A 57,392-nucleotide genomic window follows, 5' to 3' on the forward strand; every position below is an offset into this window, starting at 1 on the left:
AAGCCAGAACCTTCGATGCTCTCTGGAAAGCCATCGGCGATATCTGCAATCTCTTCACCTCAACAGAATGCTGGAACTTCATCAAAGAGGCAGGATACGCGTACACTTAATCGTCCGATGCTCTAGCCGGACATCCCGCGCCCAAGTGACATAGCTTGGGCGCGGGATCAGACTGCGGATCGAGTTCTGGAGCTTTCCTCACAGGTCGTTCTCTGAACTTGCAGAGGCTTATGCACCAAAAGCAAGCACACTTAAGGCGTTTGCAGCTCTGCCCTGATGGCTGGAGTAAAGAGGTTTTCCATAAGAGCTAAACTAACCAAGACACGTCGCTCGGATTAGTAAGTTGCAGATCATTGGTCAGTGGGTCAAAGTCTTGGACGAGACCGTCGTCCTGTTCTTCCGCAGGGCGAGTTCTAGCATAATCTTCAAGGCTAATCCCCAGGTCACCCTGATAAAAGTCTTTGATCGCGACAACAGGACTTGCTGGATATCCAGTCAAGACAAAGAGATAGGGCACAGAATCGCCGTTTTCAATGACATTGAACAGTGCGACTTGCACTCCGCTGCCATAATAAAATGCAACGCCGCTATCGGGGTCAGAATAGCCATAGTCGAAGGCGCCGCCGACATTTATCACCTGAAACTGCTCACCCGGATCCCAGTATTCGTGATAAACTTGAAGCTTGATTGATCCAACACCGTCGCCCCTTGATTCGTCGATTGTATCGATGTGCGAGAGCAGTTCTTGGGCCTTTTGGTCTGTGAACTCTGAGAGGTAGGCCCAATCCCAAGTTTCGCCTTCATCCGTGCTGATCAGATAGGTATCGTTGCCCTTTCCGCCAGAGAGAATGTCGCCAGCGTGATCGTTCCATTCTCGGTGATCTGCGGTTAGGTCTAGTGTTTCGAGAGAAGACGGTTGCGACCAATTGCCGCCAATTAGAATATCATTGTCGGCATTGCCATACAGCTTATCGGCTCCAATGCCTCCAATAAGGGTATCGTCCAGCGTGCCACCGTAAAGGTAGTCATTTCCGGTGCCAGCTCGGATCTGATCGGACCCACTCATTCCCATAAGCAGAACGTCATCGGTTCTCTCGCTGGTGTCGATTTTGTTTGCGCCTGGGTGGTTGAAGGGTAGCTGATCTTCCAGAACTAGACCGACATGATGCCCGTCGGTCAAACTATGTTGAAGGTCGGTATCTAACTGTTGTTCGACTTCGAATTTGTATAATGTAGAATAATAGGATGCGCGATCTTTAGCTTGTGCACCGTACGCGTCCAAGTAGATTGCGTTTTCGATCCTTACAGTATCGCCTACATAATCATAGTATGGTGTCGTCAGGTTCGCCGGAGTCCCTTTAAATGGTCCGCTAGCGAGAAGAACTCCGTCACTTGCGCCCGACACCGCATGGATGATCTCATGCATAAGTCCTTTTTCAAGCGTGTATTCAGAAAATGTCCCGTCGCTGGAAATGTAGTATTTTTCGTCGAATTCACCAGGATTATAATATACTTTAAATTCTCCTCTATCCGCCCTTGTTTGTTCATCCGGAATGAATTCCAGTGTCCGGTTCTGTGATACTAGGAAATCGAATATCGTTTGAGCGTTGCTTGAATTGGTATACCAAAATGTTACCGCATCTCTGATGGTTTGCACGTCATCGGAATTGGCGATGACAAGTCTGCTCAATACATCGTTCAAAGCCATGAGTACCTTCCTCGCCTCAAGGGTAGAATTTTTATCTGCCGATGTCCGCATAGGTTGTCGACATTTTTTCAAGAGTCAATCATTAAGATAATAAATTTTATTCGGCACTTTAATGGTGTAATGCTATCTCGGGTTTGGTACGATTTCCGTAGCTTTCTGACGGTTGATTTTGCGATGGAAGTGGGTTGGTTTTGCTAGATTGGTGGGTATACAAGCATGAGTAAGCGATCCGTTTTCTTCGCCATTCTCTTAATAGTTCTTGTCGTCGGAAATGCTTCGGCGGCGGACGAAAATATGGGCGTCAGCGATGCAATTAAAAAGCTTTCGCTGGCGCGAGACGCCTTTTTCAGATGCGCAGCGGCTATCAAGATCTTAAATAACATCGATCATCCCGCATGCCGCACCAGCGCCCTGACGATTATCCTTGCTCAAGGCCAAGCTCGTCTTCCTCAGATCGAAATTTCAGATAGCACTGCGGTTCGTTCAATTGTCGAAGATGTCATAAGCGACAAATCTCCTCTTCGGTTTGAACGCCCCGCAAAACCACACATCGATTCGATGGTCGAGGACGTTTCAAGCTCCTTGAAACGATCTGGGCCTGATTACGACATGATTGATTGCCTCGCAGAGCTGGAATACTTTCAGCGGGCAAACACCGCCGCCTGCAATTATGCTTATGCCAAAGTAGAGCTTATTCTTTCCAAAATAGCTGATGTCGTCGGCTGGGGCGTCACACGGGATGAATTTCCCTATGTGCTGCAACGTGGGCTGGAGGCTGCATATCGGACCGGGGTTGAGGAGGGCGCGAATTAGCTTTCCGTTTGTGACCTAAGACGATCGCAGTTTTATTGCTCGTCATTCCCTGGTGAGATCAATCAATTCCTGCAGCAGAGGCGTGTCGTCGGACGCAGCTTGATCGTCGGGCCGCAGAACATGGGTCAGCCATGCGCCGTCGGCGGCGAGGCGCACGACTTCGAGGCGTGTTCCCGTGTCGGTCGCGGCGTGCCTGGTGAGCCGGCCGCTGATCCATTTGTGCCAGAGGCTCTTGGAATAGGGATCGGCAAGGACGGTCATGGTCTGCGCCGACCACGGGCTGCTATTGAGAGCGCGGTCGGCAAAGAGCGTGCGCACATAGGCGCGGGTAAAGGTGCCGTGGCCACCCTTGTCCTTGTCCAGCTCCTCGTCGATCTCGCGGTCGAAACTTTCCATCATGCCGTCGAACACCGCCTCGACCAGAGCCTGCTTATTGGGGAAATGATGGAACAACCCCCCCTTGGTCACGCCGGCGGCACTGGCAACCGCCTGCAGGCTGACGGCGGCCAGACCATGCTCCAGCGCCAGTTTCGTGGCGCAATCCAGGAGAGCCTGCCGCACGACATCAGGCTGTTTCTTTCTGTTTCGGGGGCTATCTATCAAGGCATGACCCGTATTCATGAGGAGCTTGGTGGCGCGGGCGCCCCGGAGTCAGTAGCACTCCCGGGGCCGCGGTGCCATGAGCTCTTCCAGTGTGATAATGCTATCATACCAACCGGTAGGTATCTTGCAAAGCGAAAAGATATCCGCTACTTGTCGGCTCAGGAGGCCCGCCGAACGTCATTTCGGCGGGCTGTGTTTTTTTAGACTATAGTGGCCATCCAAGAAGGCTGATAAACATGCTTCTTCGAACCAAATCACTGCGTTATGCGCTGATCCTGGAGTCTTTCCTCTGCGCCGGACTGCCGGCTCACGCACAGGAAGGCGGCGCGATGCCGCCGGCCGCCGTCAGCGTGCTCAAGCTCAATGCCCGCCCGGTTCCCGTCGTCAGCGAGCTGCCCGGCCGCATCGCCGCGACGCGCGTCTCCGAGGTGCGGGCCAGGGTTTCCGGCATTCTGCAGGAGCGGGTCTTCGAGCAGGGCAGCCTCGTCCACCAGGGCGACGCGCTTTATCGGATCGATCCGGCGCTGTTTCGCGTGCGCGTCGCAAGCGCGGAAGCCAGCCTCGAACGCGCCAGGGCGACGCAGCTGAACGCCCGCCAGCAGTTGGAGCGTCAGAAATCGCTGCGCGATCGCGATGTGGCGAGCGGCGTCGAATATGATGCGGCCGCCGTCGCGCTGGCGCAGGCGGATGCCGATGTCGCGCTGGCGCAGGCGGCGCTCGAAGAGGCGAAGATCAATCTCGGCTATACGGAAGTCCGTGCGCCTATCACGGGCATCATCGGCGGCGCGCTGGTGACGGAAGGAGCTCTGGTGACGGCCGATGCCGGCGACGCGCTGGCGCTGATCCAGCAGATCGACCCGGTCTATGCCGATTTTACGCAGTCCTCCGGCGAACTGCTGTCGCTGAAACGGGCCGTCGAGAGCGGCGCCCTTGCTTCGACGGAACCCGGCAAGGCCGACATCAAGCTCGTCTTCGACGATGGCACTGTCTATGACCAGGCCGGAAAACTGCTCTTTAGCAGCGCCAGCGTCGATACGACCACGGGCCAGGTCACCCTTCGCGGCGAATTCCCCAATCCCAAGGGCGACCTGCTGCCGGGGCTTTACATCAGGGTGCGCATCGAGCAGGCGATCCGCGAGAATGCGATCGTCATCCCGCAGCGAGCCGTCGTTCGCACCGCCGAAGGCAAGGCGCAGGTCTATGTGGTCGAAGAGGGCGATGTCGCTCAGCCGCGTGACGTGGAACTCGGCCAGTCCTCCGGCAATGAATGGGTCGTCGAAAGCGGCCTGTCGGCGGGCGAACGTCTCGTCGTCGATGGCGTCCAGAAGCTGCAGCCGGGCGCGAAGGTCGCGCCCGAAGAACAGCGCGAAGGCCAGGTGGCGTCCGGCGACGCCAGGAAGCCGGAGTAAGATCGATGGCACGCTTCTTTATCGATCGCCCGATCCTTGCCTGGGTCTTTGCGATCTTCATCTCCATTGCCGGCCTGATCGCGCTTCCGTTCCTGCCGGTCGCCCAATATCCGAAAGTCGCGCCGCCGCAGCTCAGCATCAGCACGAGCTACCCCGGCGCATCGCCGCAGGACATCTATCAGGGTGTCACCCGCCAGATCGAGGAGGAGCTGAACGGCGTCGAAGGGCTTTCCTATTTCGAATCGACCTCGGATACCTCAGGCGCGATGACGATCACCGCGACCTTTGCGGCCGGCACCGATATCGATCAGGCTTCTGTCGACGTCCAGAATGCCATACGCCGCGTCGAGCCGCGGCTGCCGCAGACGGTCAAGGACCAGGGGATCACGGTAGAGGAAGCCTCGTCAGGCTTCCTGATGTTCATCTCGCTGACATCGACGGACGGAAAGACCGACGAGGTGGCGCTCGGCGACTATCTCAACAGGAACGTCATCGGGGAACTGCGCCGTCTGAGCGGCGTCGGCCGCGCGCAGCTCTTCGCATCGCAGCGGGCGATGCGCATCTGGATCGATCCCGACAAGATGGTCGGCCTCAACCTGACTGCCTCGGATATCAGCGCGGCGATCACGGCGCAGAACGCGCAGGTCGCGGCCGGCCAGATCGGCGCAGCACCCAATCCGATCTCCCAGGATCTGACGGCAACGGTACTGGTCAAGGGACAGCTGACCGATACCAAGGAATTCGGCAACATCGTGCTGCGCGCCAATGCCGACGGTTCGATCGTCCGGCTGCGCGATGTCGCGCGCATCGAGGAGGGCAGCGAGAGCTACAGCTTCTCCACCCGCCTGAACGGCCAGCCGAGTGCCGCCATCGCCATCCAGCTGTCGTCGACGGGCAATGCCGTCAATACGTCCAACCTGGTCAGGGCGAAAATGGAGGAGTTGTCGCGCTTCTTCCCCGCCGGCGTCGAGTATGCGGTTCCTTACGATACCAGCCCATTCGTCTCCGCATCGATCGAGAAGGTGGCGCATACGCTCGCCGAGGCCGTGGCGCTCGTCTTCATCGTCATGCTGATCTTCCTGCAGAGCCTCCGTTACACGGTCATTCCGACGCTCGTCGTGCCTGTCGCGCTGCTCGGGACGCTCGCGGTGATGTTTGCTGCCGGCTTCTCGATCAACGTGCTGACGATGTTTGCGATGGTGCTTGCCATCGGCATTCTCGTCGATGACGCCATCGTCGTCGTCGAGAACGTCGAGCGCCTGATGGCTGTGGAAGGGCTGTCGCCCAAGGAAGCGACCAAGAAGGCGATGCGGCAGATCACAGGCGCGATCCTCGGGATCACGCTGGTGCTCTCCTGCGTCTTCGTGCCGATGGCCTTCTTCCCGGGCTCCACCGGCATCATCTATCGCCAGTTCAGCCTGACCATGGTTGTCTCGATCCTGTTCTCGGCATTCCTGGCGCTGTCGCTGACGCCGGCGCTGTGCGCCACCTTCCTGAAGCCAATCAAGGGCCATCACGAGAAGGAAGGCATTGCCGGCTGGTTCAATCGCAATTTCGACCGGCTGACCGGCCGCTATGCCCGCACCGTCGGCGGACTGGCAAAGCGCTCCTGGCGGATGATGGCCGTCTATGTCGCGCTGGTCGTCGGTCTCGGCTATCTCTTCGTCAACCTGCCGAGCAGCTTCGTGCCGGATGAGGACCAGGGCTTCCTGATCGTCGACGTGCAAGGCCCGCCGGAGGCGAGCCGGAACCGGACGGTGGCATCGCTGGAGAGCATCGAAGCGATCTTCCGGAAAGAGCCGGCCGTCGACAATATTGTCGCGATCCAGGGTTTCAGCTTTTCGGGGCAGGGCCCGAACGCGGCGCTCGTCTTCGTGACGCTCAAGGACTGGGCCGAGCGCGGCGAGGGCAATTCGGTGCAGGAGATCTCCAATCGCGTCAACATGCAGCTGTTTGCGCTGAAAGACGCGACGTCCTTTGCCCTGTCGCCGCCGCCGATCGAAGGTTTCGGCACGACCAACGGCTTCACCTTCCGTCTTCAGGATCGCGGCGCGAAGGGGCAGGCGGCTCTGACCGAGGCGGCGGGAATGCTGCTCGGCAAGGCGTCGCAGAACCCGGTGATCGCGGGCGTCCGGCCGGAAGGCATGCCGGATTCGGCGCAATTGGTACTCGTCATCGACCGCGAGAAGGCAAACACCTTCGGCGTCGCCTTCGCCGACATCAACAGCACGATCACCGCCAATCTCGGCTCGAGTTATGTCAACGACTTCCCGAATTCGGGCCGCATGCAGCGCGTCATCGTGCAGGCGCAGGACAAGAGCAGGCTTCAAGCCGAAGACCTGATGAAGCTCAACGTGCGCAATGCGAGCGGCGGCATGGTGCCATTGTCATCGTTCGCCATCGCCGAATGGCGCAAGGGACCGGCGCAGATCGTCGGCTACAACGGCTACCCCGCCGTTCGCCTCTCGGGCGCACCGGCGCCGGGCTATTCGTCGGGCGCGGCGATCGCCGAAATGGAGCGGCTGGCTTCGGAACTTCCCGAGGGCTTCGGCTTCGAATGGACGGGGCAATCGCTGGAGGAAATCAGGTCGGGCACCCAGGCACCGATCCTTTTCGGCCTCAGCATCCTCTTCGTCTTCCTGCTGCTGTCGGGCCTTTACGAGAGCTGGTCGATCCCGCTGTCGGTGATGCTGGTCGTGCCGCTCGGCGTGCTCGGCTGCGTGCTCGCAGTGATGAGCCGCGACATGTCCAACGACATCTACTTCAAGGTCGGCCTGATCGCGATCATCGGCCTTTCGGCCAAAAACGCGATCCTGATCGTGGAATTCGCCAAGGACGGCTTTGCCGAGGGCAAATCGCTGATGGATGCCGCGATCGAAGGCGCTCGTCTCCGCTTCCGGCCGATCATCATGACCTCGCTCGCCTTCACGCTTGGCGTCGTGCCCCTGGCAATCGCCACCGGTCCCAGCGCTTCAAGCCAGAATGCGATCGGCACGGGCGTGCTCGGCGGCATGATCTCGGCGACGGTGCTGGCGATCTTCTTCGTTCCCGTCTTTTTCGTCTTCGTGCTGCGTCTGCTGAGGACGAAGCGGCCGGCGGCGGTGAACGAAGAGGCCGCGGCAAGCGAGGAGCCGGCGACCGTGACGTCGGCGACATGACGTAAAGCGCCGGCGGATTGCCTTGGGCTATCCGCCGGTTTTCGGCGTGAGCGTGATGTCGGCGCCATGGGCGTCCCGCAGCTGATTTTCCTGTCCCGGCTGGCGGTCGGCGGCCTGGTGCAGCAGGATGGTGTCGTAGCCTTGGCGGCGCGTGCCCTCGATCAGCGTGATGTCGGCATTTCCGGGATTATCGGAGCGCTCGAACCAATCGACGGAGTGATGGAGGAAATTCATCTCGACGGCGCGGTTGGTGACGCCGTGGCCGACGATCGCAACATTATGGTCGCCGCTTTCGGCCTCGTGCATGACGGTCTGGAGGAACAGGCGCACCCGCTGCGCCACATCCGCGCGGCTTTCGCCATCCGGCGGACGCGCGTAAAACTTGCCGCTGTTGTTGCGCAGCCTTGCCCATTTTTCGAATTCCTCGGGGAATTTCTGCCTTTGCTCGGCGTGATCGTAGATTTCCGTGAAGAGGCCGAAATCCTGCTCGCGCAGCAGATAATCCTCCCTGACATCGCCGATGAAATTCTCCGGCAGCGCTTGAAGCAGCGCATCCTTGCTCTGCCGGGTCCTCAGAAACGGCGAATACCAGATGTGCAGCTTCTGGAACCCCTGGCTCGGCAAGCCCTCGAGATAGGAGGCGATGACGGTGCCTGCCTCCGCCGCCTGTCGATAGCCCCATTGGGTCAGCGGCACGTTGTGATCGCCGAATTGGCGATACGCGCGCTCGTCGATGTTGCCGAGGGATTCGCCGTGGCGAACGAGAAAGAGACGCATCAGCCATCCCCCATTGTCCGATAGGAATCGGCGCCATCATGAACGCGCTCCATGCCCAGGGCAACATGCCATGCAGGATGCCGCCCGGCGCGCAAACGACAGGTTTGCAGGGCTTTTCCCCAACTTGTCATCTTCCTGAAACACGAGTCTGGTTTTGGAAGGCTAGATGAAAGATGGGGCACGAGCACTGTTCGTGACAGACATGATGGAACCCAGGCATTTCCGCACACTCTTCATTTCCGATGTGCACCTCGGCTCGAAGGCCGCGAAGGCTGATTTCCTCCTGGATTTTCTGCGCTACCATGAAGCCGATACGATCGTGCTCGTCGGCGACATCGTCGATGGCTGGCGCCTGAAGCGCAGCTGGTATTGGCCGCAGGTGTGCAACGACGTGGTCCAGAAGCTGCTGCGCAAGGCGCGCAAGGGCACACGCGTCGTCTACATCCCCGGCAATCACGATGAATTCCTGCGCGACTTCCCGGGCATGCATTTCGGCGGCATCGAAGTCGTCGAGCGCATGATGCATGACGGCGCCGACGGCAAGAAATACCTGATCCTGCACGGCGACGAATTCGACGTCGTCGTCCGCAACGCCCGGCTGCTCGCCTATCTCGGCGACTGGGCTTACGATACGGCCATCCGCATCAACATTCTGCTCGCGGCCGTCCGCCGCCGCCTCGGCATGCCTTACTGGTCGTTTTCCGCATGGGCCAAGCTGCAGGTCAAGCATGCGGTCAATTTCATCGGTGAATTCGAGCGTGTCGTGACCGAAGAAGCCCGCAAGAGCGGCGCCGACGGCGTGATCTGCGGCCATATCCACCACGCGGTGATCCAGGACATGGACGGGATCCGCTACATCAATACCGGCGACTGGGTGGAAAGCTGCACGGCGGTCGCCGAACATGAGGACGGCACCTTCGAGCTGATCACCTGGCGGGCGCTTGCGAGCACCGTGCCGGCGCTTGTTGCCGTCGAGCGCTCCGAAGACGCGGAGCTCGCCCCGCAGGCCGCCTGATTTCGGCGTCGCCGCTTGCCGCGGCGGCACTGCAGCAATTTAGCCGTTACCGCGAGGTGACAGGCCCTATTTATTTTCTAAAACGTTTCCGGACGGCTATTTCTCGCAATAGTCGTCCCTAGGGTGCTGTGTTAGGACAAGGATCAGTTTCCTTCAGGTCCACCCATGATTCCCGCTCAACATCTCCCGGGTGAGGGAGCGCCGCCGCGCTTCCGGCTGCTCAGTGCGCTTTCCTATTGCGCGCCGCTGCTCGTCAACGGCGTTGTCCTGCCGTTCTTCCCGGTATGGCTCGAAACCCACAGTTTCAGCGATCATGAGATCGGCATCATCCTTGCCATACCGATGGTCGTCCGCGTGCTGGTGGCGCCTGTGGTCGCCATGATCGCCGACCGCCTGAAGGAGCGCGCCGACGTGCTCCTCTGGTCCGGCTCTCTGTCGCTGCTGACGGCGATCGCACTGTACTGGACGACCAGCTTCTGGCCGGTGACGATCGTCTTCGCGCTTCAGGGCGCCACCTTCGCGCCCTATGTGCCCGTGGTGGAATCGATCGTCATCTCGGGTGTGCGCCGTTGGGGGCTCGATTATGGGTCGATGCGGGTGTGGGGTTCGGTCGCCTTCATCGTCTCGACGCTGGTCGGCGGCCAGCTGATCGGCCGCTGGGGCGGCGGGATGGTGCTCGTCGTCATGGTGTTCGGTTTCACCATGACCGTCGTGATGGCGATCTTCTGTCCGCGTATCGGGCCGACGCGGCGGCGCGGCCAGCCGATCGACCTACCGGCCGCCACCGGCAGCGGGCTGCGCGAGCCGCATTTGCTGCTGCTCCTGATCGGTGTCGCCATCCAGCAGTCGAGCCATGCGGTGCTCAACGCCTTTTCCTCGATCTACTGGCATCAACTTGGCTTTTCCGGCACTGAGGTCGGCCTGCTCTGGAGTGCCGGCGTGGCGTCCGAAGTGACGGTATTCTTCCTGTCGAAGCGTCTCAACCGGCGCTTCAATGCCTGGACGCTGATCCGCTTCGGTTGCGCCGTCAGCTTCTGCCGCTGGATCCTGTTTCCGATGAATGCCGGCTTTGCCGGCTTCTTCCTGCTGCAATGTTTCCACGGCTTCACCTATGCCTTCGTGCATACGGGCGTGCAGCGGCGGATTGTGGCGACGGTGCAGGAGACGCAGGAATCATCGGCGCAGGGCGCCTATTTCTTCTATGTCGGCATGGCGATGGGGCTAATGACCATCGCGTCGGGCTATCTCTACGCCTGGCTCGGGCTCGTCAGCTATTACGTCATGGCGCTCGTCGCGCTTTCCGGCCTCGGGCTGGTGATCTACGCCTATTACCTTCAGCCCCAGAGGGCGTTTTCCGGCGGGAAGACCAGAGAAGCGGCATAATGCAGGCCGGGCTCGCGGTCTCGGGCGAGCAGCAGCGGACCGTCGAGATCGACAAAATCGGCATTCTGGGCGAGCAGCACCGCCGGCGCCATGGCAAGCGAAGTGCCGACCATGCAGCCGATCATAATGGAAAAGCCGAGCCGCTCGGCTTCCGCCTTCATCGCCAAGGCTTCCGTCAGGCCGCCCGTTTTGTCGAGCTTGATGTTGACCGCATCGTAGCGGTCGGCAAGGCTTGCGAGATCGCCGGTGTGATGAACGCTCTCGTCGGCGCAGACGAGGAGTGGGCGACGGATCTCGGCAAGCAGCGCATCCTGGCCGGCCGGCAAGGGTTGCTCGACGAGGGCGACACCTGATTCCGCGGCGATATGAAGGTGACGTTCCAGCACCGCTTCGGGCCAGCCCTCGTTGGCGTCGAGAATGATTGCGGCATCAGGTGCTGCCGCACAGACGGCGCGGATGCGGCTTTCATCGTCGCCGGTTCCGACCTTGACCTTGAGCAGAGCGCGGCCGGCATGTTCGCGCGCCTGGGCGGCCATCACCTCCGGCTCGCCGAGCGAGATGGTGTAGGCGGTGGTGAGCGGCTTGAGCGCGGTGAGGCCGAGCCGGGCAGCGACAGCTTGGCCCGTGCGTTTGGATTCGAGATCCCAGAGCGCGCAATCGACGGCGTTGCGCGCCGCGCCCGGCGGCATTGCCGACAAGAGATCGGCACGCGAGATGCCGGCTTCAACAAGCGGGCGCGCGGCCTCAATCTGGGCGCAGACGCTCTGCATGGTCTCGCCGTAGCGGCGATAGGGCACGCATTCGCCGTGCCCCTGCGCGCCTTCTTCGGTGAGCGTGCAGGTGATGACCTCGGCCTCGGTCTTTGCGCCGCGCGAGATGGTAAAAGTTCCGGCAATCGGGAAGGAATTCATCTGGATATCGAGTGTGCGCGGCATTATTGCTGTCCTGCGAGCATGGAAATTGGACGTTGCTTCTGTATATTGACGCGCCGGGTCACGAACGATCCGCTTCGCGATTCGGCAATGTCGCCATAAGCCTTGAAAGACATAAGTATCTTGAACGCCGAGAATCGCAACGCCGCCTCGCTTGACGTGGACGACCATGCCGATGGTTCCGGGCAGCATGTGCGTCTCAGCGGCAATTGGCGCAGCGCCTATGTGCATTTCGTTCTGCGCGATTTCGAAAAGCTTCGGCGAGCAAAGACCGGCGATCTGACGCTCGATCTCTCGAATGTTTCCGACATCGATACCGCCGGCATCTGGCTGCTCTGCCGGCTGAAGAAGGAAGAGGAAGCGGCCGGGCGCACGGTGCGCTTCGTCGGCACCAATCCGCATATCGATGAAATGCTGGAGATGTTTTCCGAGGAGCCGGCCAAGGCGGAGCCGGAGCAGAAGGAAAAGGTCTCGCTCGCCGCACGCATCCTGGCGCCGATCGGCAAGATGACCTACGACGTCTGGGACAATCTCGCCGCCTCCATGTATATCCTCGGCTCGGCGGTGCGCGGCGCGCAGATGAAACTCGGCCGCGGCAGCGGCGTTTCGCCGGCTTCGATCGTCAACCAGATTGACCATATGGGCGTGCGCGCGGTTCCGATCATCCTGCTGATGTCGTTTCTGATCGGCGCGATCATCGCCCAGCAGGGCGCTTTCCAGCTGCGCTATTTCGGCGCTGAGGTTTTCGTCGTCGATCTCGTCGGCATCCTGCAATTGCGCGAAATCGGCGTGCTCCTGACCTCGATCATGATCGCCGGCCGCTCCGGTAGCGCGATCACCGCTGAAATCGGCTCGATGAAGATGCGCGAAGAGATCGACGCGCTGAAGGTCATGGGGCTGAACCCGATCGGCGTGCTGATCTTTCCGAGGCTGGTGGCGCTGACCATCGCGCTGCCGCTTCTGACGGTATTGGCGAACTTTGCCTCGCTCGCCGGGGCTGCCGTCGTCGCCTGGGGCTATTCCGGAATCACTTTCGCCAACTTCCTGGCGCGCCTGCACGAGGCGGTGACGCTGTCGACCGTGCTCTCAGGCATGATCAAGGCGCCGTTCATGGCGCTCGTTATCGGCATCGTTGCGGCCGTCGAAGGGCTGAAAGTCGGCGGCAGCGCCGAATCGCTCGGCCAGCACGTGACGGCCTCGGTGGTGAAGGCGATTTTCGTCGTCATCCTGATGGACGGGCTTTTTGCGATGTTCTATGCAGCGATCAACTTCTAGCATGGCGGATGGTGTGGACGAGCAACCGATCGAAGGCCAGGGACGGGGCAGGGATGTCGTGCTTTCGGCGCGCGACGTCACGGTCGCGTTCGGCTCGAAGGTCGTGCTCGACAATCTGAACCTCGATATCTATCGCGGCGAGATCCTCGGATTCGTCGGTGCGTCCGGCACCGGCAAATCGGTGCTGATGCGCACGGTGCTGCGGCTGCTGCCGCGCCGCTCCGGCACCATCAAGATCCTCGGGCAGGACTTCGACGAGCTCGACGAACCGCAGCGCAATGCGCTCGACATGCGGCTCGGCGTGCTGTTTCAGCAGGGAGCGCTGTTCTCGTCGCTGACGGTGAAAGAGAATATCCAGGTGCCGATGCGCGAATATCTCGACCTACCGCGCTCGCTGATGGATGAACTGGCGCATCTGAAGATCCGCATGGTTGGGCTTGCGGCCGATGCCGCCGACAAATATCCGTCCGAACTATCCGGCGGTATGATCAAGCGCGCAGCACTCGCCCGCGCGCTGGCGCTCGATCCGGAACTGGTGTTCCTCGATGAGCCGACTTCGGGCCTCGATCCGATCGGCGCGGCCGAGTTCGACGAACTGATCGCCAACCTGCGCGATAGTCTGGGATTGACTGTCTATATGGTCACACACGACCTCGATAGTTTGTTTTCGGTCTGCGACCGTATTGCCGTGCTTGGAAAGAAGCGGGTAATGGTGGAAGGCACGATCGACGACATGCTGGCCTATGACGATCCGTGGGTGCAGGCCTATTTCAAGGGTAAGCGGGCGCGATCGATCGTGCCGCAGGACAGTGGCGCGCGGCACGGCAACGGCAGCGGCGGGAAGTGACCGGATAGATGGAAACCAAAGCCAACTACACAATTGTCGGTTTTTTCACGGTGCTGGTGATCGCGGCGGCCTTCGGCTTTGTCTACTGGATGGCCGAATATGGCCGCGGCGGCCCGATGACGGAGCTGATCGTGCGCATTCCGGGCTCGGCCAACGGCCTCAGCGTCGGCTCGCCGGTGCGCTTCAACGGTATTCAGGTGGGCTCGGTGCAGACGCTGTCGATCGATGCCGACGATCCGCAATATTCGCTGGCCTTCACACAGGTGCGCACGGATGCGCCGATCTACCCCTCCACCAAGGCCGCCCTTGAAATCCAGGGCCTGACGGGCGCTGCCTATATCGAACTCTCAGGCGGGCGCAAGGGTGAGGAAAGCATCCTCCAGCATGCGATCGACACCGGCAAACGCGCCGTCATCATCGCGGACCAGTCGAGCGTCACCAATCTTCTGGCGACTGCCGACAAGATTCTCGATCGCGCCAACGATGCGGTCGGCGAGCTGCAGGGTTTCATCGAGGACTCGCGCGGACCGCTGACCGAGACCTTCAAGAATGCCGAGACCTTCTCGGACGCGCTTGCCAAGAATTCCGACAATATCGACGCCTTCCTGCAGAGCGTCGGTGAGCTTTCCAACACGGTGAAGGCGGTTTCGGGCCGTGTCGATTCGACGCTTCAAGCTGTGGAATCGCTGGTCAAGGCGGTCGACGCGCAGAAGATCGACAACATCGTCTCCAATGCCGAGAAGATCACCGCCAATGTCGCGGATGCTTCCGGCGACCTCAAGGGGGCGATCCAGAAGTTCGACGAGACGGCCACGACCTTCAACAATTTCGGCAAGCAGGCGCAGGCGACGCTCGACCGCGTCGACACGCTCGTCGCCCAGATCGATCCGGCAAAGGTGAAGGGTTCGGTCGATGACATCTCGCAGGCGACCAAGGATGCCCGCGCCGCCGTCGCCTCGATTCGCGATGTCGCCAACACGGTGTCGGCACGCCAGAAGGATATCGACCAGACGATCCAGGACGTGTCGCAGCTTGCCAACAAGCTGAACTCGGCCTCGACCCGCATCGACGGCATTCTCATCAAGGTCGATGCGCTGCTCGGCACCGACAACACGCAGTCGCTGTTCACCGAGGCGCGCGCGACGCTCGAATCCTTCAAGAAGGTCGCCGACAACCTGAATGCGCGCATCGGGCCGATCGCCGACAATCTGCAGAAGTTCTCGAGCGGCGGCCTGCGTGACGTACAGACGCTCGTCAACGACATGCGCGGCACCGTGAACAATCTGAACGATACGATCACCAACTTCGACCGCAATCCGCAACGCCTGATCTTCGGTGGGGACAAGGTCAAGCAATATGACGGCCGGACGCGGCGTTAACAGGGAAGTCAGGGGTAGCTTATGGTCGCATCGCATCTGTTGTCGCGCCGTTCATGGATCAGGGGAACGGTGATCGCGCTGCCGCTCACGGCGCTGATCCTTTCCGGGTGCGGCACGTCGGCCAAGAATGATACCTATGATCTTTCCGCTTCCGTCAGCGGCGACGGCCCGGCGGCGAAATCCCGCCAGATCCTGATCGCCGGCCCGACGGCGCTGGGGGCGCTCGACAGCGAACAGATCGTCATCCGCGTGTCGCCTTCGGAAATCCAGTATCTGTCGCGGGCGCAATGGGGCGACAAGCTGCCGCGCATGGTGCAATCGAAGCTGCTCGAAGCTTTCGAGAATTCCGGCAAGCTCGGGGGCGTCGGCATACCGGGGCAGGGACTGGCGATCGACTACCAGGTCGTCACCGATATCCGCGCCTTCGAGATCGACGCTTCGAACGGCAACCAGGCGGTGGTCGAAATATCAGCCAAGCTCCTCAACGACCGCAACGGCTCGGTGCGCGCCCAGAAGGTGTTCCGTGCCACGTCGCCGGCCGGCGGCGACAATGATGGTTTCGTCAAGGGCCTCGATCGCGCCTTCTCCGCGGTTGCCTCCGAAATCGTCACCTGGACGCTGCGTTCAATCTGAAATGGCTTTTTCGCCATCGTTGCTTCGATATCGAGGGTTGTGAAGCCTGAAAAATTTGAGGCCGATGCAGTCCAAGGCCGCCATCGTATTCAATTTCTTCACGAATTTGTGGAACCCATCATGTTAACGCTGTCTGGAGGCATGCTGCATGGTGGTCGCACGCGTATTCGGGAAGTCGTCGTCGGAGGCTATCCAGCGCGAAAACGAGCGACTGGCTGCGCTGCAGCAGCTCGATCTCCTCGACACGCCGCGGGACGAAGGCTTCGAGCGCATCGTGCGCCTGATAAAGCAGATCTTCGCCATCGACATCGGCATCGTCTCTCTGATCGACGGGCATCGGCAATGGTACAAGGCCTGTTCCGGCTTGGCAGCCGACGAGGTGGCACTCGATGACACGTTCTGCCGCTGCGTGGTGGACTGTGACGAACCGGTCATCGTGCAGGATGCGACCAAGGATTCACGCTTTGCGCGGCATCCTTCGGTGACGGGCGCGGACCATATCCGCTTCTATGCCGGCGTTCCCTTGCGGACGAAGGCCGGGCACATGATCGGAACGGTATGCGCCATCGACCGCAGGCCACGATCCTTCGGCAATAGAGACCTTGCCATTCTCGAAGAACTGGCGGGAGCGGCGATGGACCGCATCGAACTCATGCAGTCGGCCGCCACCGACAGCCTGACAGAGGCGATGACGCGGCGCGCCTTCAAGCAGGAGGCCGATCAGTTGATTTCGCTTGCGCTGCGGCATCAGCACGACCTCTCATGCATCGTCTTCGATATCGACCACTTCAAGAAGGTCAACGATACGCATGGACATGCCGCGGGAGACGCGGTTCTCAAGGCGGTTGCGTCGATCTGCAAGGCCACCCTTCGCGTCGGTGATCTCTTCGGCCGCATCGGAGGCGAGGAATTCGCCGTCGTCCTGCCGCATGTCGACCGGGAAAGTTCGGTCGCGGTCGCCGAAAAGCTCAGAGCCGCCATCGCCTCCCAGCCGGTTTTCGGCGATCACGGCTCCCTGAACGTGACCGCCAGCCTTGGAACGTCGGCGCTTTCCATCGTCAGCAAGGACATAGAGACGCTGCTCGCTCAGGCGGATGCGGCGATGTATCAGGCCAAACGCGACGGACGGAACCAGTGCGTGTCGTGGAGCTCCATCCACGCCGATCATGCCATCGGCGCCCGGCGGCGGGTGCTGAAGGCGGGTTCGATATTGTTCAACGACCGGCGCTCGACCATCGACTGCACCGTCAAGTCCATCGGTTCCGAGAGCGCCGGGATTTCAGTTTCCAATACAACAGGCATTCCCTCGGAATTCATTCTCGCCATCAAGGGAGAAGGATTCGAAACGAATTGCCGGGTGATCGCACAGGACCGGCAGCACCTGGAAGTGGCTTTCCGATAGCTAAGCCAGCAGCAGCCTATTTGGTCGGCTGCGCGTCCGTCATCGTCGCACCAGGCTGACCGGTTGCCGTGATCGTAGGCGACGACGGCAGATAGTTGTCCAGCAGGCCCGCCATCTTGTCGTCGCGCAGGCTTGCGGTCTTTTCGCCCATGACGACGCCCACCACGCGGCGGCCGTCCTTCAGCGCCGACGTCACGACATTGTAGCCGGATGCGTCGGTGTAGCCGGTCTTGATACCGTCGACGCCGTCATAGCGGTACATGAGGTTGTTATGGCCGCGCAGCTTCATGCCGCGGAACTGGAAGCCGCGCATGGAGAAGAGCTTGAACTCTTCGGGGTAGTCCCGCATCAGCGACACGCCGAGGGTCGCCATGTCGCGCGCCGTGGTGACCTGCTCGGGATCGGGGAGGCCCGACGGATTCTTGAAGATCGTATCCTTCATGCCGAGCTGATGCGCCTTATCCGTCATCGTCTTGGCGAAGGCCTGTTCGGAACCGCCGAGCTGTTCGGCGATCGCCACGGCCGCATCATTGGCCGAGAGCACGACGATGGCTTCGACCGCTTCCCGCAGCGTCACCTTGCGGCCGGCGCCGACGGCAAGCTTGAAGGGCTCCTTGCTCTCGGCATTTTCGGACATGGTCAGCTTCTGATCCCAGGCAAGGCGGCCCTCATGCAGGGCTTCGAAAGCGAGATAGAGCGTCATCATCTTGGTCAGCGACGCCGGATAGTTCAAGTCGTCCTGGTTGGAGGCTTCGAGGACCTGCCCGGAATGCACATCCACGACGAAGCTTGCCTGACCTGCCTCCGCCAGAGTGAAAGCGCCAAGCAGGAAGGAGGACGAGAGCGCTGTGGCAAGAAGCCGGGATGTCGTCTTGGTCATCAATGTTGCTGTCTCTATTGGTTGAAGGTCGAACGAGCCGTTCAGTTGATTGTAGCGCATTGGAAAAGTTTGTGACGGAATGAAGGACGGGCGGCTACAAAAATTGGTGATCCACAGGTGATTGGGTTTGTTCGGCACTTCGCCTAAAACGAGATGCCGATGAATATTCACGGAGGAAGTGAAAGCCATGCTGATCATCTTCGGCGGCTTGCCGGGAAGCGGGAAAACGACAGTCGCCCGCGCGCTCGCGAAACGGCTTGGCGCCGTACATCTCAGGGTCGACACGATCGAGCAGGCGATCAGGGCGTCGGGAGATCTTGAAAGAGACATCGGCCCGGCCGGTTATGTCGTCGCCTATGGGGTGGCGCAGGATAATCTCACTCTTGGCAGATTGGTCGTTGCTGACTCGGTCAACCCGCTGGAGATAACACGCAATGCGTGGCTGGCGGTTGCGGCGCGATCTGCGGCGATCGCGGTCGAGGTGGAGGTGATCTGTTCCGACAAGACCGAACATCGCCGCCGGGTCGAGACGCGGAAAACCGATGTAGAGGGTCTCGTGAAGCCGACCTGGCAAGAGGTTGTCGACCGGGTTTACGAGGATTGGGGGCAGAGGCCAATCGTTGTCGATACGGCTGCCAAGAGTGTCGAGGAGGCCGTGGACGGGTTGGTCGCCAAATTGGGGATTGATCGGCCGCACTCGATTTGATGCCAGCTTTCCTTTGGCGCGCCGCTCAGAAAACAATGTCTGCGGCGGGACGGACGGCGACCATGGCTTTGCCCGCGTCGAAGCCGTCGAGCGTTTCGTTGTGGTGTGCGACGATCTCGGAGAAGACGAAGGTTGCCGTGTCGCCGGTGGTGTGGCCATCGGCAATCAGCGTCACATCATATCCGAGCGATACGGCGCGCCTGACCGTCGTATCGACGCAGAATTGGGACATGCAGCCGCCGACGATCAGATGAGTGACCGATCGTTCGTCCAGGCGCTCCGCGAGATCCGTCTCGAAGAAGGAGTCGGCGCTTTTCTTGCGCACGACGACTTCGCCCTGCCTCGGCGCAATTTCCGGGCGCAGCGCCCATCCCGGCGTGCCGGCGGCCAATCTGTGGCCGCTGCCGCCGTCATGCTGCACCAGCACGACAGGCACGCCGGCCTGTCTTGCCTTTTCCTGAAGCGAGGCAAGCCGGGCGACAGTCTGATCGAGGGCGGAATCAATGTGCGGCTGCCGCTCCGGCGTGGCTTTCCCGGAAAGAATTGCGTTCTGAACGTCGATGATGAGAAGAGCCTTGGTCATTCGCACGCTTCCTGCTCACATGATCTAAAACGAAAGCCGCCTGACACGCTGTTCAGGCGGCTTTCCAGTCAAGATATCAATCCAATCAGCTCAGCTGAGCCTGCCTGCGGCGTGGGCGAGCATGGTGTAAACCTTGCCCGTGTCCGAGGTGAGGTAGGACTGCGAGACGATCTGGTTCGGGTCGCTGCGGGCGACGTCGGCGAGCAGCTTTTCGAAATCGCCGATGTAGCGGTCGACGGCGGTGCGGAATTCCGGTTCGCGGTCGTATTTGCGCTTGATCTCGTCGAAGGTCTGCTGGCCCTTCAGCGTGTAGAGGCGACGGGTGAAGACGTCGCGCTCGCCGCGCTGGTAACGGCGCCAGAGATCGACGGAGGCGTCGTGATCGATGGCGCGGGCGATGTCGACCGAGAGCGAATTCAGGGATTCGACGACATGGCGCGGATTGCGGACATCGCCGCTGCGCGCTGACGGTGCAGCCTGTGCGGCCGGGGCACGGGCGGGCGCTTCCTCGGCGGCTTCCTCACGCGATGCGCCGCGCAGAAGGTCGCTGATCCAGCCGCCGCTTTCCGCTCTGGCCGGCTCCTGGCGGGCAGGCGCGGGCTGCTGGGCGGAGCGCTGAGGCGCGGCAGCGGGTGCCGATGGCGCGATCGTTCCGCGCAGACCCGTGGCTTCGATCGGCGAGGGGGCGGGCTGCTGCGGCTGGGCGGCGACCTGCGGGGTTACGGCCGGCTGGGCGGGACGCGGGGCAGGTTGCGCGGGGCGCTGGGCAGGCTGAGCCTGGGCGAGCGTGCGGGCGACGGGTTCGGATATTTCGAGCTGCTGGCTGCTGCGGCCGACGAGCTGGGAAATATCCTGCAATGCCTTGATCTGCTCGGCGACGGCCCGGCGCATGGCCGAGGCGCTTTCCTTGGCTTCCTCGGGAAGGTCGAAGGCGCCGCGCTTCAGTTCGGCGCGGGTGGCGTCGAGCTCGCTGCGGATATCGGCGGCGGAGCGGCGGATATCTTCGGTCGCGCCGGAGAAGCGGCCGACGGCATCCTCGATCGCTTCTCGCAGCGATTCCCGCATGTTCTGGGCGGCGCCGTCGGAGGCGCGGCCGGCTTCAGCGAGCATGCGCTCGACTTCCGACAGCGAGGCGGTGAGACCGCCGCGAATGCGGTTGGAGAGATCACCGGAGCGACGCTCGACATTGGCGAAGGTGGTGTCGATCGTCGTATTGGCTTCGTCGCCCGCCCGGGTAATCGCCTCGCGCATCGTTTCGGCCGCTTCCTGGGCACGCTTCTCGGTCTCGCCAAGAATGCGGCCGACATCGGCGAAGGAGGACTGGACGCCCTGGCGCAGATTGCCGGTGACCTGAGTGGCGCGTTGCTCGGCCCGTTCGAAGACGGACTCGATCATGCCGCCGAGGCCGCGCATGGTCTTTTCAATCTCGTCGGAGCGCTGGACAAGGCCGACCGAGAGCGTCTGCAGCGCGCCTTCGCGCTCTTCCAGCGTCGAGGCGAGGTTAGACTGGGCGGCGCCGAGAAGCTGAGAGGCCTGGGTCAGAACCTTCGAGTGTTCGTCGAAGCGGCCGATGATGCTGCCGACCTGCGACAGCGTCTGGCCCGATATGTCGGAGAGACGATCGACCTTGCCTTCGAGAAGCCTGGTCGAGGCGGAAACCATTTCGGCGGCTTTGGTGGCGGAGTCGGCAAAGCGCGTGGTGGTCTCGCCGAGACGGCTGTCGACGCCGGTCAGCTGTTCGGCAGCGCGGTTCATCATCATCGCCATCGCCGCGCTGCTTTCCGACATGCGCTGGACGAGGCCGTTGACGTTTTCCACCAGGCTGTTCTCGATGGCAGTGACGGCATTGGTCACATTCTCGGTGCGGGCGGCAACGGCGCTGGCAAGCGCTTCGTTTTCCGCGCGGAGCCGATCGGCGCTGAGATTGGCCGCCGCGGTGATGCGGGCAGCGGCCTGCTCGCCGGCGTCGGTGTAGCGGTCGATGATCGGACGCGCGGTCTCGTCGAGGATGCGTGTCAGTTCGACCGAGCGGCCTGACAGCATCGAGTTGAGGTCGCGGGTGCGCTCCTCGAGCGTGGTGCGGATCGAATTGCCGCGCGCTTCCAGCGCCCGGTCGATAACGGAGAGCGTCGTATCGATCTCGCGGGTACGCTCTTCGAGATTGGAGCGGATGGCGCTGCTGCGTGCTTCGAGCGCCCGGTCGACATCCGCCATGGTGGCGGAAATCTCGCTGCCGGCGCCCGTCAGCGTCGAGCGGATGGCGTTGCCGCGCGCTTCCAGCGACTGGCCGGCATCCGACAGAGCCTTGGAAATCGCATTGACCTGGGTGCCGACGATGGTCTCGGCCTCTGCGACCTTGTTGACGATGGCGTTGCCGGCTTCCGAGAAGGTCTGGGCGACGGCAGCGGCCTGGCTTGCCAGCCGGTTCTGAGCCTCGGCGACGCGGGTGACGATCTGCGACGAGCGCTCATCCATCGTGCGGGTGAATTCGTCGCTTTTCGTGTTGAGGTCCTCGGCGAATTGCTGGCCGGTCTTACCCAGCAGTTCGGTGGTCCTCGTCGCTTCGCCTTCCATGCCCTGGGCGGCTTCGGCAACTGCGCTGCGCAGCGTCGAGGCGAGGCCGGCGGCCTTGCCTTCGATGGTGCGGTTGACGGCTTCGAGGCCGACGGTCAAGGCGCGGTCCATGGTGGACAGGCGTTCCTCGATGCGTTCATTGCCGCGGTCGAGGGTTTCGCCGAGGCTCGCCGTGCGGCCTTCGATGGCGCCCGTCAGGGTCGTGGTCCTGGTGTCGAGCGTCTCGGCCAGGTTGGCGGTGCGGCTGTCGATCGCCTGGGTGAGGTTCGCAGCGCTGCCTTCGAGCGTTGCCGAGATGCGATGGCTGGCGTCTTCGCCGAGCGCGCCGATCCGCGAGATGCCATCGGCAAGTACGCCGGAGAGCTGGCTGCCGACCGATTCCACCCTTTCGGCAACGCCGCCGACGCCGTCACGGATGCGGGTCTCGATGGCGGCGAGGCCGGCTTCGACCCGCGATCCGGTTTCTTCGAAACGGCCGGTCAGGCTGTCGACGGACTGGTCCAGATGAGAAGAGAAATTCTGGGCGGAGGTGGAAATCGCATTTGCGGCTTCCTGGAACCGACCGGCGATCTGCCCGGCGCCGGCATGCATGCGCTCTTCCAGTGTCTGCGCGCTGGCTTCGATCGTCTTGCGGAGCGAAGCCTCGCGCTCTTCCAGCGACATTTCGAGCATGCTGACGCTCGTCGCAACCGAGGTGCCGATGCTGGTCGCCTGTTCGGTCAGCGTATCGTTGATCAGCGCATGGGCCTGGTTCAGCGACAGGTCGATGGCGTTGGCGCGGTCTTCGAGCGTGGTGCGGATGCGGTCATGGGCGGAGGCAAGGCCGCCTTCGATGCGCGCCGCAGCCTCGTCGGCGAGGCCTCCGAGCCGAGCATGGGCATCGGCCAAGCGGCCTTCGATCCGGCCGGTCAGGCCGCCGACAAGATCTTCGAAGCGGGCGCCGCCGGCATCCAGAACGCCGGAGAGAGCCGCACTGTGTCCGGAGAGCGCATTTTCGAGCCGCTGCTGATTGTCGGTATAGGCGGCGTGGATGGCGTCTGTCTTGTCGGCGAAGGCGCCGGCAACGCGTGCCTCGGCACTGGCGACGGCCTCCATCATGGCGTTGCTGCGCGCTTCCAGCGCGCTGTCGAAGCGGCTCTGGTTGTCGTCGAGCGAAATGGCGAGCGCCATGGTCTTTTCATCGAGCGAATCGGTGAGCCGGTCGTGGCTTGCCGCCACGGCGCCGATGATCGCGGCGGTGCGGTGGCCCAAGCTCTCTTCCAGGCGAGCCTGGCCGTCGCTCAAGGAGGCGGCGAGGGCGGCCGCCTTCTGGTCGAGCACACCGTTCAGCTGTTCATGCGTGCCGGCAACCGCATTGGTGATCGCGTCGGCGCCTGATGTCAGCGTCTCCTCGAGACGGCTCTGGCTTTCGTTCAGAGAGATAGCAAGCGCCATCGCCCGGTCGTCGAAGGTCTCGGACAGGCGGTCATGGGTGGCGGAGATCGCGCTGAGGAAGGACTCCGAGCGGGTTTCCAGCGTGTCCTGCAGGCGGGTCTGGCCCTCGTTGAGCGAGGCGGCAAACGCCGATGCCTTCTGGTCGAGCGTTTCGGAAAGGCGCTCATGCGTGCCGGAGACGGCCTTGAGGAAGGATTCCGAGCGGGATTCCAGCGTGTCTTCGATGCGGGACTGGCTCTCGTTGAGCGAGATTGCGAGCGTCATCGCCTTCTCGTCCAGCGTTTCCGACAGGCGCTCATGGGTGCCGGAGACGGCATTCAGCAGCGCCGCCGAGCGGGTTTCCAGCGTGTCCTCGATGCGAGCCTGGCCTTCGGTCAGCGAGATGGCAAGCGCCATCGCTTTCTCGTCCAGCGTCTCGGAGAGGCGCTCATGCGTTCCGGAGACGGCATCCAGCAGGGCCGCGGAGCGGGTTTCAAGCGTATTTTCGATGCGGGCCTGGGTCTCGTTCAGCGAGGTGGCAAAAGCTGTCGCCTTGCCTTCCAGAGTCTCGGCAAAGCGTTCATGGGTCCCGGAGACGGCATTCAGCAGGGCGGCGGAACGGGTCTCGAGCGTATCCTCAATGCGGGCCTGGCTCTCGTTCAGGGAAATGGCGAGCGCCATCGCCTTTTCGTCGAGCGTTGCGGCGAGACGGGCACTGGTGCCGGATACGCTGTTCAGCAATGCTTCGGCGCGCGTTCCGAGCGCCCCTTCGATGCGGGCATGGCGCTCGTCGAGCGAGCTCGTCAGGGCTGCCGCCTTGGTATCCAGCGTTTCCGACAGGCGATCATGAGTACCCGAGACGGCATTCAGGAAGGCCGTGGAGCGAGTTTCCAGCGTGTCTTCGATCCGGCTCTGGCTTTCGTTCAAGGAAATGGCAAGCGCCATCGCCTTTTCATCAAGCGTTTCGGAAAGGCGGTCATGGGTGCCGGAGACGGCATCGAGCAGGGCCGCGGAGCGGCTTTCCAGCGTATCCTCGATGCGGGTCTGGCTCTCGTTCAGGGAAATGGCGAGCGCCATCGCCTTTTCGTCGAGCGTTTCGGCGAGACGGTCATGGGTGCCGGAAACAGTATTGATGATGGCGTCGGAGCGGCTCGTCAGCGCTTCCTCGAAGCGGCCGTGATGGGTGGTCAGCGCATTGACCAGCGCACCGCCGCGTTCGGCCATGACGCTGTCGATACGTTCGTGGGCCGTGCCGAGCGCCTCGCGGATTTCCGCGGCGCGTGCTGCAAGCACGCCGGTCAGCTCTTCGGCGCGGCCGCCGAAGGCTGATGTGACCTGCTCGGTGCCGGCGGCAACGGCGGCGGTCAGATCGGTGGTGGTGGTGCGCAGCGTGTCGCGGAATTCCGCCGAGCGGGCCTGGAGATTGTTCTGCAGGTCGGAGGTGCCCGATGCCAGCGCCAGCGCGATGTCCGACGTGGCGCTCTGCAGCGCCGAGGTCAATTCGCCGGTGCGGCCGGAGAGCGCCGTGGTGATTTCCTCCGTCCGGGTGCCGAGCGCGCTTTCCAGCACTTCATGGCCGGTGGCGAGCGCGGTGGCGAGCGCCAGCGACTGGTCGGTCATCGCGGAACTGATCCGTTCGACGCTGGAGCTGAGAATGCCCTCGATCGAATCCGAACCGCCGGACAGCGTCTCGTTGATGCGGGCGAGACTTTCCATCAGCTTGGTGTCGAGCGAACCGGTGCGCTTGTCGAAAGCGCTGGTGAATTCGGCGACGCGCTCGTCGAAAGCGGTCGACAGCTGGGCGACAGTCGTCTGCAGCCGCTCCTCGAAGAAGCCGGAGCGCACGTCGAGATCCATGACGGCATCGTCGGCGGTGCTCTGCAGGCTCTGGCGGAAGCTTGCGCCCTTTTCGTCGAGTGCGCTGTTCAGCTTCGACAGCACGTCGTCGAGCGTGCCGCTGATCGTGCGTTCGCCCGATGTCAGGCTTTCGTTGATCTCGCGGGTGCGGGCGATCAGGATCTCGTTGAGCTGGTGCGTGCGCTCGTTCAGCGCCGCGTTCAGCTTCTCGGTGCTGCTGTCCATGGTCGAGGCGCGGGTCTCGAACTGACTGAGCAGCTTTTCGCCGTGTTCATTGAGATTGACCGAGAGGGCTTCGAGGCGGTTGTCGAATTCGGTGGCCAGCGCAAAACCGGAGGCGTTCAGCGTCTGAAGCAGGCTGTCGGTCTTGGCGGCGAGCAGGCTGCCCATCGACTGCAGGGCGCTGTCCGATTTTTCCAGGATCGTCGCAGCACGCGTGTCGATCAGCGAGGCAAAGGCTTCGCCCGATGTAGCGAGCCGCACGGCGATCTCTTCGGTCGCCAGCGAAAGTTCTTCCTTCAGCTGATCGTGAACGCTGCCGATCGAGGTGCGGATGCGGTCGGCATGATTGACAATCGCTTCGCGCTCGGAGCCGAGTTCGTGGACGAGGCCGCGCACGCGCAGCTCGTTATCGGCATAGGAGCGTTCGAGCGCATTGACTTCGGAATGGACAAGGGTTTCCAGCTCGGAGGCGCGCGCGATGGTGCGCTCGATGCCTTCATTCATGGCCGACACTTCGCGGCGCACGGCCTGGCCGACGGTCATGATGCGCTCGGAGGCGATGGTTTCCGGCTCCGCGAGGCGCAGTGCCACCTCTGCCATCGAGCGGGCGGCGTTGCGCATGTCCTGGGCGCGGGAAATCATGATGGCGAAGGCATAGAACATCATCACCGGGATGATGATGCCGACGAGACCGGCGATGACGCCGGGCAGGGCGACGAGATCGGCGACCGAACGGATCTGCCAGATCTGCGGCGCGTAGAGCAGGGACATCAGGCCGAGGCCGGCCATGACCCAGAGGACGGAAAACAGGGTGGCGGTGCGCACGGCCGAGCGGCTGGAGGCGCCATCGAAGGATTTCAGGATAGAGGCGGGCGTATTGCGGCTGGCATCGTTGGCCGGCGCGAAGGCCGGAGCCCTGGAAGCCTGCTCGCCGGCGCCGCCGCGGCGGTTGCGGCGCTGCGCTTCTTCCTGGGCCTGCTGGTTACGCGCATTCGATGGTTCAGACACATTAGCCTCCGGGGCCTGGGGCGCGCTGCCGCGGCGAGACGGCACGTTTTCCTTGCCGAAATCGATCTGAAGCGCCTCGTCCAATGCCTTGAACGCCTTGTCCTCGATCGACTCATTATATTTGTTGTTCGCCATTCGGTTATGCCTCGTTACTGTCAGCCAGTCCGGCACAGCATCCCGAGCTTCCGCCTTACCCGGGTAACAACCTCGCCGTTCCAGCCTTCCATCCCAACCGCGGACGGATAAGCATGTCATTTCAGAGTAGATAGCCGCTTTTTCAAACGGAAGGTATCAAAACACTACCATTATCCACTCGCTCGGCAAAGGCGCGTACCATAAACCCGCTCTACCAGTATCGTAGTGACACATCTGGGCTCTTCACACAATTAATGAAGGCTTGAGATTCACGGCTCATTAACCCGTTGTTAACATCTTTGAATCCGTCGCCGCGCTTAAAAACCAATAATTTAGGGATGTTTAACGGATGTTAACCATATGGCGAGATTTCCGCCCTGAATGTGCCGGAATTTAACGTGATGGCCACCGTCCTGGCGCAGAACTGTAGCAACTGCGGACGATAAGAGACGGGAGAATTGGCAAATGGCAGCCCAGATGGCAGCATTGAGCATCGTATTCGAGGCGCCGGACAATGCAAAGGGACCCTGTCCCTCCAAAGTCCGGCCGATCGATCTGGTCCATCTTGCAAAGCAGACGATGGGTGACAAGACGCTGGAAATCGAAGTCCTTCAGATGTTTGCGCGCCAGGCGCGCGCCTGCCTGCAGGATATCGCAAGCGGCGAAACCAGACGGGCGGGTGCTGCGGCACACCGGCTGAAGGGGGCGGCAAGCTCGGTCGGCGCGTTCCGCGTATCGCAGACGGCAGAAGCCATCGAGGAAACCGGCTGCGACGCCGCGGCGATGGCAGCGCTGGGTGCCGCCGTTGTCGACGCCGAGAATTTCATCCTGAAACTCTGCCGCGGCTGACCTCTCTCCAGCCATCGTTCGACCGAGGCCCGTTGTTTCATTGCGAAACCACGGGTCTTTTTGCGACGTGCCATATGACGCATTGAAGACGGCGGGCGACGGCTCGATCTGCGAGGTTAGAACACGTTCCGCAATGTTGACTGATGCGTCGAATTGTCGGAAGAAAATCCGCCCATCATTAGAAGACCGGAAAGTCCTGATGCCCAAACTTACCATCGTCGCCTTCGACGGCACGCGCTTCGACCTCGACGTCGACCAAGGCTCCACCGTGATGGAGAATGCCGTGCGCAATTCGGTGCCCGGCATCGAGGCCGAATGCGGCGGCGCCTGCGCCTGTGCGACCTGTCATGTCTATGTCGACGAGGAATGGACCGACAAGGTCGGTCAGCCCGAGGCGATGGAAGAGGACATGCTCGATTTCGCCTTCGACGTACGCCCGACCTCGCGGCTTTCCTGTCAGATCAGGATGAAGGCCGCCTATGACGGGCTCGTCGTGCACGTGCCGGAACGCCAGGCCTGAGGCGCGACGCCTCGACTGACCACGTTCGTCGAGAACTTCCCATACCCACAAAAAAGACGCCTCGCGCGCTGGTGCGAGCGAGGCGAGGCGGGCGCATTACCAACGGATGAGGGAGGAACATCCGCGGCTTCGGAACGCGCCAGGAGAACCCAGCGATGAAAGTGCAGATGCCGTACCTGAACTTTCGAATGTGTTCATATTAACGCGTTCCGGTTGAGTCTGCCAGGATGAAAAATGACCATTAAATCGCTGGGGAGGGCGTAAGTTTCGCACAGGTTTCGTTGCGCAGCTAAGCTTTCCCGCTCGCAATCAGCTTGGAAAAGCCTTATTTTCCGCCGGCTCTGCCGTTGATTCGATTATTCAGCAATCTCAGCATACGCTTCTGGAAATTGACCGCCTCTACCCGGTCGAATTGCGCCTGCTGCCGGTCGTGCTCCTCTATACCGCGAGCTGATTCGTTGGAAACGAGTTCCTGCATGGCCTCGCAGCTGCGCTGCACCGGCAAAGCGCGAATGGCCCGCTCCATGGCACGGGCCTGATTGCGGGCGATCTCGGCGTGGCGTTCCTCGTGGCGCTTGATATCACTCGAAAGCGCATCCCAGATCATCGACAGTTCTTTGCTCGCGCCCTTGCGGCTGCTCCAGCGCGGCAGGATGATCTGGGTATGGACCGTGACCTTGACGTTGCCGACGCGGCAACGCCCATCGTCCTGGATATAGGTGGCCTCGCCGCCGAAGCGGATCTTCGTGGCGCCTGGATGGCGCGCCGAGGAGCCGCTCGCCGTCGGGCCGCGCCGGCTGAGTTCGCGATCGAGCTCATCCGCCGTTTTGCCGCGGATGTCGAAATAGGAATAGCTTTTCGATGCAATCACTTCCGCTGCCGCTGGGCCGCAGAGGCAAAGAGCAATGGAAAAGGCGACAGGAAGGTACATATAACGCACTGCAAGCGGCATTCTGAATGCAACCCGTGTTGAAATCGGCAGGAGCTTGGGGCATAGCCACCACAAGCGCAATATCGGATGACGGTTTTTTCGTCATCAATGGGATAAGTCTGGTGACAGGGCTAGAAGGCAGTTTATGGCGCGTCGCCCATGGCCGGGAGATCGAACTCGGCCGTCGGTCGGCGATCATGGCGATCATCAACGTGACGCCGGACTCCTTTTCCGACGGCGGGCGCTTCGAGACCGTCGAGGCGGTCGTCGAGCATGCGCTGCAGGCAGTCGCCGACGGCGCCGCCATTATCGACATCGGCGGCGAATCGACCCGGCCGGGCGCCGCAGCCGTCAGCCCTTCCGAGGAACAGGCGCGCGTGCTGCCGGTGATCGAGGCGCTGCGCGGACGCACAGAAGCCCTCATCTCCATCGATACCTATCGCGCCGAGACGGCGCGGCTTGCGATCAGCGCCGGCGCTCATATCGTCAATGACGTTTTCGGGCTGCAGAGGGAACCCGCTATCGCCGATCTCGCCGCGGCGACCGGGGCCGGGCTCTGCATCATGCATACCGGCCGCGACAGGGCGAAGCTTCCCGACGTGATCGCCGACCAGATGCACTTCCTCAAGCGGTCGCTCGCGATCGCCGCAGCGGCCGGCGTCGGCAACGATCATATCGTGCTCGATCCGGGCTTCGGCTTCGCCAAGGAGACGGCCGAGGAGAACCTGGAATTGATGGCCCGGTTTTCCGAGCTTTCCCGCTTCGGCCTGCCGCTGCTTGCCGGCACCTCGCGCAAGCGCTTCCTCGGCACCGTGACCAGGCGGGAGGCGCCGGAGCGGGACGTGGCGACGGCTGCATCAAGCGCGCTGCTTCGCTTGCAGGGAGCTGCGGTTTTCCGGGTGCACAATGTCGCAATCAACAGGGATGCGCTCGATATCGCCGATGCTATGCTCACTGCCCGCCAGGATTTCGAGAGGAAGCGGCCGACATGACCATCTACACGATCACGCTGCAGAACTGCGCCTTCTTCGCGCGCCACGGCGTGCATGACGAGGAGGAATTCCTCGGCCAGCGCTTTTTCGTCGATGCCGAGCTCGATGTCGTTGCGGGCGAGGCGCTGGAGAGCGATTCAATCGACGACACGGTGAACTACGGCATCGCCTTCACGGTGATCGAGGAGATCGTTACGGGCAAGCGGCGCTATCTGATCGAGGCCTTGGCGCTCGATATCGCCAAGGGGCTCTGTCAGAAATTTCCGCAGGTGCGGCGGGCGAAGATCACGGTGCGCAAGCCGAATGCACCGGTGCCCGGCGTGCTCGATTTCGTGCAGGTGAGCGTTGAGCACTTTGCCTGAGGCCGCATTGCAATCGGCCACCCTCGGCCTCGGCGGCAATATCGGCGATCCGGTAAAGGCGATGGCCGCGGCGCTGCAAAGCCTGGACCGGCGGGACGACTGCCGTGTCAGCGCCGTCTCGCGGCTCTATCGCACGCCGCCGTGGGGCAAGACCGACCAGTCGTTCTTCTTCAATGCCTGCGCCGCCGTCGAAACCTCGCTTCCACCGGAAGCATTGCTCGATCTCTGCCTGTCGATCGAGCGCGAGATGAAACGCGAGCGCATCGAGCGCTGGGGTCCGCGCACGCTCGATATCGACGTGCTGACCTATGGCGACGTCGTTCAGGAGGCGCCGCGGCTGGAATTGCCGCATCCCCGCATGACCGATCGCGGCTTCGTGCTGATGCCGCTTGCCGATATCGCGCCGGGCCTTCTCGTCAAGAGCAGGACGGTCGGCGACTGGCTGTCGGATGCCGATGTGGCAGGCATCGAGGTCGCCGATAACAACCGCGACTGGTGGCGGAAATTCTGAAACGAAAAACGGCGGGAAACCCCCGCCGCTTTTGGAAAATCCTGGATGCCGTCTTATTGAATTGAGCCGACAGCCATCTCATCGACCTGGCGGGTCAGTGTCAGGCCGATGACGGGGATCATCTGGCTTTCGACCTTGACCGAGACGGTGATGTTCATCGTCTTGTCGTCCCGTACGCGGGCGATCATCGCGCCGTTCAGCTTGGCGCGGTTGATGCCGACAACGACGGTATCCTCGGTCACGGCGCCGGAGACGACGTCGAGGCCCTTACCGGCAGCGCCATCGAGGAACTTGCCCTTGTAGGTGGAGCCGGCCTGCGAGATGACGGCGGTCATTGGCTGCTTGAAGACGCCGACGCGGCACGTGCCGTCGAGCTTGATGCCGGCGCTGCTGTCGCCGGTCGGCTCGCCGATCAGGTTGCAGGTGAATTTCGTGCCTTTATACTTTCCGGCGACGATCTCGCCCGGACCCTTCCAGGAGCCGGCGACGGATTCAAAGAAGGCCTTGTCACGGGTCGCAGCCGTGGCTGCCGGAGCGACATCTGCGACGGGAGACAATGCCGCGGCGGCAAGGCCGCAAACGAAGAGAAACTTGCGCGAATACATGGATTTTCCTTGGCAAACACCACTCACGAACTGGCTGCAAGTTTTGCCGAATAATGGTTAATCCTTCCTTTCGATCGTCCCGAAATGCACGGTAGCACAAGGGTTTTCGCGCGGCGCGGACTCCAGCATACCGCTGCTAATGAATTGAATCGGCTGCAATTTCGCCAATATTACGCTAGGGGTGGCGAAAGCTGCCGAACCGTCACTAACGTCAAGGAGTGTTGCCGCGCGGTGACATGGAAGGCGTGAGATCGCCGATGAAATCGCCGATTCCCGGCCGTTTCAGCGCGTGGAAGGCGAGCGGGCGGCAAAGATCCATGGCCGCGATTCCAATGCGGGCGGTCATCAGGCCGTTGATGACGCCTTCGCCGAGTCGGGCGGAGAGCTTTGAAGCCAATCCGTGGCCCAGTACCTGCTGGACGAGGCTGTCGCCGACGGCGATCGAGCCGGTGACGGCAAGATGGGCGAGCACATCGCGCAGCAGGCGGAACATTCCGAGCGTGCCGGGACGGCCGCCATAGAGCTCGGCCATGGCGCGGATGAGGCGCACGGCCTCGTAAAGCACATAGAGCAGGTCGACGACGGCGCGCGGGCTGACGGCGGTCACGATCGAGACACGCTTCGAAGCATTGACGATGAGGGCGCGGGCCTTGCGATCGAGGGGAGCGAGCAGCTCGCGTTCGGCGAGCGCAATCAGATGCGGGGCATCGATGACCTCGCCCTCGGTCGCCTTCAGCGTCGCGCGGCCCTTCGATGTTTCGGGATTGGCCGAAAGCAGCGTGGTGAGACGCGCGACGACGGCGCGCGCCTTTGCCGGCCGCGTCTCGAGGATGGCGGCTTCCGCTTCGGCCTTGATCGTCTGGACGGCGGCAAGGCGCATCATGCCCACGGTTTCGCGGATGACGAGGGCCAGCACGGCGAGGATGCCGACCGCCAGCACGGCAAGAGCGGCATAACCGAGCCAATCGGCGCGGGCGAAGAGATCGCGGATCAGCCGATCGGTCCAGAGGCCGATGCCGAGAGACAGCAGGATGCCGAAGGCGCCGGCGGCGATCTTGCCGAAGGAGGTTCGCCTCTTGCGCGGCGTAGCGACCGGCACGGCGCTCAGATCCTTATCGGGATTGAGGAATGGATCGTCCTCGTCAGCAGTCACGACGATGTTGTCGGAGAAACTTTCCGGCCTGCGCCGCGCCTGCTGCCCTCGGCCGTTTTCGCGCGGCTCCGGGTTCTCTTCCTCATAGAGGAAAGCGGCGGGCGGGCGGCGCGGCGGATCGGATGGGGGCTTGCTCATGCGAGACGGTCTCCGAACAGGAACTGCATGGCGCGGTCGAGGCGGATATGCGGCACCGACAGCTTGATGCCGCCGCCGGCCTCCTCAAGATGCGGCGGGCGGAATCTGACGACATTGACGTCGGGCAGGGGCTCGACTGTCTCGCCTGAAGCGATGCGGTCAAACAGGCTCTCCGGATCCTCCGGCAGGTCGCCCGGGAAGATCGCGGTCTTTCTCTGTCCGTCGAAGCGCTCGCCGGCGATGGTTTCGCCCTCCATCGGCGTGCCGACGATGACGGGCAACTCATGGCCGTCACGCTTGACCGTCGCCTCGCGGGTCGCGCGCACGGCGGCCAGCGCCATGACATCGATACCCGCGCCTGCCATGCCGATGCGGGCAATGGCGCGATCGACGAGGCGGCGGGTCAGCGCATCGAGCCTGTCATGGCTCTCATGATGAAGATGATCGGCCTTGGTGGCGGCGACCAGCACGCGGTCGATGCGGCGCCCAAGCAGCGAAGAGAGCAGTGAATTGGTGCCGGGGCGGAAGCAGGCGAGTACATCGGTCAGCGCGCGCTCCAGATCCTGCACGGCCTCGGGGCCGCGATTCATCGCCTGCAGCGCATCGACCAGCACGATCTGGCGGTCGAGCCGGGCGAAATGCTCGCGGAAGAAGGGTTTGACGACGACCGATTTATAGGCCTCGTAGCGCCGCTCCATCATCGCCCAGAGCGAGCCGCGGCCGGGATGCCCGTGTGCCGGCAGGGCCAGCGGCGCGAAGGTCAGCGCCGGCGAGCCGTCGAGATCGCCGGGCAGAAGCAGGCGGCCGGGCGGCAAGGTGGAAAGCGAGCGTTCGTCGGCCTTGCAGGCCTTGAGATAATCGGCAAAGGCGGTGGCAAGGCCGCGGGCGATCATTTCGTCCGCCTCGGCGCCAATATCAGCGCCGTGGGTGAGCGCCAGCCATTCACGCGACAGCTCGGAGCGGACGCCGGTTTTCGCGAGCGCGATCGTCTCCTCGCTGAAGGTGCGGTAATCCTTGCCGAGCAGCGGCAGGTCGAGCAGCCATTCGCCGGGGTAATCGACGATATCGATCGACAGCCGGCCGGGCGAGAACAGGCGGTTCCAGCCGCTGGCGCTTTGATAATCCAGCGTGATGCGCAGCTCGGAAATCGCGCGGGTCGAATCCGGCCAGATGCGATCCTTCACCAGCGCGCGAATGTGATCCTCATATTGGAAACGCGGCACGGCATCGTCCGGCTGCGGCTCCAGCCGCACCGCCGAGACACGGCCCGACTGCACGGGTTCGAACAGCGGCAGGCGGCCGCCATGCAGCAGGTTATGGACCAGCGAGGAGATGAAGACCGTCTTGCCGGAGCGGGAGAGGCCGGTAACACCGAGCCGCACGGTCGGATTGACGAGGCCGCTTGCCCGGTCGGCAAGATTATCGAACGCGATGCGGGCGTCGTCGGCAAAGGATGTCAGGCGTGGCGGCAAGGCGCGATTCCGGTTGGTGACTGCCGGCAATATAGGAAGGACGCGCCGCCCGAAAAAGAAGCGGCGCGAAAGACTTCAGACGACCACGAAATCGGCAAGGCGCCAGGCGTTGACCGACGCAGCGAAATCGATGACGGCAAGGCCTGCCGTCGGAAAGCCGCCGGGAAGGGCGCGGGCCATCGCTTCGTGACCGATCAGCGCCTCCAGCGCCTGCTCCATGGTGGGGTTGTGGCCGACCAGCATGACGGAGGCCGCATCCTGCGCGTCGATGATCTCGATATAGGTATCGACGGTGGCGTTATAGAGCGCATCGACGTAACGCAGGTCGAGTGTGAGCCCCATCGCCCGGTGGACGGCGTCGGCCGTGCCGCGGCAGCGCCGCGCCGTCGAACTGATCAGAAGATCGGGGCGATATCCTTTGTCGGCGGCCTTGTCGGCGATGATTTCGGCATCGCCATAACCCTTCTCGTTGAGAGGCCGGTCGAAATCGCGCTGTCCGGGTTCGGCCCAGGCAGCCTCGGCATGGCGCAGGAGATAGATGCGGTTGGGCGGAGGCAGGGGTACGGTCATGGGCAAATCCAGGATCGAGCGGGTCTTTTCAGTAATGGCTGCAATCGGCCGCCGTCAACCGGCAGGCGTGCAGCGACCGGCCGAAAGCTGGCCGACAACACGGCGTTTTGAAGGCGAAGCAAAAAACGGCAGCCGGAATAATGATGAGAAAATAGATCGTTAGCCGGAAATTGTAACAGATTTAAAAATCTGTTTACCTGTCGTATTTGGCTTGAATCGCGGCCAGCGCTTGGGATATACAGCCCGCCATGAGATGTTCTTCAGGAGAATCGCGTTGAGTGAGAAGATCGATCTTAGCAATTACGTTCCCTCGGAAGAGGAAGAGTTCATGAACGTAAACCAGCGTGCCTACTTCAGGGCGAAGCTGGTAGCCTGGAAAAACGATATCCTTAGAGAAGCGCGCGAGACACTCGACCATCTGGCCGAGGAAAGCGCAAACCATCCCGATCTCGCCGACCGAGCGTCATCGGAAACCGACCGGGCGATCGAACTTCGCGCCCGCGACCGGCAGAGAAAGCTGATTTCCAAAATCGACGCGGCGCTGCAGCGCATCGAAGACGGTACATACGGCTACTGCGAGGAAACCGGCGAACCGATCGGCCTCAAGCGTCTCGACGCCCGCCCGATCGCGACGCTGTCGATCGAGGCGCAGGAGCGTCACGAGCGCCGCGAAAAAGTCTATCGCGACGAGTGACGGTTTTCGTGTGGCCGTGAAAGGAACAAGGCGCCGCGATCCTATCGCGGCGCCTTTCGTTTATAGTGGATCGCCGGTCGCGGCCGGCCTCCACGATTGCTCGCGATCGGTCTCCATGGTGAGGTCGATCACAATGCGGGCGCCGTTTCTGACCCGCCGCCGCAGGGCGTCTGAATCATTCGCGCCGATCAAAAGCTTGCCGTGTTCCTGAAGAGCCTGGAGGCGCGAGCGCGACACTTTCAGCTCCGAGGCCAGCAGGCGGTCGAGGCGCGTGCTGATCGGCAACGGAAGCATCAGCTCGATTTCCAATCTCGTCCAATCTGCGGTTTCGTGCCGTATCTGCTTGGCAATGTCGAACTCGGCGAATTCGTCCACGCGTGGCGAGCGACGCCTGAGAGCCTCGATATTGAAGGCTTCCGCGCGGATCCAATCCGGGTCGTTGGACTGCAGCGCATTAAGAATCACTGGATCGATGCCGCGAACATTGCGCCGTTCCAGGATTGGCCGGTTCCATGTCTTTTGGCAAATCAGGCATTTGTAGATAAGCCAGGCATCGAGCTTGCGGCCATTGGCGTTGAGCCGGATCCTGTCGCTGCTCCGGAAAGCCCTCAAGCCTCCGCATCCGCTGCATGTTATCCAAGGCTGAGGCGCTGTCTGAGGGGTAATGGTCCATCGGACCTGAAGTGTCTTGCACATATCGTGTTGGTCTTCCCTTTGGAAGTCCACCAGGATGGTGCATGAGAAAGCCCTTACGGGACGCGGCGTGGCGATGTTGTGGGCGGCTGAAGAGCTTAAGCAGCGGAGCTGCACCTGGCACAATTGACAATGCCCAACCGGTCTCTCGCCACCACCCGATGAACATGTTCATACCTCGGACGGCATCTTGCCGCCCTGAAGTACGGGTGAAACTGGAGTGAGACCGGTATTTACTTAGGCAAAGTGAACCTCAGTGCGCCAACGCTCTTCTACCTGAGGGATAACAAAGGATCGACGCCAAGGGGAGTCCGGAGCGTCCCTAAAAGCTAAAAACCGCGACTTGCGGCTTTTATGCAACTTTACGATGAAGGCAGGGAAGCATTACGCTTCCCTCACTTGTCGCGATTGACGCTCATTTCGCCGAAGATGCGGGCGACTTCCTTCTGCAACTCGGTGTCGGCGCCGGTGATGGGGGCGAGTTCGGGATCGCGGCGCGGCAGATTGGCGGGCTGCGGCTGGGCTTGGCGAGGGGCTTGGTTTGCCGGCGCCGGCACGATGCGTTCGGCCATTAGATTGTTCGACATTTCCTCCTCCAGCACGCGCTGGAAATCGCGCCGAATCGCTGCTGCCGATTGCGCTGCCGCGTCATCCTCGGGTGTCGCTGTGCGTGCGGCTGCCGGCATGCTCTGGACCGGCGGGGCGGAAACTTCCGGTTCGATTCGCTGCTGCGGCAGCACACGCTGGCGGGCCGCATCGAGGATCTCGGCGGCGCTGGCGGTATCGCGGAAGGGCGCGGGCTGCGCGCCGGCAATGGGAGCGGCCGGACGTTCCGGCGGGCGTGGTTGAGGCGGGGCGGCGCGCAGCGGAATATCGCGTTCGGCGGCCAGAGGAGGTGTTGCCTGCTCTGCCGGAAGCGGACTGGTGGCCACCGGCGGCGGCGCGGCCGGCTGGACAGGCGGCTCAGGACGCGGGCGCGGTTCCGGCGAAGCGGGCGCTGAGAAGGAAGGCTCGGCCACCGGCTCCGGGCGGGCTGCCACCGGCGGGCGGGTGGGAACGACGGGCGGCATTTCCGGCCGCGCGACCGCTATCGGACGTTCCTCTGCCGGCTGCGGCCGATAGGGATTTTCCGCCGGCTCGGCCGTCTCCGTGAGGATGCGGCTTTCGATGACGATATCGGTCGGGCCGCCGATCATGATCAGGTGTTCGACGTCGTCGCGGCGGACCAGCACCAGCCGGCGGCGGGCATCAACGGCAGCCGCATCCAGCACCTGCAGACGCGGCTGACGGTTGCGGCCGCCGCGCACGAAGGGCGAGGGGGCGCGATTGCGGAGCAGCCAGAGCGCAATGATGAGCAGGAGAAGCGCCAGACCGACGCCACCGGCGGCAAGCAGGAAACGGCTGCCGTAAGCTCCGACAACATCATCGAACATAGTCACTCACTCCATTTCGCGTCGGCACATATTGACGACTTTTCCGTTCCTTAGGCAAGGGTACAAGGTCCTGTCCAGTCACGCGCGAACGCAATTTCGTGTTGTGCCGGTTCGGGGGCTGCCGGCTTCGCGGGCAAGGCGGCTGCGGCGAGCTTTCGGGGCAGATGGCGCTCTTGCCTGTGAATTCAAGCAGTCTTGCCAGCTACCGCTGTTTTTGCCGGCGTGGCAAATTGCTAAGAAGAAAAGAGTGCCTGATTCCTGCTTCGTCTTCGTGCTACGGACTAAGCTGGAAGGGTTTATGTGAGGAATAGATGACGAAACCGCGTCAGGCCGACGACTATAACGCACCGCTTGTGGATCGTGGGGGGCGTTCTGGCACGGTTTTGCGCATTCTTTTCCTGGCGATCGTGCTGATTGCGGCTGCCGGCGCTTTCGTCGTTTTCAAGCACTCGCTCGACAATGAGATCGTCCTTGGCGGTCTCGGCGTGCTCGCCATGGTCGGCATCTTCTTCCTGGTATCCTCGGTCATCGGCTTTATCGAGGTGATGCCGCAGCGCCAGTCCGACAGTCTCGCGCGGGCCTTTCTCAACAGTCATCCCGACGGTACGCTGATCACCGACGACAAGGGCCGGATCATCTATGCCAACGCCGCCTATGGCGCGCTGACCGGCGCCCGCAAGGCGACCGAGGTGCAGACGCTGGAAACGCTGCTCTCGCGCCACCGCGAATCCAACGAGGCGCTGTACCGGCTGGTCAATGGGCTGCGCGAAGGCAAGGAGGGCCGCGAGGAATTCCGCCTGCTGCGTGCCGTCGGACCCGGCTCCAACAGCTCGGGCGCGCATTGGTACCGGCTGAAGGCTCGGCTGCTGGAGCCGGAGGATAACGGCGGCAAGCCGCTGCAGATCTGGCAGATCACCGACATCACCGCCGAACGCGACGACCAGGAGCGCTTCTTCAAGGAACTGCAGAACGCGATCGATTATCTCGACCATGCGCCGGCGGGCTTCTTCTCGGCCGGCAGGAAGGGCGAGATCTTCTATCTGAATGCGACGCTCGCAGAATGGCTGGGCCTCGACCTCACCAAGTTCATACCGGGCTCGATGACGATCGGCGATGTCGTGGCGGGCGAGGGGCTGGCGCTGATCCAGTCGGTGCAGGCCGAACCCGGCCTGAAGAAGACCGTGACGCTCGATCTCGACCTGCGCAAGACCAACGGACAGAGTCTGCCGGTGCAGATAATCCACAGCGTCACTTCGATGCGCGACGGCGCGCCCGGCGAAAGCCGGACGATCGTGCTGGCGCGCGAAAGGGGCGACGAAAGCGGCCACTCGGCTTCGGCTGCCGCCATGCGCTTCACCCGCTTCTTCAACAACACGCCGATGGCGATCGCTTCGGTCGATGGCGAAGGGCGCATCCTGCGCACCAATGCGCCGTTCCTGAAGCTGTTTTCCGGCGTCGTCTCGCGCGACGATCTCGAAAAGAAGCCGCGGCTCGAAACCATCGTGCAGGAAAGCGACCGACCGACGCTCGCCGAGGCGCTGGCTGCGGCCAAAGACCGGCAGGGCGACATCGCGCCGCTCGACACCCGCACGCCGACCGACGAGGCGCGCTACTTCCGCTTCTACGTCAATGCCGTCATCGATCAGAGCGACGAGGCGCCCGAGGAAGCGGCGATTGTCTATGCCGTTGAAGTGACCGAGCAGAAGGCGCTGGAAGCGCAGATGGCGCAGACCCAGAAGATGAATGCTGTGGGAACGCTCGCCGGCGGTATCGCGCACGATTTCAACAACGTGCTGACGGCGATCCTGCTTTCCTCCGACCATCTGCTGCTGCAGGCGCGGCCCTCCGACGCGAGCTTTGCCGACCTGATGGAGATCAAGCGCAACGCCAACCGCGCCGCGGTGCTGGTGCGCCAGTTGCTCGCCTTCTCGCGCAAACAGACGATGCGGCCCTCGGTGCTGAACCTGACCGATGTCGTCGGCGACCTGCGCATGCTGGTCGATCGGCTGCTTTCCGGCACCAACGTCAAGCTCGACGTCCAATATGGCCGCGATCTCTGGCCCGTCAAAACGGATCTCTCGCAGTTCGAGCAGGTGCTGATCAATCTTTGCGTCAATGCGCGCGACGCCATGCCCGATGGCGGCACGCTGACGCTGCGCACCCGCAATTTGACGGCCGCCGACGTCGCCGCCTTCAACTATTCCTATATGCCGGCCGAGGACATGGTGCTGGTCGAGGTTGCCGATAACGGCACCGGGATCGCGCCAGAGATCATGGACAAGATCTTCGAGCCTTTCTTCACCACCAAGGATGTCGGCAAGGGCACCGGTCTCGGCCTCGCCATGGTCTATGGCATCGTCAAGCAGTCGGGCGGATACATCCAGCCGGAGTCCGAAGTCGGCAAGGGCACCACCTTCCGCGTCTTCCTGCCGCGCCACATTCCGGAGCCGGCGGTTGCGGCAGAGGCGGGCGCGATCGACGGCGCCATTGCCGGGACGGAAGTGCCACCGCCGCCCGCATCGCCGCAGCAGCCCGAGGACCTGACCGGCTCGGCCGTCGTTCTTCTCGTCGAGGACGAGGAGGCGGTGCGCCGCGGCGGTAAACGCATGCTGGAAACACGGGGCTATACCGTGCACGAGGCAGGCTCCGGCGTCGAGGCGCTGAGCATCATGGAAGAGCTCGAAGGAAAGGTCGACATCGTCGTTTCCGACGTCGTCATGCCTGAAATGGACGGCCCGACGCTGTTGCGCGAGCTGCGCAAGAACTATCCCGACCTGAAATTCATCTTCGTCTCCGGCTATGCCGAGGACGCCTTTGCCCGCAACCTGCCGCCGGACGCGAAATTCGGCTTCCTGCCGAAGCCGTTCTCGCTGAAGCAACTGGCTGTGGTGGTGAAGGAGACGCTGGATAGCTAGCGGTTACGGCTTCGTGGTTTCCGGATAGGGCGTTCGACGTGGCACCCCCCTCTGTCCTGCCGGACATCTCCCCCACAGGTGGGGAGATTGGCTGGGCGCACCGGCGTTCCCCAGCAATAAGCGTTGCAATCCGGCGAAACAGTAGAGAGGCGGGAGGGGCACGCCTCTTGTCGATCTCCCCACTTGTGGGGGAGATGCCCGGCAGGGCAGAGGGGGGTGACCCACGGCAATCCGCTAAAGCCAGGGCGGGACCTGCCTGCCTCTCAAAAATTACTCACCCAACGCCACGGCAATCTCTGCCGCCAGCCGCGCATTGTTTTCAACAAGCGCAATATTCGTCTTCAGACTCTGGCCGTCCGTCAGGTCGAAAATCGTCGAGAGCAGATAGGGCGTCACCGCCTTGCCGGTAATTTCGTCACGCTCGGCGCTATCGAGTGCGCGTTCGATATAGATCTCCATCTCCTCGCGCGGGATCTCGTCGGCTTCAGGCACCGGATTGGCGATGAGCATGCCGCCGTCGATGCCGAGCTGTTCGCGCGTGGTCTGGAAATTGGCGATTGCGGCCGGGCTGTTCAGCGACAGCGGGCTGCGAAGACCCGAGGAACGCGACCAGAAGGCGGGGAATTCCTCGCTTTCATAGGTGACGACGGGCACACCGCGGGTTTCCAGCACTTCCAGCGTCTTCGGAATGTCGAGGATCGCCTTGGCGCCGGCGCAGACGACGATGACGCCGGTACGCGCCAGTTCCTCGAGATCGGCGGAGATATCGAAGCTTTCCTCAGCGCCGCGATGCACGCCGCCGATGCCGCCCGTCGCAAAGACACGGATCCCGGCGCGGGAGGCCGCGATCATCGTCGCCGCAACCGTGGTGGCGCCGGTTCGCCGCTCGGCGATCGCGAAGGCGAGATCGGCGCGCGACACCTTCATCACCTCCGTCGCCTTGGCAAGCTGCTCCAGTTCGGCGGACTCTAGACCGATATGCAGCGTGCCATGGATGACGGCGATCGTTGCCGGCACGGCGCCCTGTTCGCGGATGATCGTCTCGACGCTGCGGGCCATCTCAATATTGCCGGGATAGGGCATGCCGTGGGTGATGATCGTCGATTCCAGCGCCACGATCGGGACGCCGCGCTGCTTGGCGCTGGCGACTTCCTTCGAATAGGCGATCGGCAGAAGAGGGGAGATGGGCTTGGTCATGATCTTGTCCTGTGATCGATAGAGCATGATGCCGAAAGGTGCCGGCGGTTTTCGGGCGGCATCGTGCTCAAGCTATTTTGTTTGGCCGCTTCAATGCAGAATTCTGACCTTGGGAACAAGAGCAAGCGCCTCATTCAGCAGGTCCGGCGTCAGATTTTCGTTGACCGCGTGCCGCGACTGGACGGTCAGCACCGCCGCTGCGGTGCCGTGGCGGATGGCTTCCTCGAGCGGCAGGCCTGATATCAAGGCGGCGAGCGTGCCGGCGGCGAGGGAATCGCCGGCGCCGGTGACATCGGCGACGGTCTCGGCAACCGGCGGCTGAAGCGTCACGGCGCGGCCCGGGCCAAGCGCCACGAGTTCCCGCCGGCCACGGGTGATGACGGCGTTCCTTACGCCGATCTCGTTCAGGAGCGGCGGCCAGTCTTCCGCGTCCTCCGGCTGCCTGCCGGCAAGGACCGCTGCTTCCGCCTCGTTCAGGAATAGATAGTCGATATCCCCGACGCAGGACCTCAGCTTCACGACCTTGGCCGGCGAAATCGCGATCGCGGCGACAGGCTTCGCGAGCGAATGCGCCTTTGCGACGATGGCCGCGATCGTCTCTTCCGGCAGATTGGCATCGAAAAGGATCAAATCATGGGCGGCGAAGGCATCCCGCACCCAGCGGATCGAAAGGCGCCGCGGCACGAAGAAGCGGTAGAGATCCATGTCGGCAAGGGCGATGACGAGATTGCCGTCCTTCTCGATGATCGCGGTGTAGCTCGGCGTCTTGCGGTCGAGGAAGACGAAGGGTCGGTCGTCGATGCCGGCGTAGTCGGCGGCTTCGCCCACCATCTCGCCAATGGCATCGCCGCCGCGCGGCGAGATCATCGTCACGTGAAAACCGAGCCTAGCAAGATTGCGCGCCGCATTGAAGCCGCCGCCGCCAGGCTCCTCGAACCAGGCGCCGGGATTGCTGGCGCCTGGCGCGGTGTCACCGGAAATACGGCCGCGGCGGTCGATATGAGCACCGCCGAGAACGAGAATCTTTTTCTTCATCTGCGCGGCTCTCCTGACGCCGGGCGGGCGAATCGGTAGCCGATACACGCTTCCGCCAAGGCCGGTACAGGCGGCTTAAGCCTTTGCTTTGCATCGATAAAACAAATATAGAACACGAACCGTTTTACCTTTTTCTTTCAATTGTTTGATCGCCTATTGCGAGAGTGGAACAAATAGGGTACAAACTCGACATTGCTTGAGCGGCTTCAATAACCTAAAGGTGGATCGGATGTCTCAGAATTCATTGCGGCTGGTAGAGGACAAATCGGTGGACAAAAGCAAGGCGCTTGAAGCGGCACTCTCACAGATAGAGCGGTCGTTCGGCAAGGGCTCGATCATGAAACTCGGCTCCAACGAGAACGTCGTCGAGATCGAGACGGTTTCGACGGGCTCGCTCGGCCTCGATATCGCGCTCGGCATTGGCGGCCTGCCGAAGGGCCGTATCATCGAAATCTACGGTCCGGAAAGCTCCGGTAAGACGACGCTTGCGCTGCAGACCATTGCGGAAGCCCAGAAGAAGGGCGGCATCTGCGCCTTCGTCGACGCCGAACACGCTCTCGATCCGGTCTATGCCCGCAAGCTTGGCGTCGATTTGCAGAACCTTCTGATCTCGCAGCCCGATACCGGCGAACAGGCGCTCGAAATTACCGATACGCTGGTGCGCTCCGGCGCCGTCGACGTTCTGGTCGTCGACTCGGTCGCCGCGCTGACGCCGCGCGCCGAAATCGAAGGTGAGATGGGTGACAGTCTTCCGGGCTTGCAGGCCCGCCTGATGAGCCAGGCGCTGCGCAAGCTGACCGCTTCGATCTCCAAGTCGAACTGCATGGTGATCTTCATCAACCAGATCCGCATGAAGATCGGTGTCATGTTCGGTTCGCCGGAAACGACGACCGGCGGCAATGCGCTGAAATTCTATGCCTCCGTGCGCCTCGACATCCGCCGCATCGGCGCGGTCAAGGAGCGCGAAGAGGTGATCGGCAACCAGACCCGCGTCAAGGTCGTCAAGAACAAGATGGCGCCTCCCTTCAAGCAGGTCGAGTTCGACATCATGTATGGCGAAGGCGTATCGAAGACCGGCGAACTCGTCGATCTCGGCGTCAAGGCCGGCATCGTCGAAAAGTCGGGTGCCTGGTTCTCCTACAACAGTCAGCGTCTCGGCCAGGGCCGCGAAAACGCCAAGACCTTCCTGCGCGACAATCCGGATCTCGCCCGCGAGATCGAGCTGTCGTTGCGGCAGAATGCCGGTCTCATCGCCGACCGCTTCCTGCAGAATGGCGGGCCGGATGCCAATGACGGCGATGACGCTGGGGAAATGTAATTTCCGCGCGGAGCTTTTCCGTCAGTCCGCCTGAAGTTCACACCGGCCGCATTCTCTGATCAGAATGCGGCCGGTTCTGTTTGTCGGCTGGACAGTGGCGGAGGTGAACGTTAAAAGCCGATGGATTTGTATTTACCTGCCTCGGGCAGCATCGAAGGGCATAGAATGAGCGGCGTGAACGATATCCGGTCGACCTTCCTCGACTATTTCAAGAAGAACGGCCACGAGATCGTTTCCTCGAGCCCGCTTGTGCCGCGCAACGACCCGACGCTGATGTTCACCAATGCCGGCATGGTGCAGTTCAAGAACGTCTTTACCGGGCTGGAAAAGCGTCCTTATTCCACAGCGACGACCTCGCAGAAATGCGTGCGCGCCGGCGGCAAGCATAACGACCTCGACAATGTCGGCTATACCGCGCGTCACCTGACCTTTTTCGAAATGCTCGGCAATTTCTCCTTTGGCGACTATTTCAAGGAGAATGCGATCGAGCTTGCCTGGAAGCTCGTGACGGAGGGTTTCGACCTGCCGAAACATCGTCTGCTGGTGACCGTCTATTCCGAAGACGAGGAAGCAGCGGCGCTGTGGAAGAAGATCGCCGGTTTCTCCGACGACAAGATCATCCGCATCCCGACCTCCGACAATTTCTGGCAGATGGGCGATACCGGCCCCTGCGGCCCATGCTCTGAAATTTTCATCGACCAGGGCGAGAACGTCTGGGGCGGTCCTCCCGGTTCGCCGGAGGAAGATGGCGACCGCTTCCTGGAATTCTGGAACCTTGTTTTTATGCAGTTCGAGCAGACCGAGCCCGGCGTTCGCAACCCGCTGCCGCGTCCGTCGATCGATACCGGCATGGGTCTTGAGCGCATGGCCTGCATTCTCCAGGGCGTTCAAAGCGTCTTCGACACCGACCTGTTCCGCACGCTGATCGGCGCGATCGAAGACACGATGGGCGCCAAGGCTGAGGGAAGCGCCAGCCACCGCGTCATCGCCGACCATCTGCGCTCCTCGGCTTTCCTGATCGCCGACGGCGTTCTGCCGTCGAATGAAGGTCGCGGTTATGTGCTGCGCCGTATCATGCGCCGCGCCATGCGGCACGCTCAGCTTCTCGGCGCCAAGGAGCCGCTGATGTACAAGCTGCTGCCGACACTGGTGCAGGAGATGGGCCGCGCCTATCCGGAGCTCGTGCGCGCCGAAGCGCTGATCTCGGAGACGCTGAAGCTGGAGGAAGGCCGCTTCCGCAAGACGCTGGAGCGTGGCCTGTCGCTGTTGTCGGATGCGACGACGGACCTCGGCAAGGGCGACATGCTCGACGGCGAGACCGCTTTCAAGCTCTACGACACCTATGGGTTCCCGCTCGACCTGACGCAGGACGCCCTGCGCGCCCGCGAGATCGGCGTCGATATCTCCGGCTTCACCGACGCCATGCAACGCCAGAAGGCCGAAGCCCGCTCGCATTGGGCCGGTTCCGGCGAGAAGGCAACCGAAACCGTCTGGTTCGAGCTGAAGGAAAAGCATGGCGCAACGGAGTTCCTGGGTTACGACACCGAGGCCGCTGAAGGCGTGGTGCAGGCAATCGTTAGGGAAAGCGCAGTCACTAACGAAGCCAAGGCCGGCGACAAGGTGCAGATCGTCGTCAACCAGACGCCGTTCTACGGCGAATCCGGCGGCCAGATGGGCGATACCGGCGTGATCTCCTCCGACCATGGCAAGATCGAAATATCGGACACGCAGAAGAAGGGCGAAGGCCTGTTCGTGCATTCCGGCACTGTGGTCGAAGGCGTGATCAAGGCCGGCGACGCTGTTGCGCTCACCGTCGATCACGCTCGCCGTTCGCGCCTGCGCGCCAACCACTCGGCAACCCATTTGCTGCATGAGGCGCTACGCGAAGTGCTTGGCACCCATGTGGCGCAGAAGGGTTCGCTGGTCGCGCCCGAGCGCCTGCGTTTCGACGTTTCTCACCCGAAGCCGATGTCGGCCGAGGAATTGAAGATCGTCGAGGACATGGCCAACGAGATCGTGCTACAGAATTCTCCCGTCACCACGCGGCTGATGAGCGTCGACGATGCAATCGCGGAGGGCGCGATGGCGCTGTTCGGCGAGAAATACGGCGATGAGGTGCGTGTCGTTTCGATGGGCACCGGGCTGCATGGCGCAAAGAGCAACAGGCCTTACTCGGTCGAGCTTTGCGGCGGCACGCATGTGTCGGCCACCGGTCAGATCGGCCTCGTGCGCATCCTCGGCGAAAGCGCCGTCGGTGCAGGCGTTCGCCGTATCGAAGCGGTGACCGGCGAATCGGCGCGCGAATATCTCGCCGAACAGGACGAGCGCGTGAAGACGCTCGCTGCCTCGCTGAAGGTTCAGCCGGCGGAAGTTCTGTCGCGCGTCGAAGCACTCATGGACGAGCGCCGCAAGCTCGAGAAGGAATTGGCCGACGCCAAGCGCAAGCTCGCCATGGGCGGCGGGCAGGGTGGTTCTGCCGATGCCGTGCGCGAAGTCGCCGGCGTCAAGTTCCTCGGCAAGTCGATATCGGGCGTCGATCCCAAGGATCTCAAGGGCCTTGCCGATGACGGCAAGACCAGCATCGGCTCCGGTGTCGTCACGCTGATCGGCGTGTCCGATGACGGCAAGGCGAGCGCCGTCGTTGCAGTGACGCCGGATCTCGTCGAGCGCTACAGCGCTGTCGATCTCGTCCGCATCGCCTCGGCCGCCCTCGGCGGCAAGGGCGGCGGCGGCCGCCCCGACATGGCGCAGGCTGGCGGTCCCGATGGATCGAAGGCCGATGAGGCGATCGAGGCGGTGGCGCTAGCGCTCGCGGGCTAAGCTGACGGTTCATTTCTGAGTTTCGAAAAGGCGTAAGTTCGGCTTCCGCCTTAACTTGTTGCTGGACGTTCCCCAAACCTAAATCATTCCTGTGCTTGTCACAGGAATCCAGTGCGCCCAAGTCCTTGGGCGCGATAGACTCTTTCCCTTGAAGTGTTGATTCATTCACGGCGCGGACGCGCCGTGGCTGGATTCCTGTGACGAGCACAGGAATGAGGGAGGTGAGGTGGCGTAGTCGGCATGTAGCGACGTCTCTTCTACCGGGTAGCGTTGGGATCCGGAGCCAGCAATTCCGCAAGATTTGTCAAATCAGATTATGCTTCTCTCCAGCCGATCGATTTGCATGAGGTTCGATATGAATGGCGAAACGGCATGGGCGCTTTATGAAAACCGTCTGAGACGGGTTTCGGCCTATATTCACGACCACCTCGACGAGGAACTGGATATGGAGCGCCTGGCCGACATCGCATGCATGTCGAGCTATCACTGGCACAGGATCTACCGGGCGATCTATGGCGAAACGCTGGCAGCGACCGTCAAGCGGCTGCGGCTGCATCGCGCGGCGGGCGACCTGGTCGGCACCGAACTTGCCGTCGGCGAGATTGCAAAGCGATCGGGCTATCCCAATCTCCAATCCTTCAATCGCATCTTCAAATCGGTCTACGGCATGCCGCCAGCCCGCTACCGGAAAGAGGGAAGCCACACTGCCTTCGAACCCTCACCCAACGGAAAGACCAAAGCCATGTTCGACGTTACCATACGTGAGATCGCGCCGACCGAATTGATCGGCGTTGCCCATACCGGCTCCTATATGCAGATCGGCAAAGCCTTCGAGACATTGTTCGGCACACTTTATGCGCGTGGCCTCGCCAGGCCCGACATGCGGATGATCGGCGTTTATCTCGACGATCCCGACATCGTACCGGCCGAACAGCTGCGCTCGATCGCCTGCGTGACAGGCGGCTCCGGGGTTCCCGCCGAGCCGCCCTTCGAGCGGCGCACAATCGAGGGCGGCGAATATGCCGTGCTACGGCACAAGGGTCCCTATGCCGATATGCATAAGGCCTATCAGTGGCTTTATGCGGAATGGCTGCCCAAATCGGGGCGGCAGTTGAAGGACAGCGTCATGTTCGAGGAGTATCTCAACAACCCGCGCGACGTGCCGCCGACCGAATTGATGACGGATATTCACATGCCGCTCGCCTGAGCGCGCAGCAGAGCTTCAAAGCGTTGCAGCGCCTTGTTTGTCCTAAAAGACAGGTGGCGCTGTCATCGCCGCGCCGGATGCGCTCAGGCCGCCTGCATCGTTTTGCCTGCCTCGTCATCAAGCGCATTGGCGCGTTTGTAGGCTTCGCGCTCGCTGACGCGCCCGAAATAATCGACGAAGGCCTGGCGTTTCTCGATGCTGCCGAAGCCGAGGCCCCAGCCGATGTGGGCGCCGACATAGACGTCGGCGGCAGTGAAACGTTCGCCGGTGACATATGTCGAGCCGGAGACAGCCATTTCGAGCGTGTTCATCACGTCGCCAAAACCGCCGCAGCCGGCCATGCGCAGGCGTTCCGCAGGAATTTCAAAGCCGAGCGCCTTCATCGTCACCGCCGATTCCAGCGGGCCGGCGGCAAAGAACATCCAGCGGTAATAGGCGGCGCGCTCTTCCGGCTTCGGGGCAAGCGCCTTTTCCGGGAAGGTTTCGGCGAGATAAGCACAGATCGCCGCGCATTCGGTGACGATGGTGTTGCCGTGGCGGATCGCCGGCACCTTGCCCATCGGGTTGACCCGAAGATATTCCGGCGCCTTCATGGTTTCGCCGAAGGTCAGAAGTTCGGTGCGATAGGGCTGGCCAATCTCCTCCAGCATCCAGCGCGCGATGCGGCCGCGCGACATCGGGTTCGTATAGAATACCAGTTCTTCACCCATGACATCCTCCTCGTGTTCCCGCTATTCCCGGGCTTTTCCGTCGCCCGGAATCAATAGCGCGGCGAGGTCTTTGTGCAAGTCCGATCGTCAGAGAGCTTTGCGATACTGGATGAAGCCTGAGCGTTCGGCGATCCGGTCGTACAGCCGCCGTGCCGTGGCATTGCTTTCATGGGTCATCCAGTAAAGCCTGCCCGCACCGTTTGCACGGGCCAGATCCGCGACGGCCTCGATCAGCGCGGCGCCGGTGCCGAGCCCGCGTTGGCTATCGGCGACATAGAGATCCTGCAGGTAACAGGTCCATTGCGGCAGCCAGCAGGAGCGATGAAAAATCGCATGCACGATGCCGACGAGGCGGCCTTCGTCGTCGAAGGCGCCGAGGGCATGCATCGGTTCGTCGGGGTCGTAGAAGCGGCCCCAGGTGAGGTCTGTCGTCTCGGAGGGGATGACCACTTCATAGAAACGCTGATAGGCTGCCCACAAGGGCTCCCAGGCGGCGCGGTCAGAAGGTTCGAGCGGGCGCACGGTCGCCGTCATTTCCTGTTCTCCCAAAATGAAAACGGCGGGGAAATCCCCGCCGTTTCAATGCTATCTCGAAAGGACTGGCTTACGCCATCGCCTTCTGCAGGTTCTGGTCGATCTTGTCGAGGAAGGCGGTGGTGGAGAGCCACGGCTGATCCGGACCGATCAAGAGCGCTAGATCCTTGGTCATGAAACCGGATTCGACGGTATCGACGCAGACCTTTTCCAGGGTGGAAGCGAACTTGGCGAGCTCGGCATTGTCGTCGAGCTTGGCGCGGTGCGCGAGGCCGCGGGTCCAGGCGAAGATCGAAGCGATCGAGTTCGTCGAGGTTTCCTGGCCCTTCTGGTGCTGGCGGTAGTGGCGGGTGACCGTGCCGTGGGCGGCTTCGGCTTCGACCGTCTTGCCATCGGGCGTCAGGAGAACCGAGGTCATCAGGCCGAGCGAGCCGAAGCCCTGGGCGACCGTGTCGGACTGGACGTCGCCGTCATAGTTCTTGCAGGCCCAGACGTAGCCGCCCGACCACTTGAGCGCCGAGGCGACCATGTCGTCGATCAGGCGGTGTTCGTAAGTGATGCCGACTTCCTTGAACTGGTCCTTGAATTCGGTCTCGTAGACTTCTTCGAAGATGTCCTTGAAGCGGCCGTCATAGGCCTTGAGAATGGTGTTCTTGGTCGACAGGTAAACCGGCCACTTGCGCATCAGGCCGTACATCATCGAAGCGCGGGCGAACTCGCGGATCGATTCATCGAGGTTGTACATGGCCATCGCCACGCCGGCGCCCGGTGCGTTGAAGACTTCCTTCTCGATGACGGTGCCATCTTCGCCGACGAACTTGATCGTCAGCTTGCCCTTGCCGGGGAATTTGAAGTCGGTGGCGCGATACTGGTCGCCGAAGGCATGACGGCCGACGACGATCGGCTGGGTCCAGCCCGGAACCAGGCGCGGAACGTTGCGGCAAATGATCGGCTCGCGGAAGATGACGCCGCCGAGGATGTTGCGGATTGTGCCGTTCGGGCTCTTCCACATTTCCTTGAGGTTGAATTCCTTGACGCGGGCTTCATCCGGCGTGATCGTCGCGCACTTGATGCCGACGCCGTACTTCTTGATGGCGTTGGCGGCATCGACGGTCACCTGGTCGTTGGTGGCGTCGCGGTTCTCGACGGAGAGGTCGTAATAGTCGATATCGAGGTCGAGATACGGATGGATCAGCTTATCCTTGATGAGCTGCCAGATGATGCGCGTCATTTCATCGCCGTCGAGATCGGCGACTGGATTGGCGACCTTGATCTTCTTCATGTATCTGCCTCGTAAGCTGGAAGGGGGTGATGTGGTCCGGAGCGCTATAGCACTGTGTACCGGGAACGCAAAGCGGAACGGGCAGGGGCATGACGTTTTTGCCGCCATTGCCAAGTGCTGGAAAAGGGCTAGTCTCGCCGCCACAAGCCCCCTTGAGTCCCGGACATTTTGCCATGAAGAAGATCGCCGTTCTGCTCGCCGGCCTCGTTGCCGCCCTGTCCGCTCTGCCAGGCCTTTCGCTTGCGGCCGATGCGACTGCGCCGGTCGAGGAGATCATGAGGGATACGCAGAAGAACTGGGCGGGAGACGACAGCGACTGGATAGACATTTTTGGCGAGGCGATGCTGAGCCGGCTCTACAGCCATGATTTTAGCGACAAATACAAGGCGGCGGTCCAGAACCCGGCGGCAGACGAGGACGGCATTTCGCCCTTCGACTACGACGTGATCGTCAACGGCCAGGATGCCTGCCCGCTGCAGAACCTTTCCATCGACAGTGGCCAGCCGGCGAACGGCGCCACCGAGGTGACAGTGAAATTCAAGGCCGCGACCTGCATGGAGGGAACCCCCGACAAGGATGCCGTCACGACCGTGCGTTTCGACGTGATCGAGGAGGACGGCAAAGCCGTCATCGACGACATCATGATCCAGGGCGAAGAGGGGAAGGGGCCGATCTCGCTCAAGGAAGCCATGGTGCAGATCGCCAAAGGCGAATGAGGCGGTCATCCAGTCAGGCTTTGCTACACTTGGCCGCGTTCAGATCCACTAGATACTTTTTTTCGTGTTGAGCGGGGACCCCTCCCGCCAAGTAGATCGGTGCGACACAATCAAATCCGCGGATCGGCTGCACCAATTACACTTGAACTTCAACCCTATGGCATTCCCACCCGGCGGCAGAGCCATCAAATCCAGTTCGTCATGGATGCCGCACGGATCACAGTAAAGATCATAGCGCAGGCCCATAGCTATTACGTCCGCCCATGTGGCGTTCGAGGCCCTAGACATCACTTTCCGCGCTCCTCATCTCTGCAGTCCACACCATGAACATAAAGGGAACATTACCATAATTCTATGGCTCCTCAAATCAAGCTCATTGCTCTCGCAAACCGTAGCCAGCAATGCCAAGGTGTGATTTGATTTTTGTTGTAGCGGCGGTATCTCGCTCTCTGGACGGCTGCCTCCGGCGCGCATGAGGACTGGCGAGGGTGATTTCCGGCTTTGAGTTTCGAGACTGGCTGCTGGCCAATGACCCGGCGCTTTCGCGCCTGCGCATGGGGTCGCGCGTCACGCTGTCGATCGTTCTGTCCTTCGTGATCCTTTATGCGATCAGCACGCTCATCGTACCGCTGCCGGTTGCTTCCTATGGCCTCGGCATCGTGCTGTCGATCGAAGGCGGGGTCGCGGTGCGCGACAAGGGCTCGACGCGCCAGCTCATCACCCGATTGCTCGGCTGTCTTGCGAGCATGGTCGTCGTCGGCCTTGCGGCGGCACTCGAGTCGCAGCGTATTGTTTCGGATGTCATTTTTCTCGTGGTGATCTTCCTCGCCTCGTCCGGCCGCGTTTACGGCCCCCGTGGCTTTGCAATCGGCATGTTTGCCTTCACCTCCTACTTCATGGGCTCCTATTTTCATCCGAAGATGGCAGAGCTGCCGCTCGTGGTGGTCGGCCCGATCGTCTCGGCGCTCGTCAGCCATTGGGTGAGGGCGGTGCTCCTGCCCGATAACTGGCGGCGCGATCTGCTGCGGTCGCTGGAGAGCGTGCGGGGCCGCATCAACCAGATCCTCTTCAAGCTTGCTGCCCTTGCAGCGGATGGCAAGATCGAAGACGCCGACCGGCAGGAACTGCGCCAGCTGGAGGAGCGGCTGAAGGAAGTGGTGCTGATGGCCGAAAGCTTCATCCCGCGCCCGCCGGGTGGCGTCTTCGACGGCGCCTCCGCGCCGGCCGCGGAACTGGCGATCCGGCTGTTCGATGCGCATCTGGCGGCGGAGAGCGCGATCGTGCTGAGCTTCCAGAGCCCGCCCTCCTTTGCGCTCGTCCACGCCGTCATCGAGGATGACAAGGCGGTGCTTTCGGAGGAGGAGAAGACCGTTGCCGATAAAGAGGGGCAGCCGCAGGGTGAAACGGTGCGCGCACTTCTCTGGCTTGCCGCCGCACGCCGGCAACTGATGGAAACGATCGATGCCGGCCGCAGGTCGAATTTCGCGGAGATCGCCGCAGTCGACGAGATCAGCACGGCAGCACCAATCGATTTTTCATTGAAAAATCCGCTTATCCGCTCGGCCCTTCAGATCACCTTGGCAGCGGCAATCGCCATGACGCTCGGCCTGGCGCTTTCCCGCGAGCGCTGGTTCTGGGCGGTGCTGGCGTCCTTCCTCGTCTTCACCAACACCAATTCGCGCGGCGACACGGCCATCAAGGCGCTGCAGCGGTCGATAGGCACGCTGTTCGGCATCGCTTTCGGCCTGGTGCTGGCGACGCTGCTTGCGGGACATCCGGCAATTGCCATTGCCGTTTCGGTCGTCTGCATCTTTCTTGCTTTCTTTTTCCTGCAGATTTCCTATGCGACGATGACATTCTTCATCTCGATCGTTCTCTGTCTCGTCTATGGCATGATGGGCGTACTGACCTTCGACCTGTTGAAGCTGCGTCTCGAAGAGACCGTCATCGGCGCGGTCGCGGGAACACTGGTGGCTTTCCTCGTGCTGCCGGCGCGTACGCGCGGCGCGCTCGATACGGCGATCGCCAAATGGTTCGATGCCTTGAGGGAGCTGCTGTCGGCCGTATCGGAGAAGAAGAGCCAGCCGGAGCTTATCGTCATCTCGCAGAAGGTCGATGCCTGTTACCGCGACATTACGCTCGCCGCGCGTCCGCTCGGCTCCACCTGGTCCATTGTCACCAGGCCGGGACGAATCCGCCGGACATTGGCAATTTTTCTCTCGGCGACCTATTGGTCGCGCATCCTGGCGAGAAACCACGTTGCTGACGCCGTCGATGACGATCTGAAGCGGCGGATCGCTGCCGATATCGGCACGCTGGAGAAGGTTGCCATCCGCGGCTCGGAATGTTTCCTCATCACCCGCAAGCAGATGAGGCCGGCGAGCCGCCACCTGCCGCTCTGGCGAGAGGGGGCGCGGCTCGCCGTCGAAATGATCGGCTCGACGCTGGAGCGGCTTTATCCCGCGGAGGCGCAGGACTTGCCGTTTGCGGCTGGCAAAGCTATTGCGCCCCTGAATCAAGAATAATGGGCACTCAGGAATAGGAAACACGATAGGCACCATGGCCGGCACCAACAGCGAGCGTCAACTTCTGGCCGAAGGGCCGGTTATCATTCTGGTCGAGCCGCAAATGGGCGAGAATATCGGCATGGTGGCGCGCGCCATGGCGAATTTCGGGCTTGTCGACCTTCGCCTCGTCAATCCGCGCGACGGCTGGCCGAATGAGAAGGCGCAGGCCGCGGCCTCCAAGGCCGATCACGTCATCGAGGGCACCAAGGTCTTCGCCACGCTGGAGGAGGCGATTGCCGATATAAACTTCGTCTACGCGACGACGGCGCGCAGCCGCGACAATTACAAGCCGGTGCGTGCGCCGGTCTTTGCCGCCACAAATCTGCGCAGCCGATTTCGGGCAGGCGAGGCGACCGGCATCCTCTTCGGCCGCGAGCGCTGGGGCCTGACGAACGAGGAAGTGGCGCTGGCCGACGAGATCGTCACCTTCCCGGTCAATCCGGCTTTTGCCTCGCTCAATATCGCCCAGGCTGTGCTGCTGATGTCCTATGAATGGATGAAATCGGGCATGGAGGATCTGGAAGCCGTGCCGTTCCAGGCGCTCGAGCAGCGGCCCTCCACCAAGGAGCAGCTTTTCGGCCTGTTCGACCAGCTGGAAGAGGCGCTCGATTCACGCAACTATTTCCATCCGCCCTCGAAAAAGCCGAAAATGGTCGACAACCTGCGCGCAGTCCTCTCCCGCCGGGCATTCACGGAACAGGAAATCAGCGTGCTGCGCGGCGTCATCTCCTCCCTCGACCGCTTTTCGCGCAACAGTCCGCGCAAAGGCGGCTCCACCAGATCCGGCAAGAAAGCGCCCGCCGATGACAGCGCCGACGAATGAGCTGAAACCCGTCCTCGTCTTCGATTCAGGGATCGGCGGACTGACGGTGCTGCGTGAAGCGCGCGTGCTGATGCCCGAACGCGGCTTCATCTATATCGCCGACGATGCCGGCTTTCCCTATGGCGGCTGGGAAGAGCAGGCGCTGAAAGAGCGAATTATCGGACTTTTCGGCACGCTGCTCGAAGAGCATGATCCTGAGGTCTGCATCATTGCATGCAATACCGCCTTCACGCTGGTCGGCGCCGATCTGCGCGCCGCCTTTCCTCAGATGACCTTCGTCGGCACGGTGCCGGCGATCAAGCCTGCCGCGGAGCGGACGCGTTCGGGCCTCGTCTCGGTGCTCGCAACGCCGGGCACGGTGAAGCGGGCCTATACGCGCGATCTCATCCAGTCCTTCGCGCAGCAATGCCATGTGCGGCTGGTCGGCTCCGAGAACCTCGCGCGCATGGCCGAGGCCTATATTCGCGGCGATGCGGTTTCCGATGAAGCGGTGACGAGCGAAATCGAGCAATGTTTCGTCGAGAAGGACGGCCGCAAAACCGATATCGTCGTGCTCGCCTGCACGCATTATCCCTTCATGGCCAATATGTTCCGGAGGCTCGCGCCCTGGCCGGTGGATTGGCTGGATCCGGCGGAAGCCATTGCCCGGCGCGCCCGCACGCTGGTGCCTGAGGTCGCGGATGCCGTTCACCCCGACAATTTCGACTTTGCCGTCTTCACATCGGGCAATCCCGATTTCGCCACCCGGCGGCTGATGCAGGGCTTCGGGCTGAAAGCGTAATGCCGGATTTGACGCTCCGCTGATTTGTGGGTACGATCGTACCCTATAAATCCAGGAGCTGACATGGCCCAAAATGCGCAAAAAGACGATACGTTGAAGGTCCGCATGGATCGGCCAACGTTCGAACTGATGGAAACGGCGCGCAATTATCTCCATCTCGACAAGAGCAAATTCATCCGGGAAAGCATCCGCGAAAAGGCGGAAGCCGTGATTGCCGATCATAGCAGGACACGTTTTACAGCCGACGACTGGCAACGCTTCTTCACAGCATTCGACGAGCCGGCCGAACCAACGGACCGCATGGTCGAGGCCGTTAGAAAATATCGCGATATTGTCGACGGCTCATGAAATTCGAACTCCTGGACCCCAGGCGGCACGACCGGGAGGGATTCGATTGCGGCGTGGACGCATTGAATACCTATCTGAAGCGCTTCGCCAATCAGGATATCAAGCGCGGCCTGACACGCGTCTACGTGCTCTGCGATGGAAGACGGATTGCCGGCTATTTCTCGCTGAGTGCTCACTCGGTTTCCCGCCAGAACCTTCCGCCGACGATACAAGCTGGACCCTATGAGGAATTGCCCTTCCTGATGCTGGGGCGGCTTGCCGTCGATCGCGAATATCAGGGGCGGGGCCTTGGAGATGTGCTGATCGTCCATGCCTTTGCGATAACGCGATCGGCCGCGGGGCAGATCGGCATTCTGGGGATGATCGTCGATGCGAAGGACGAACACGCGGCGGGCTTTTACCAGCGCTTCGGCTTCCAGCGGCTTTCGAGTGCAGCGCTTCGCCTCGTCCTGCCGATTACGACGATGGATCGGCTTCTCGGGTGATGCCGGGAATTGTCCTGTGGGTTGGCAAAATCCACTCCTGAAAATCAGCAGATTCTTTGATAGACGGGGCGTTGCCGTTTCGGAAGAATGGCGCTTCGTTCATGTGAGTCTCTTCGTCGCGAGGATCAGCATTGCAAGTTGGCATCGATATGGGATTGGCGTCCGGCGCTCCGGCGACACTCGATATCGAGGAGTTGCTGGCGACGCGTCTGCTCGTGCAGGGCAATTCCGGATCGGGCAAGTCGCATCTGTTGCGCCGCCTGCTGGAGCAGTCCGCGCAATGGGTGCAGCAGGTCATCATCGATCCCGAAGGTGATTTCGTCACGCTGTCCGATCGTTTCGGCCATGTGGTCGTGGATGGCGAGCGCACCGAGGCCGAGCTTGCCGGCATTGCCAACCGCATCCGCCAGCACCGCGTTTCCTGCGTTCTGACGCTGGAAGGGCTCGATATCGAGCAGCAGATGCGGGCGGCGGCCGCCTTCCTGAACGGCATGTTCGATGCCGATCGCGAATATTGGTATCCGGTTCTCGTCGTCGTCGACGAAGCGCAGATGTTTGCGCCCTCGGTCGGCGGCGACGTCTCGGAAGATGCGCGCAAGATGTCGCTCGGCGCGATGACCAATCTGATGTGCCGCGGCCGCAAGCGCGGGCTTGCCGGCGTGATCGCGACGCAGCGGCTTGCCAAGCTTGCCAAGAACGTCGCTGCCGAGGCCTCGAATTTCCTGATGGGCCGCACCTTCCTCGATATCGACATGGCGCGCGCCGCCGACCTGCTCGGCATGGACCGGCGCCAGGCCGAGATGTTCCGAGACCTGAAGCGTGGCAATTTCGTCGCCCTCGGGCCGGCATTGTCCCGTCGGCCATTGCCGATCCAGATCGGCGCGGTCGAGACCTCGGCGCGCTCCTCCAGCCCGAAGCTTATGCCGCTGCCGGATGCGCCGCAGGATGTCGAGGATCTGATCTTCACGCCCGATCCGGAGGAATTCCAGCGCCCGCTCGTGCGCCGTGCGCCGCCGGCG

Annotated in this window: 48 protein-coding genes (1 of these 48 running past the window's edge); 29 read left to right on the forward strand and 19 right to left on the reverse strand. The window is 62.0% G+C overall.

Annotated features, from left to right (window positions below):
* Window positions 1-307: 307 nt before the first annotated feature.
* A complete protein-coding gene (locus ATY76_RS07775; RefSeq protein WP_088674195.1) occupies window positions 308-1,708 on the reverse strand; it encodes a calcium-binding protein in 1,401 nt (466 codons plus the stop codon).
* 216 nt (window positions 1,709-1,924) lie between these two features.
* Here ATY76_RS07775 and ATY76_RS07780 point away from each other — a divergent pair, with 216 nt between their 5' ends.
* The gene (locus tag ATY76_RS07780; RefSeq protein WP_245309757.1) at window positions 1,925-2,521 is read left to right on the forward strand and encodes a hypothetical protein; all 597 of its coding nucleotides are present in this window, start codon (window positions 1,925-1,927) and stop codon (window positions 2,519-2,521) included.
* A gap of 42 nt (window positions 2,522-2,563) precedes the next feature.
* Here ATY76_RS07780 and ATY76_RS07785 read toward each other — a convergent pair whose 3' ends face one another.
* Window positions 2,564-3,124, reverse strand: coding sequence for a TetR/AcrR family transcriptional regulator (locus ATY76_RS07785; protein WP_088674363.1), 561 nt, complete (start codon window positions 3,122-3,124; stop codon window positions 2,564-2,566).
* 236 nt (window positions 3,125-3,360) lie between these two features.
* On the opposite strand from ATY76_RS07785, the gene ATY76_RS07790 reads away from it, so the two are divergent.
* Entirely contained in the window at window positions 3,361-4,533 is a 1,173-nt protein-coding gene (locus ATY76_RS07790) for an efflux RND transporter periplasmic adaptor subunit (protein ID WP_088674196.1), read from the forward strand.
* A 5-nt stretch (window positions 4,534-4,538) separates the two neighbouring features.
* Window positions 4,539-7,691: an efflux RND transporter permease subunit gene (locus ATY76_RS07795; protein WP_088674197.1), complete on the forward strand. Its 3,153-nt coding sequence runs from the start codon at window positions 4,539-4,541 to the stop codon at window positions 7,689-7,691.
* Window positions 7,692-7,718: 27 nt separating this feature from the next.
* Here the strand turns inward: ATY76_RS07795 and ATY76_RS07800 are convergent, their stop codons facing one another.
* Window positions 7,719-8,468, reverse strand: coding sequence for a phosphoglycerate mutase family protein (locus tag ATY76_RS07800; protein WP_088674198.1), 750 nt, complete (start codon window positions 8,466-8,468; stop codon window positions 7,719-7,721).
* 202 nt (window positions 8,469-8,670) lie between these two features.
* Here ATY76_RS07800 and ATY76_RS07805 point away from each other — a divergent pair, with 202 nt between their 5' ends.
* Complete coding sequence (locus ATY76_RS07805; RefSeq protein ID WP_088674199.1) at window positions 8,671-9,483, forward strand: UDP-2,3-diacylglucosamine diphosphatase; 813 nt, start codon at window positions 8,671-8,673, stop codon at window positions 9,481-9,483.
* A gap of 165 nt (window positions 9,484-9,648) precedes the next feature.
* Complete coding sequence (locus ATY76_RS07810; RefSeq protein WP_088674200.1) at window positions 9,649-10,866, forward strand: MFS transporter; 1,218 nt, start codon at window positions 9,649-9,651, stop codon at window positions 10,864-10,866.
* Here ATY76_RS07810 and dgcA read toward each other — a convergent pair.
* Window positions 10,818-11,801, reverse strand: coding sequence for an N-acetyl-D-Glu racemase DgcA (gene dgcA / locus ATY76_RS07815; protein ID WP_088674201.1), 984 nt, complete (start codon window positions 11,799-11,801; stop codon window positions 10,818-10,820). The two genes, ATY76_RS07810 and dgcA, sit on opposite strands and share 49 nt — an antisense overlap.
* Before the next feature lie 102 nt (window positions 11,802-11,903).
* Here dgcA and ATY76_RS07820 point away from each other — a divergent pair, with 102 nt between their 5' ends.
* The 5 genes from ATY76_RS07820 (at window position 11,904) to ATY76_RS07840 (ending at window position 17,334) form a co-directional block, all read left to right on the forward strand.
* A complete protein-coding gene (locus tag ATY76_RS07820) occupies window positions 11,904-13,073 on the forward strand; it encodes an MlaE family lipid ABC transporter permease subunit (protein ID WP_190233619.1) in 1,170 nt (389 codons plus the stop codon).
* Between the two features lies 1 nt (window position 13,074).
* Window positions 13,075-13,920: an ABC transporter ATP-binding protein gene (locus ATY76_RS07825; RefSeq protein ID WP_088674203.1), complete on the forward strand. Its 846-nt coding sequence runs from the start codon at window positions 13,075-13,077 to the stop codon at window positions 13,918-13,920.
* An 8-nt stretch (window positions 13,921-13,928) separates the two neighbouring features.
* Window positions 13,929-15,299, forward strand: a complete 1,371-nt coding sequence (locus ATY76_RS07830; RefSeq protein ID WP_088674204.1) for an MlaD family protein — start codon at window positions 13,929-13,931, stop codon at window positions 15,297-15,299.
* A gap of 21 nt (window positions 15,300-15,320) precedes the next feature.
* A complete protein-coding gene (locus ATY76_RS07835; protein WP_088674205.1) occupies window positions 15,321-15,932 on the forward strand; it encodes an ABC-type transport auxiliary lipoprotein family protein in 612 nt (203 codons plus the stop codon).
* A gap of 148 nt (window positions 15,933-16,080) precedes the next feature.
* Window positions 16,081-17,334 carry a sensor domain-containing diguanylate cyclase gene (locus ATY76_RS07840; protein WP_088674206.1) on the forward strand — a complete coding sequence of 418 codons (1,254 nt, stop codon included), beginning with the start codon at window positions 16,081-16,083 and terminating at the stop codon, window positions 17,332-17,334.
* A 16-nt stretch (window positions 17,335-17,350) separates the two neighbouring features.
* Here the strand turns inward: ATY76_RS07840 and ATY76_RS07845 are convergent, their stop codons facing one another.
* Window positions 17,351-18,214: a D-alanyl-D-alanine carboxypeptidase family protein gene (locus tag ATY76_RS07845; RefSeq protein ID WP_088674207.1), complete on the reverse strand. Its 864-nt coding sequence runs from the start codon at window positions 18,212-18,214 to the stop codon at window positions 17,351-17,353.
* A gap of 187 nt (window positions 18,215-18,401) precedes the next feature.
* On the opposite strand from ATY76_RS07845, the gene ATY76_RS07850 reads away from it, so the two are divergent.
* The gene (locus tag ATY76_RS07850) at window positions 18,402-18,920 is read left to right on the forward strand and encodes an AAA family ATPase (protein WP_088674208.1); all 519 of its coding nucleotides are present in this window, start codon (window positions 18,402-18,404) and stop codon (window positions 18,918-18,920) included.
* Between the two features lie 25 nt (window positions 18,921-18,945).
* Here ATY76_RS07850 and ATY76_RS07855 read toward each other — a convergent pair whose 3' ends face one another.
* On the reverse strand, window positions 18,946-19,503 hold the full coding sequence (locus tag ATY76_RS07855) for a cysteine hydrolase family protein (protein WP_088674209.1): 558 nt from the start codon (window positions 19,501-19,503) through the stop codon (window positions 18,946-18,948).
* A 90-nt stretch (window positions 19,504-19,593) separates the two neighbouring features.
* Window positions 19,594-26,712 carry a hypothetical protein gene (locus ATY76_RS07860; protein WP_088674210.1) on the reverse strand — a complete coding sequence of 2,373 codons (7,119 nt, stop codon included), beginning with the start codon at window positions 26,710-26,712 and terminating at the stop codon, window positions 19,594-19,596.
* 465 nt (window positions 26,713-27,177) lie between these two features.
* Here ATY76_RS07860 and ATY76_RS07865 point away from each other — a divergent pair, with 465 nt between their 5' ends.
* A complete protein-coding gene (locus ATY76_RS07865; RefSeq protein ID WP_088674211.1) occupies window positions 27,178-27,561 on the forward strand; it encodes an Hpt domain-containing protein in 384 nt (127 codons plus the stop codon).
* A gap of 199 nt (window positions 27,562-27,760) precedes the next feature.
* Window positions 27,761-28,081 (forward strand): 2Fe-2S iron-sulfur cluster-binding protein, encoded by a 321-nt coding sequence (locus ATY76_RS07870; RefSeq protein ID WP_088674212.1) that lies wholly within the window; start codon window positions 27,761-27,763, stop codon window positions 28,079-28,081.
* A 325-nt stretch (window positions 28,082-28,406) separates the two neighbouring features.
* Here ATY76_RS07870 and ATY76_RS07875 read toward each other — a convergent pair whose 3' ends face one another.
* Window positions 28,407-29,033 carry a DUF922 domain-containing protein gene (locus ATY76_RS07875; RefSeq protein ID WP_088674213.1) on the reverse strand — a complete coding sequence of 209 codons (627 nt, stop codon included), beginning with the start codon at window positions 29,031-29,033 and terminating at the stop codon, window positions 28,407-28,409.
* Window positions 29,034-29,134: 101 nt separating this feature from the next.
* On the opposite strand from ATY76_RS07875, the gene folP reads away from it, so the two are divergent.
* From folP to folK, 3 genes are read left to right on the forward strand one after another with little or no spacing between them, the layout of a single operon-like run.
* A complete protein-coding gene (gene folP, locus ATY76_RS07880; protein WP_088674214.1) occupies window positions 29,135-30,004 on the forward strand; it encodes a dihydropteroate synthase in 870 nt (289 codons plus the stop codon).
* The gene (folB, locus tag ATY76_RS07885; RefSeq protein WP_088674215.1) at window positions 30,001-30,366 is read left to right on the forward strand and encodes a dihydroneopterin aldolase; all 366 of its coding nucleotides are present in this window, start codon (window positions 30,001-30,003) and stop codon (window positions 30,364-30,366) included. The genes folP and folB overlap by 4 nt, the downstream gene beginning before the upstream one ends.
* Window positions 30,359-30,877: a 2-amino-4-hydroxy-6-hydroxymethyldihydropteridine diphosphokinase gene (gene folK / locus ATY76_RS07890; RefSeq protein WP_088674216.1), complete on the forward strand. Its 519-nt coding sequence runs from the start codon at window positions 30,359-30,361 to the stop codon at window positions 30,875-30,877. Before folB ends, folK begins: the two co-directional genes overlap by 8 nt.
* Before the next feature lie 53 nt (window positions 30,878-30,930).
* Here folK and ATY76_RS07895 read toward each other — a convergent pair whose 3' ends face one another.
* From ATY76_RS07895 to ATY76_RS07910, 4 genes are all read right to left on the reverse strand, one after another.
* A complete protein-coding gene (locus ATY76_RS07895; protein ID WP_088674217.1) occupies window positions 30,931-31,482 on the reverse strand; it encodes a hypothetical protein in 552 nt (183 codons plus the stop codon).
* 211 nt (window positions 31,483-31,693) lie between these two features.
* Window positions 31,694-32,773 (reverse strand): TIGR01620 family protein, encoded by a 1,080-nt coding sequence (locus ATY76_RS07900; RefSeq protein ID WP_088674218.1) that lies wholly within the window; start codon window positions 32,771-32,773, stop codon window positions 31,694-31,696.
* On the reverse strand, window positions 32,770-34,245 hold the full coding sequence (locus ATY76_RS07905) for a YcjX family protein (RefSeq protein WP_088674219.1): 1,476 nt from the start codon (window positions 34,243-34,245) through the stop codon (window positions 32,770-32,772). Before ATY76_RS07905 ends, ATY76_RS07900 begins: the two co-directional genes overlap by 4 nt.
* 75 nt (window positions 34,246-34,320) lie before the next feature.
* Entirely contained in the window at window positions 34,321-34,815 is a 495-nt protein-coding gene (locus tag ATY76_RS07910; RefSeq protein ID WP_088674220.1) for a histidine phosphatase family protein, read from the reverse strand.
* Here ATY76_RS07910 and ATY76_RS33650 point away from each other — a divergent pair.
* Together ATY76_RS33650 and dksA are read left to right on the forward strand one after the other, a co-directional pair.
* On the forward strand, window positions 34,814-34,978 hold the full coding sequence (locus ATY76_RS33650; RefSeq protein ID WP_190233620.1) for a hypothetical protein: 165 nt from the start codon (window positions 34,814-34,816) through the stop codon (window positions 34,976-34,978). The genes ATY76_RS07910 and ATY76_RS33650 overlap by 2 nt on opposite strands.
* Before the next feature lie 111 nt (window positions 34,979-35,089).
* Entirely contained in the window at window positions 35,090-35,509 is a 420-nt protein-coding gene (dksA, locus tag ATY76_RS07915) for an RNA polymerase-binding protein DksA (protein ID WP_008525884.1), read from the forward strand.
* Window positions 35,510-35,569: 60 nt separating this feature from the next.
* Here dksA and ATY76_RS07920 read toward each other — a convergent pair whose 3' ends face one another.
* The gene (locus tag ATY76_RS07920) at window positions 35,570-36,205 is read right to left on the reverse strand and encodes a DUF1062 domain-containing protein (RefSeq protein WP_088674221.1); all 636 of its coding nucleotides are present in this window, start codon (window positions 36,203-36,205) and stop codon (window positions 35,570-35,572) included.
* A 392-nt stretch (window positions 36,206-36,597) separates the two neighbouring features.
* The gene (locus ATY76_RS07925) at window positions 36,598-37,641 is read right to left on the reverse strand and encodes a flagellar biosynthetic protein FliO (protein WP_088674222.1); all 1,044 of its coding nucleotides are present in this window, start codon (window positions 37,639-37,641) and stop codon (window positions 36,598-36,600) included.
* 305 nt (window positions 37,642-37,946) lie between these two features.
* On the opposite strand from ATY76_RS07925, the gene ATY76_RS07930 reads away from it, so the two are divergent.
* Window positions 37,947-40,550 (forward strand): PAS domain-containing sensor histidine kinase, encoded by a 2,604-nt coding sequence (locus ATY76_RS07930; RefSeq protein ID WP_088674223.1) that lies wholly within the window; start codon window positions 37,947-37,949, stop codon window positions 40,548-40,550.
* Window positions 40,551-40,820: 270 nt separating this feature from the next.
* On the opposite strand, the gene ATY76_RS07940 is transcribed toward ATY76_RS07930, so the two are convergent.
* Window positions 40,821-41,747: a pseudouridine-5'-phosphate glycosidase gene (locus ATY76_RS07940; protein ID WP_088674364.1), complete on the reverse strand. Its 927-nt coding sequence runs from the start codon at window positions 41,745-41,747 to the stop codon at window positions 40,821-40,823.
* Window positions 41,748-41,837: 90 nt separating this feature from the next.
* The gene (locus ATY76_RS07945; RefSeq protein WP_088674224.1) at window positions 41,838-42,782 is read right to left on the reverse strand and encodes a carbohydrate kinase family protein; all 945 of its coding nucleotides are present in this window, start codon (window positions 42,780-42,782) and stop codon (window positions 41,838-41,840) included.
* Window positions 42,783-43,011: 229 nt separating this feature from the next.
* Between ATY76_RS07945 and recA the strand changes: the two genes are divergently transcribed.
* The 3 genes from recA (at window position 43,012) to ATY76_RS07960 (ending at window position 48,127) form a co-directional block, all read left to right on the forward strand.
* Entirely contained in the window at window positions 43,012-44,100 is a 1,089-nt protein-coding gene (gene recA, locus ATY76_RS07950; protein WP_088674365.1) for a recombinase RecA, read from the forward strand.
* A gap of 165 nt (window positions 44,101-44,265) precedes the next feature.
* A complete protein-coding gene (gene alaS, locus ATY76_RS07955) occupies window positions 44,266-46,920 on the forward strand; it encodes an alanine--tRNA ligase (protein WP_088674225.1) in 2,655 nt (884 codons plus the stop codon).
* A gap of 355 nt (window positions 46,921-47,275) precedes the next feature.
* Window positions 47,276-48,127 (forward strand): AraC family transcriptional regulator, encoded by an 852-nt coding sequence (locus tag ATY76_RS07960; RefSeq protein WP_088674226.1) that lies wholly within the window; start codon window positions 47,276-47,278, stop codon window positions 48,125-48,127.
* 83 nt (window positions 48,128-48,210) lie between these two features.
* Here the strand turns inward: ATY76_RS07960 and ATY76_RS07965 are convergent, their stop codons facing one another.
* The 3 genes from ATY76_RS07965 to ATY76_RS07975 all read right to left on the reverse strand — a co-directional run bounded on the left by ATY76_RS07965 (window position 48,211) and on the right by ATY76_RS07975 (window position 50,653).
* On the reverse strand, window positions 48,211-48,837 hold the full coding sequence (locus tag ATY76_RS07965; RefSeq protein WP_088674227.1) for a glutathione S-transferase family protein: 627 nt from the start codon (window positions 48,835-48,837) through the stop codon (window positions 48,211-48,213).
* Window positions 48,838-48,924: 87 nt separating this feature from the next.
* On the reverse strand, window positions 48,925-49,371 hold the full coding sequence (locus ATY76_RS07970) for a GNAT family N-acetyltransferase (RefSeq protein ID WP_088674228.1): 447 nt from the start codon (window positions 49,369-49,371) through the stop codon (window positions 48,925-48,927).
* Window positions 49,372-49,441: 70 nt separating this feature from the next.
* Window positions 49,442-50,653 (reverse strand): NADP-dependent isocitrate dehydrogenase, encoded by a 1,212-nt coding sequence (locus ATY76_RS07975; protein ID WP_088674229.1) that lies wholly within the window; start codon window positions 50,651-50,653, stop codon window positions 49,442-49,444.
* Window positions 50,654-50,826: 173 nt separating this feature from the next.
* Here ATY76_RS07975 and ATY76_RS07980 point away from each other — a divergent pair, with 173 nt between their 5' ends.
* The 7 genes from ATY76_RS07980 to ATY76_RS08010 all read left to right on the forward strand — a co-directional run.
* Window positions 50,827-51,369, forward strand: coding sequence for a hypothetical protein (locus ATY76_RS07980; protein WP_088674366.1), 543 nt, complete (start codon window positions 50,827-50,829; stop codon window positions 51,367-51,369).
* 488 nt (window positions 51,370-51,857) lie between these two features.
* Complete coding sequence (locus ATY76_RS07985) at window positions 51,858-53,894, forward strand: FUSC family protein (RefSeq protein ID WP_088674230.1); 2,037 nt, start codon at window positions 51,858-51,860, stop codon at window positions 53,892-53,894.
* A 34-nt stretch (window positions 53,895-53,928) separates the two neighbouring features.
* Window positions 53,929-54,759, forward strand: a complete 831-nt coding sequence (locus tag ATY76_RS07990) for an RNA methyltransferase (RefSeq protein WP_088674231.1) — start codon at window positions 53,929-53,931, stop codon at window positions 54,757-54,759.
* Window positions 54,740-55,540 carry a glutamate racemase gene (gene murI / locus ATY76_RS07995; protein WP_088674232.1) on the forward strand — a complete coding sequence of 267 codons (801 nt, stop codon included), beginning with the start codon at window positions 54,740-54,742 and terminating at the stop codon, window positions 55,538-55,540. The genes ATY76_RS07990 and murI overlap by 20 nt, the downstream gene beginning before the upstream one ends.
* A 105-nt stretch (window positions 55,541-55,645) precedes the next feature.
* Window positions 55,646-55,888 (forward strand): DUF1778 domain-containing protein, encoded by a 243-nt coding sequence (locus tag ATY76_RS08000; RefSeq protein ID WP_245309761.1) that lies wholly within the window; start codon window positions 55,646-55,648, stop codon window positions 55,886-55,888.
* Between the two features lie 53 nt (window positions 55,889-55,941).
* On the forward strand, window positions 55,942-56,373 hold the full coding sequence (locus tag ATY76_RS08005) for a GNAT family N-acetyltransferase (RefSeq protein ID WP_245309762.1): 432 nt from the start codon (window positions 55,942-55,944) through the stop codon (window positions 56,371-56,373).
* A gap of 131 nt (window positions 56,374-56,504) precedes the next feature.
* On the forward strand, window positions 56,505-57,392 hold the 5' portion of the coding sequence (locus tag ATY76_RS08010) for an ATP-binding protein (protein WP_088674235.1). The gene runs 624 nt beyond the window's last position; 888 of the gene's 1,512 nt are visible here — the first part of the coding sequence; the start codon lies at window positions 56,505-56,507; its stop codon lies off the right edge, out of view.

The sequence above is a fragment of the Rhizobium sp. R339 genome, assembly GCF_002211395.1.
Classification (GTDB): Bacteria; Pseudomonadota; Alphaproteobacteria; order Rhizobiales; family Rhizobiaceae; genus Rhizobium.

What these genes read in the sequence shown, in the direction of transcription:
- ATY76_RS07775 (WP_088674195.1), bottom strand. Translation starts at nt 1,708, where the DNA reads ATGGCTTTGAACGATGTATTGAGCAGACTTGTCATCGCCAATTCCGAT.
- ATY76_RS07780 (WP_245309757.1), top strand. Translation starts at nt 1,925, where the DNA reads ATGAGTAAGCGATCCGTTTTCTTCGCCATTCTCTTAATAGTTCTTGTC.
- ATY76_RS07790 (WP_088674196.1), top strand. Translation starts at nt 3,361, where the DNA reads ATGCTTCTTCGAACCAAATCACTGCGTTATGCGCTGATCCTGGAGTCT.
- ATY76_RS07795 (WP_088674197.1), top strand. Translation starts at nt 4,539, where the DNA reads ATGGCACGCTTCTTTATCGATCGCCCGATCCTTGCCTGGGTCTTTGCG.
- ATY76_RS07800 (WP_088674198.1), bottom strand. Translation starts at nt 8,468, where the DNA reads ATGCGTCTCTTTCTCGTTCGCCACGGCGAATCCCTCGGCAACATCGAC.
- ATY76_RS07805 (WP_088674199.1), top strand. Translation starts at nt 8,671, where the DNA reads ATGATGGAACCCAGGCATTTCCGCACACTCTTCATTTCCGATGTGCAC.
- ATY76_RS07810 (WP_088674200.1), top strand. Translation starts at nt 9,649, where the DNA reads ATGATTCCCGCTCAACATCTCCCGGGTGAGGGAGCGCCGCCGCGCTTC.
- dgcA (WP_088674201.1), bottom strand. Translation starts at nt 11,801, where the DNA reads ATGCCGCGCACACTCGATATCCAGATGAATTCCTTCCCGATTGCCGGA.
- ATY76_RS07825 (WP_088674203.1), top strand. Translation starts at nt 13,075, where the DNA reads ATGGCGGATGGTGTGGACGAGCAACCGATCGAAGGCCAGGGACGGGGC.
- ATY76_RS07830 (WP_088674204.1), top strand. Translation starts at nt 13,929, where the DNA reads ATGGAAACCAAAGCCAACTACACAATTGTCGGTTTTTTCACGGTGCTG.
- ATY76_RS07835 (WP_088674205.1), top strand. Translation starts at nt 15,321, where the DNA reads ATGGTCGCATCGCATCTGTTGTCGCGCCGTTCATGGATCAGGGGAACG.
- ATY76_RS07840 (WP_088674206.1), top strand. Translation starts at nt 16,081, where the DNA reads ATGGTGGTCGCACGCGTATTCGGGAAGTCGTCGTCGGAGGCTATCCAG.
- ATY76_RS07845 (WP_088674207.1), bottom strand. Translation starts at nt 18,214, where the DNA reads ATGACCAAGACGACATCCCGGCTTCTTGCCACAGCGCTCTCGTCCTCC.
- ATY76_RS07850 (WP_088674208.1), top strand. Translation starts at nt 18,402, where the DNA reads ATGCTGATCATCTTCGGCGGCTTGCCGGGAAGCGGGAAAACGACAGTC.
- ATY76_RS07855 (WP_088674209.1), bottom strand. Translation starts at nt 19,503, where the DNA reads ATGACCAAGGCTCTTCTCATCATCGACGTTCAGAACGCAATTCTTTCC.
- ATY76_RS07860 (WP_088674210.1), bottom strand. Translation starts at nt 26,712, where the DNA reads ATGGCGAACAACAAATATAATGAGTCGATCGAGGACAAGGCGTTCAAG.
- ATY76_RS07865 (WP_088674211.1), top strand. Translation starts at nt 27,178, where the DNA reads ATGGCAGCCCAGATGGCAGCATTGAGCATCGTATTCGAGGCGCCGGAC.
- ATY76_RS07870 (WP_088674212.1), top strand. Translation starts at nt 27,761, where the DNA reads ATGCCCAAACTTACCATCGTCGCCTTCGACGGCACGCGCTTCGACCTC.
- ATY76_RS07875 (WP_088674213.1), bottom strand. Translation starts at nt 29,033, where the DNA reads ATGCCGCTTGCAGTGCGTTATATGTACCTTCCTGTCGCCTTTTCCATT.
- folB (WP_088674215.1), top strand. Translation starts at nt 30,001, where the DNA reads ATGACCATCTACACGATCACGCTGCAGAACTGCGCCTTCTTCGCGCGC.
- ATY76_RS07895 (WP_088674217.1), bottom strand. Translation starts at nt 31,482, where the DNA reads ATGTATTCGCGCAAGTTTCTCTTCGTTTGCGGCCTTGCCGCCGCGGCA.
- ATY76_RS07900 (WP_088674218.1), bottom strand. Translation starts at nt 32,773, where the DNA reads ATGAGCAAGCCCCCATCCGATCCGCCGCGCCGCCCGCCCGCCGCTTTC.
- ATY76_RS33650 (WP_190233620.1), top strand. Translation starts at nt 34,814, where the DNA reads ATGGGCAAATCCAGGATCGAGCGGGTCTTTTCAGTAATGGCTGCAATC.
- ATY76_RS07910 (WP_088674220.1), bottom strand. Translation starts at nt 34,815, where the DNA reads ATGACCGTACCCCTGCCTCCGCCCAACCGCATCTATCTCCTGCGCCAT.
- ATY76_RS07920 (WP_088674221.1), bottom strand. Translation starts at nt 36,205, where the DNA reads ATGTGCAAGACACTTCAGGTCCGATGGACCATTACCCCTCAGACAGCG.
- ATY76_RS07930 (WP_088674223.1), top strand. Translation starts at nt 37,947, where the DNA reads ATGACGAAACCGCGTCAGGCCGACGACTATAACGCACCGCTTGTGGAT.
- ATY76_RS07940 (WP_088674364.1), bottom strand. Translation starts at nt 41,747, where the DNA reads ATGACCAAGCCCATCTCCCCTCTTCTGCCGATCGCCTATTCGAAGGAA.
- ATY76_RS07945 (WP_088674224.1), bottom strand. Translation starts at nt 42,782, where the DNA reads ATGAAGAAAAAGATTCTCGTTCTCGGCGGTGCTCATATCGACCGCCGC.
- recA (WP_088674365.1), top strand. Translation starts at nt 43,012, where the DNA reads ATGTCTCAGAATTCATTGCGGCTGGTAGAGGACAAATCGGTGGACAAA.
- alaS (WP_088674225.1), top strand. Translation starts at nt 44,266, where the DNA reads ATGAGCGGCGTGAACGATATCCGGTCGACCTTCCTCGACTATTTCAAG.
- ATY76_RS07960 (WP_088674226.1), top strand. Translation starts at nt 47,276, where the DNA reads ATGAATGGCGAAACGGCATGGGCGCTTTATGAAAACCGTCTGAGACGG.
- ATY76_RS07965 (WP_088674227.1), bottom strand. Translation starts at nt 48,837, where the DNA reads ATGGGTGAAGAACTGGTATTCTATACGAACCCGATGTCGCGCGGCCGC.
- ATY76_RS07970 (WP_088674228.1), bottom strand. Translation starts at nt 49,371, where the DNA reads ATGACGGCGACCGTGCGCCCGCTCGAACCTTCTGACCGCGCCGCCTGG.
- ATY76_RS07975 (WP_088674229.1), bottom strand. Translation starts at nt 50,653, where the DNA reads ATGAAGAAGATCAAGGTCGCCAATCCAGTCGCCGATCTCGACGGCGAT.
- ATY76_RS07980 (WP_088674366.1), top strand. Translation starts at nt 50,827, where the DNA reads ATGAAGAAGATCGCCGTTCTGCTCGCCGGCCTCGTTGCCGCCCTGTCC.
- ATY76_RS07990 (WP_088674231.1), top strand. Translation starts at nt 53,929, where the DNA reads ATGGCCGGCACCAACAGCGAGCGTCAACTTCTGGCCGAAGGGCCGGTT.
- murI (WP_088674232.1), top strand. Translation starts at nt 54,740, where the DNA reads ATGACAGCGCCGACGAATGAGCTGAAACCCGTCCTCGTCTTCGATTCA.
- ATY76_RS08000 (WP_245309761.1), top strand. Translation starts at nt 55,646, where the DNA reads ATGGATCGGCCAACGTTCGAACTGATGGAAACGGCGCGCAATTATCTC.